Origin of the sequence: Paenibacillus sp. P2(2022), assembly GCF_029522175.1 — a bacterium.
GTDB lineage: Bacteria > Bacillota > Bacilli > Paenibacillales > Paenibacillaceae > Paenibacillus > Paenibacillus polymyxa.
Map to the genome: position 1 here is coordinate 1 of NZ_JAKWFI010000012.1, position 57,671 is coordinate 57,671.

Here is a 57,671-nt window from a genome sequence, read left to right on the forward strand (position 1 = left end):
GTCGAGGGCTTATCCTAAGATAAGACGCAAGGAAGTTTCGGATCCAGTTTTCAGGGTGTAACCTTGAAAGTATGTAGAAGTACATACGACAAGCGTATGGCGATTCATTCACACAATCTGTGATGAAGCGAATAACCTTACGGAAGAATTTACACTGTAAATTCATGTTTGGTGGCGATAGCGGAGGGGTTCCACACGTACCCATCCCGAACACGACCGTTAAGCCCTCCAGCGCCGATGGTACTTGGACCGCAGGGTCCTGGGAGAGTAGGACGTTGCCAAGCAACAAGTAAAGAGGACCATGATCTTACTGAGATCATGGTCCTCTTTTGTATAACCGATTTATTTATCGGTCACCTGAACGGCTCATGCCATGCCTTTGGTTAGAAGTACTACAATACTCTGGTTGCTCCTTGTACAGTACTGCCTGACGTGCTGTTTCAACTGAGATCCAGTATTAACTGTAGGATGTTAATCTATTTCAACCTGTTCTGCCTGGAGGGCACTTAAGGCTTGAAGTTTACGGGTAATTTCCTTTTGCCACTTTGTATCTCCGACTTGTACGGCAAGATTGAGAAGATCCAAATAATCATCGATATGCAGGGAGGTTTTACTAAAAGCTTCTTTCACTGCGGTCCTGCCTCCTTTAAAGTCTATGTGTATTTATCATTTAATAATGATAATCATTATCAAATAAAGATCTTATTCATATTATGCCTGTCTTCTAGATAAATTGCAAGTTATGATATGAATGAATTTTGAAGCACGCAAATGAGGGCTTAAAAAAACAAACCCTTCTCCTTAAGTTCACGCATTGTTCACGTCTTTTCTATGTAACATAATGAAAAGAACAAGCGGGCATTGAGTGTCCACCGACTAGGAGGATAAATTGCGCAATGCTTCAACCAGAGGAGGAAAAGGAACATGAGCAGAGTAAAAATGAAAGCGTTTGCCGTTGTGGCGGCGGGCGCCTTGGCATTGACGCTGGCAGCTTGTAATAACGGACAGAGCGCAAGTCCGGGAAATTCAGGGGAAAAGGGTGGAGGCAATGTAATGAAGGATGTGACGATTACCTTTCAAAACATCAATCCTGATCCGAGCACCCCTTCATACAAAATGATAAAGCAGATTGTAAGTCAATACGAGCAGAATCATCCTCATGTCAAAATTGAATTGGATTCGCTAAATACAGATCAGCAAAAGCTCAAGCTGAAAACACAAGCAGCAGCGAAGGAAGTACCGGATATTACGATTGTAAATCCGGCTGCACAGATGAAGCCATTCGTAGATGCCGGGCTACTGGCACCATTAAATGATGTAGCTGATAAAGAGGGGTTAAAAGATACGTTTCAGGATGGCCTTCTTAACTACTATAGCTTCGATGATAAGCTTTACGCTTTTCCGGATGGTAACAATATAGAAGTGGTCTTTTACAATAAAGAACTGTTCGAGCAGGCGGGAATTCAAAAGTTGCCGACCACCTTTGATGAGCTGATAACAACGGTGAAGACACTGAAGGCAAAGGGAATTACTCCAATTGCTATTGGGGAAAAGGATTCATGGACCGGTTCCCTCCTTTTTATGAATATTCTGTTGCGTACAAATGAAGGACCAAACTTCCTCAATGATGTGCTGGATGGCAAAAAGACGTTTAACGACCCGGCTTTTGTGGAAGCTGTGGATGCATTTCAGGAATTAGTGCAGGCCGGGGCTTTCCCGGATGGAGCTACATCTATTGACTATAATGCAGGCGGTAATATTTTTAAAACAGGGAAAGCTGCGATGTATATTATGGGCACCTGGGAAACAGGTTCTATTGATGCCTCCCCAGTAGCGGGTAAGGTCGGAGCGCTTCAATTTCCTACGGTGAATGGCAAAGGGAATGTGAATGAGTATGTCATTGCGCCGGGTAGCGCGTTTGCGGTATCTGCGAATAGTGAACATTTACAGGAGACGAAGGACTTTCTGCACTATTTTATTACAGAGATGCCCAAGATTCAGTTTGATCTGAAGAATGCAATTGGCAGCGGTCAGAAAATGAAAGGCGATCTGAAGGAAGCGGGTTATTCCGAGTTAGCCATTAGTCTCAATGAGCTGTTCAAAAATGTAAAAGGAGGGGACCTTGCTTTTGATAATACGATGAATCCGGCTATTGCACAGGCGCATCTAAGTAGCATTCAAAACCTGTTTGTACAACAAGAAGACTCTGCGCAAGTTGCGAAGGAACATCAGAACACTTTTGAAGCGAATAAATAATTGAGAATTTTGCAAACATCCAATAGGTGACTTCCAATGAAGAATGTATAGATCGAAATGGCCTAGTTCGTCTAGATATTGCACTTTGGAGCGACTGGAATCGAATTTTACGAAATCCTGGAGTAGCAGACTTGAGGGGAGGGAGCGAAAGTTCCCTTCCCTGATTCGGAATCACATATGGCTAAGCATTCCCAGAAAGATGCTCCGAATCAACACAAAGGAGATTAGAGCATGAATGTACTGAAGGTGCCGGCACGCACGATTGCCGTTTTCGTGCTGCCCTGCCTGTTGCTGTATACCTGTATGGTATTTGTTCCGATTTTGGTATCTGTGTATTGCGGGTTGCTGGATTGGAACGGGATTGCAGAGGCGAAGTTTGTGGGGCTGACTAATTTTAAGCGTATTTTTACGGCCGATCCAGTGTTCTGGCCGTCCGTGAAGCGAACGATGATGTTCGCTGTATTTTCCATGCTGGAAATTCCGCTCTGTCTGCTGCTGGCCATTTTACTCAATCGTTATGTGCGTAAGGCAAATACACTGGTAACGATGTATTTTCTGCCGGTCATTCTATCGGTGGTTATTATTGGCCAGTTGTGGAAAACGATCTATAATCCGGCCTCGATGGGTGGGATGTTGAATGGTATATTGATGGCGGTCGGACTGGAAAGCTGGACACGCTCTTGGCTGACAGAACCGCAGATAGCAATGTATGCTCTATATTTTGTATCGTTGTGGCAATATTTTGGCTACCATTTGCTTATCCAGTTTACTGGGGTACAAAACATACCCAATGAGCTGTATGAAGCAGCTAAAATTGATGGAGCAGAAGGATTCAAAGCAGACCGTTACATTACGTTGCCACTCATTGTGCCTATTTTCAAAATATCTATTGTATTAGCCTTTATCGGGTCCTTGCAATCGTTTGATTTGATCTGGGTGATGACGGGGGGAGGACCAGCCCATGCGACGGATACAGTATCCACGTATATGTACAATATGTCCTTTTTATCTATGAAATACGGGTATGGCAGTGCATTGGCTTCGTTTCTCGTAGTAATCTGCTTGTCATTTACAATTGTGATAAATTTTGTTTTCAAACGAATCGGAAATAAGGTAAGCTAAAGGGGATGGGACTGTTGAACGCTTTGAAAAAAATGGGGGTTTTCTCCCTGTTGGCCGTCTTAGTGGTCACCCAGCTGTATCCACTCTTTTGGCTGCTGACCTATTCGTTGAAGACGAATGAAGAGATATTAAGTTCAAGCTTCTTTGCACTCCCTCAAGTGCCCCAGTGGCACAACTACCAGGAAGCCTATGAATCAGGGAGCTACTTGCGTTATTTAGGAAACAGTGTGCTGGTGACCGGGGTTACAATGATGTTTGTCATTGTATTAAGCTCGATGACTGCTTATGCAATTACACGTTTTCGCTGGCGTTTCGGGGCTGTTGTGCTGACATTGTTTTTGGTCGGGATGATGATTCCCATGCAAGCTACACTGCTACCGCTGATGGTGATGTTTAAAAACGTCCATATTCTGAATACGTATTTCTCGCTGATTTTACCCTACATTGCTTTTCAGACACCGATTGCGGTCTTCATCCTATCCGGCTTTATGCGGTCCATTCCCCACGAAATTGAAGAATCCGCCTACATTGACGGAGCGAGCATCTATCGTATCTTCCGCAGTGTAATCTTACCCATCTCGATTCCGCCTATCATGACAGTGTGTATTTTAACTTTCATTAACATCTGGAATGAATACATTATGGCTGCCACCTTTATCTCGTCCGAAAAGCTAAAAACTCTCCCTTTCGGCGTATATACGTTCGTCAGCCAGTATTCTGTGAACTACGGCAATATTGGTGCTTTTTTAGTCATGGGAGCCTTACCGGTCATTATTATTTATTTTGTCCTGTCCGAAAAAATCACCAAGGGCATGGTTGCAGGAGCGGTTAAAGGATAGGCGGCCGATGCGAAAGGAGCGCACAGAGGTATGATGCGCCGTTTTCAATCCATTCAATACCGCTTGTTTGTTCTGTTCCTATTGAGCATGTCCAGCATTGTGCTGGCGGTCAGTCTATTATTTTACAACCGTACTACGGTGCAGTTCCATGATAAGATCAGTGAGCTTGCGCGTAAAAATGTATCTCAGACGGCAGGATTGTTCGAATTGCTACTCGACAGCTATAACAGTCTCTCCAAGTCGATCAGCAACAATATGGATTTGGTTCGTCTGCTGACGACAGATCATGGTGATTTACCTGCTGTCAATTACATCAACGAACGTACGATTACGAATATCCTTGGAGCCATCTACTATTCGCGCGAGGATCTAATCGGCATTCATGTCATCACAGACACAGGCAAGGTATACAATTATGGGAATTATATGAATGTCATTGATACTCATTACGAGCATACGGAATGGTACAGGGAAATTCGAAGGTCGGCAGGCAAAATTGCATGGCTGGGTGTTTATCCTCACTCTGTCATCGACCAAGTGGAAACCAGGCCTGTGTTTGCATTTGGACGGCAGCTCTATGATCTGGATGAACACAAGCCGATTGGTATTGTTCTATTTGAGGCTGAACCGCGTTCAATATTGTCCGCTCTCCACAATTTACGGCTGAGCACTAATAGTCAGGTCTATCTGTTGGGCCATGAAAATCGAATTGTATCGGCTACTTCTTCTGATCCACCACCAGATTTGCGAAATCTAGAGCCACAGGTCCCGGAGGAGGATGTAATTGTAGATCGGAATAATGAGAAAGTTGTAATCGCTTCCAAACTTCCGTTTGCCGATTGGTCGGTGATTAGTGTGACACCCAGCGAGGATCTAAATGTGGAACTGGCTCAAACTCAAAGGTACTTATTTATCGTGGCACCTATACTCATTATGGTATCGGCGCTAATTGCGTCTATCGTCTCCAGGGGCATCTCCCTTCCGCTCAAACGAGTTATTCGGGAAATGAAACGGGTAGAGACAGGCAATTTCCGCCACACGGTAAACATCGAATCCTATGAAGAAATCAACCAGTTGGCTACCTCTTTCAACCATATGGTAAGGCAGATTGCAGAACTGATTGAGTTGGTGCGTATATCATCGGTCAGCGAGAAAAATGCGGAGCTACACGCTCTGCAGACGCAGGTTAATCCACATTTTCTGTACAATACGCTGGATATGATCTATTGGATGCTGGATGAAAAGGGGCAGGATCAGCTCGGTGAGGTGGTTCTCTCCTTATCCCATATGTTCCGTTACAGCAGTCACTGGGAAGAGGGAGCCGATGTGAGCCTTCGGGAAGAAGTAGAGCAGGTCGGTCACTACCTCACCATTATCCAGGCTCGGCTGGAGGGCAGGGTATCTGTTGACGTCCACATTGAAGAACGATGGCTGGATATCCGTGTACCTAAAATGACCTTACAGCCGTTGATTGAAAATGCGGTGAAACATGGGCTGGAGCCTCTTCATGCAGATACAGGTGGCACACTGCTCGTCAGAGCGGAGGAGTATGGCGGTGTATTGAGCCTGCACATCATCGACAACGGTGTAGGGATGGAATATGAACGATGGGGGGTGGTCCAGGTCGCTTTGGCAGAACCCGGCAAACAGGCGGGCAGCGGGCAGGCGGGAGGCATCGGCCTGCAAAACCTAAATTTACGGCTACGGCACATGTTCGGAGAAGAGTACGGCCTACGGATCTCCAGCGCACCAGGGGCCGGAACGACAGTCACTGTAAGTGTGCCTCTGCCACAGAAGGAGGAGAAACATGAATATTCTGATAGCTGACGATGAGAATATGATTCGACAGGGGATTCGGCGTACTATTGGCCAAGCACTACCAACCTGCGGCATTCATCTCGCTGCTTCCACCGAGGAAGCAGCAGGCATTCTGGCGGAGCATCCTGTAGATATTGTATTGACCGATATCCTCATGCCCGGTATGGATGGTCTGGAATTCATGCGCATTTCCAAGCGAAAGCATCCTCATCTGCAGTGGGTTGTCATTTCGGCCCATTCCGACTTCCAATATGCGCAAAGGGCAGTAAAGCTGGGTGCCAAAGACTACCTGTTAAAACCAATCGGTAAAAAGAAGCTACTGGAATGCATTGAAATGTTAGCAGCCGAAGCGCTTGTGGCCTCGCAACAGGCGAACGAGGGCAGGCTTCTTAAATCCAATATGGTTTATTTGCGTGAAGCTGTTTTCCAGCGTTATGCGCTCGGACTGGATACGGGTAAGCTGGATATACAGCCTTTCGTCGAAAATTATCCAGAATTCCATCTTTTTATGGTTCGCATGGAACCTGATCACAAGCAGACGCATTTGGAGCATTTTATGATTGAAAATGTACTGTCCGAGCTCATTGAGGCTGGAGGCAGTGGCTTTGTCGTTAGTCTAGACCGCCATAGTCTGCTGGGGATTGCAAGATTAAGGGATGAAGCAGAGGCTGCACGGCTAGAGACGTTGCTTGAATCCCATTTGAAGCGTTATGTCAGAGTGCCTCTGCAAATTACACGTTCAGGTGTTCACCACAATTTCTCATCCATACCTGAAGAGGTAGCGCGACTAAGACGAACACCAGAGGAGATTGCAGCCGCAGCAGCGGATACAGGAGAATGCCTCCGCAAGGGTATGCATACGGTTGATGTAGCATTGCAATATATTCGGGCACACTTTACAGAGGAGCTGTCACTGGAAAAAGTGGCCTCAATCGTATTTTTAAATCCGGTGTATTTCAGCCAGTTATTCAAGCAAAAGACGGGACAAGGCTATAAGGATTACGTTATTTCATTGCGTATGGAAGAGGCAAAGCGACTGCTAAATGATCCTCATCTGCGGCTGGCTGATATTTCCGAGCGGATTGGATATCAAGATATGAGGCATTTTACACAGGTATTTCGGCGCAAATGTGGAATGACTCCGACTGAGTATCGGCATCAAGGAGTTAAATAAGTTGGTATCAACGACCGAATGAAGGAAGTTCATACAGCATCAGACTGTTTCAGGAGTAGAGCGGTAGAGCATCTACTCGGGAACAGTCTTTTTCGTGTCTCCAGCTTGTAGAATTTCAACAAATTTGCGAGCTGCATTGGATAAATAACGATCCTTGCGCCATACGACGGCAGGCTGTGTGAAAGGGAATGGCTCCTTAATGGAGAGTGTGCGAAATCTGTCCCCGTATTCTTGTCCCAAGCCAGCGTCTGGAATAATGGTAATTCCCATGCCTGTGGAAACGAGCGAGAGAATGGTCGATATTTCTGGACAGTCCAGTACCACGCGCGGAATAAGATGGTGTTCCTGAAATTTGCGGATGACGGTTTCGTATAGTCCGTGTCCTTCTGTTCGGCGTCCCAACAAGAGGTCATAGCTGGCAGCTTCCTGTAATGTAATTTCCCCACTGGGATGGCGATCTGCCCATTCACACGGAAGAACCGCAACAAAAGAAACGCCCTCCAGTTCAATCGTATGGTACGATTTGTCGTCTACCGGAAGCAGCAGCAGGGCCAGATCGACTTTATTTTGATGCAGCAGCTCTTCCAGATGATGTGTGTCTCCGTGTCCTATTTTAACGTATACCTCTGGATAAACCTGATGAAAGTGACTGAGTTGTTCAGTAATCAGAGACATACAGGCGGATGACGTGCCTATGGCAAGTGTGCCGGTTACTCTGTTTTCAAACTCCCCAATTTCTCTACAGGTGTCCTCCATTTCAGCCAATAATCGTTTGGCGCGTGTATACAGTGTATATCCGGCCTCGGTAACTTCCCACTTCTTTCCTTCACGGTAAATCAGCTTTACACCAAGCTCGTCCTCCATATTTTTGAGTTGTTGACTCAGTGGAGGCTGGGCCATGTTGAGCGTTCTGGCGGCCTTGGTGATTTGCCCTTCCTCCACGATGACGCAAAAGTATTGCAGATGCTTCAAGTCCACTGGGGATTCCTCCTCATTTCTAAACAACGCTTCAATTTAAATACTTTTAAAGTATGCATTACATATATTATATATATTTTTCGTGTGCAGGGAACGGGCGTATAATTTTTGACAGTAATGCATGGGTGAACATAAAACGATGGGATGGAAGGAGGGGACATATGAAGAAAATCATTGTAGGAATATCGGGAGCGACAGGGTCAATCTTTGGTATCCGTATATTGCAAAAATTACGGGAGGCTGGAGTCCAAAGCCATCTGGTGCTATCCCCGTGGGCTATTGCCAACATTCCCTATGAGACAGGCTACACGGTGAAGGATGTGGAGGCAATGGCGGATGCAGTCTACTCGTATAAGGATCAGGCCGCACGTATTTCTAGCGGCTCCTTCCGGGTAGATGGTATGGTCGTCGCTCCTTGCAGTATGAAGACTCTTGCCTCTATTCGTATCGGTATGGCGGACAACCTGCTTACCCGATCAGCGGATGTGATACTGAAGGAGCGAAAGAAGCTGCTGCTCATGACCAGAGAAACACCATTAAGCAGTATCCATCTGGAAAATATGCTGGAGCTGTCACGTATGGGCGTGATGATCCTGCCGCCGATGCCTGCCTTTTATAATCATCCTGCAAGTATCGAGGAATTAGTGGATCATATTGTTTTTCGCGCATTGGATCAGTTCGGTATTGTCACAACCGCAGCCAAACGCTGGGATGGGATGAAGCAGAATGACTCCAGGCTGCACCAGAATTGAGAAATCGAAAGACGAAGGAGAATGAATGATGGCTTATAAAGACTTTCGCGATTTTCTACACACCTTGGAAAAGGAGGGACAATTACTCACGATCAGCGATGAGGTAAAGCCGGAGCCGGACCTCGCAGCAGCTAACAGAGCATTAAACAATCTTGGAGATAAGACGCCTGCTCTCTTTTTCAACAACATCTATGGATATACGGATGCTCGTATTGCAATGAATGTGATGGGCTCCTGGCCCAATCATGCCCTCATGATGGGAATGCCCAAAAATACGCCGCTCAAGGAGCAGTTTTTTGAATTTGCCAGACGCTATGAACAATTTCCGGTGCCCGTGAAGCGGGAAGAAGCCGCTCCTTTTCATGAAGTCGAAATTACGGAGAATATTAATTTGTTTGATATTTTGCCGTTGTTTCGTTTGAATCAGGGGGACGGAGGGTTTTATTTGGATAAAGCAATTCTAATTTCACGCGATCTGGATGACCCGGACACCTACGGTAAGCAAAATGTCGGCTTATACCGGATGCAGGTGAAAGGCAAGAACCGTTTGGGCATCCAGCCTGTACCACAGCATGATATTGCGATCCATATCCGTCAGGCTGAGGAGCGTGGCGAAAATCTGAAGGTGGCTATTGCCCTCGGATGTGAGCCTGTGATTACAACGGCTGCTTCTACGCCGCTGCTGTACGATCAATCCGAATATGAGATGGCGGGCGCCATTCAGGGCGAGCCTTATCGTGTGGTCAAAGCGAAGGATGCAGATCTGGATCTGCCTTGGGGAGCCGAGGTCATTTTGGAAGGCGAAGTGTTAGCAGGTGAACGTGAGTATGAAGGTCCATTCGGTGAATTCACAGGTCACTATTCTGGCGGTCGCGCGATGCCAGTCATTCAGATTAATCGTGTATATCACCGCAAACAGCCTATCTTTGAGCATCTGTACATCGGGATGCCTTGGACGGAAACGGATTATATGATCGGTGTGAATACAAGTGTACCGTTGTTTCAGCAGCTTAAGGATGCTTTTCCTAATGAAATCGTAGCTGTTAATGCCATGTATACGCATGGGCTGGTCGCTATTATTTCCACGAAAACCCGGTATGGCGGCTTCGCGAAGGCTGTGGGAATGCGTGCGTTAACGACTCCGCATGGATTGGGGTATTGCAAGCTGGTGATTGTGGTGGACGAGGAGGTCGATCCGTTCAATCTGCCGCAAGTCATGTGGGCTTTATCCACCAAGCTTCATCCAAAGCATGATGCTGTCATTGTTCCTGGCTTGTCTATTTTACCGCTTGACCCCGGCTCTGATCCGGCAGGTATGACGCACAAAATGATACTGGATGCGACGACCCCTGTAGCACCGGATATTAGAGGCCATTACTCGCAGCCGCTCGATTCCCCGCTGGGTGTAGCGGAATGGGAGAAAAAGTTGAGCCAAATGCTTCGCTAAATATTTTTAAAAACAAAGAAAATTTAAAGGAGTGCTGACAGATGCATATTTGTCCCCGTTGTGAGTCCAATCGTTCAGAAGTCGTTTCCCATTCGCCGGTTAAAGGTGCCTGGGAGGTTTTGTTATGCCCTGTATGCCTGTTCACATGGCGAACCTCAGAACCGGATAGCATTACTGATCCAGCAAAGTATAAATCGGCGTTCAAGGTAAACCCCCAAGATATTCCGGATGCTGCTCATGTTCCTCCTATTCCAGAGCGGATATAGGGTCGTTCGTAAGTAGCCGTAATTTATGGTATTTTGAAGTTATAGGCCAAATGTAAAGGGGATTATACTTCATGCAGACGCCAAGGATCGGTAAGGAACTGTTCACGCTGCTGAACGGCAAGGAGTTGGAGCACAAGCAACAGGAAGCAATGATGCTGTTGACGGTTACGGAAGATCAGTGGCCGCACATAGCGATGATTAGTGTGGGTGAGATTGTAGCGCTGGACGAGGAAAATCTGCGTCTGGCACTGTGGCCCGGTACGACCACGACGGGCAACATAATCCGTACGGGGAAGGCGACGCTCGCGGTCTTCACCGGCGGGCAGGCGCATTATGTGCGGTTGTCGCTGGAACATCTGTCCGCTTTGCGTGATGCCAAGCATGTGCGTGAGCGATTTGCGGCACAGGTTTTCGCAGCTAGAGAGGATTCGGCCCAATATGCGGATATCTTGACAGGTGTCACAATTCGCCTGAAGGAGCCGGAATCGGTGATCAATCGCTGGAAAGAGACGGTGGCAGAGTTGTTGGTATAAAGCTATCTGATGATGACAAATCATCTTTGTATTTACCAAGTTTACCGTTAAAATAGATGCAAGGGAATAAGCGCTTACAAGGAGTCAGGTTGAGCTTGTTGGAACAGGAATTAGAGCGTGAGGGGAAGCTTGTTTCTTTTGAAGGAAAATAGGAGGGATGAAAATGTCTCGTTTTGACAAGGTAGATCAGCTATTGCAACAATTCTTAGCGAATGGACCGGCAGGGTGTGGTTGTGCCATTGCACAAAATGGCCAAGTGTTGTATGAAGGATATCATGGATATGCTGATGTGGAAACTCGGAAACCGATTACTGAAGATACCGTGTATCGCTTGTTTTCCATGACAAAGGTTGTTGTATGTGCGGCTGCCCTTATGCTTTACGAACGCGGACAATTTTTATTGAATGAGCCTTTGTGTGAATATTTACCTGAGTATCGCGATTCGTATGTATTCAAAACTGCTCCTAACGGATACACCTACGTTGACAAGGCGGATAATCCCATTTTAATTAAGCATATATTCAATATGAGTGCGGGGCTTCCTTATGCTTCCGAGTTTTCAGAAACAGGAAAAGCTATGCACAAGGTCATTACAGCTTTAAAGGAAAAGCAAGGGAAATATGACCTGCGTACAGAAATTAAAGCGCTTTCTAAAGTTCCGCTTGCATTTGAACCGGGAACACGATGGTTATACGGATATGGACATGATCTTGTTGCAGGTCTAATTGAAGTCATTTCAGGTAAATCATTAGGACAATTTTTGAAGGATGAAATCTTTGATCCACTTGGAATGAACAATACAGGTTACCGTTATCGTGGAGATATTGAATCGCGGATGGCCTCCATGTATCAACGGACAGACGCCGGAAAACTTGAAAAAATTGAAGGTTTCTTGGATGAACATCATCAGCCAGATGCTATATATGAAGGTGGAGGCGCAGGCTTATATTCGACAGTCAAAGAATACCTGACATTTTCACAAATGTTGTCAAATGGCGGCATGGTAGACGGTGTGAGGCTATTGGGGAGAAAAACCATTGATTTAATGCGCACAAATCATCTGAGTACAGCCCAACTATCGGATTTCACCAATTCATACCATACAGGTTATGGCTATGGACTGGGCGTGCGTACGTTAATGGATAAAGCGGCTGGTCATGCAAACAGCTCGATTGGGGAATTTGGCTGGACGGGAATGGCAGGCACATGGGTTTCTATAGATCCGAGCGAACAGTTCTCCGTCGTTTATATGCATCAGCTTGATCCCAATATGGAAGAGTATCACCATTTGAGAATACGTGCAGCAGCTTATAGCTGTTTGTAAAAGTAAGGGTATATTTAACGATTTGATCTTCGGTAATACCGATTCTAGTTAATAAGGACCAAATTTTCTTTAAAGTCTAAACTATTCTTTTCCATATGACGACATAAAACGTAGGTGTAGGGATTTTGCGAAATCCTCAATTTTTAGCATTGAAATGGGAGGGAATTAGATTTTGAAGAATAGATGGTCCGGATTTCTGGCGTTGGTCATCCTGATTTCAAGTTTTACATCATATGCAGGGTTTGCATCTGCAGCAGATGCGGTGCTTTCCAAGATTGTCCTTTCCTCTAACGAGGTAACTTTGCAGCAGGGAGATACGGCTGCGCTGACGGCTACGGCTGTTTTTAGCGATGGGACGACCTCGAATGTAACCGTAAGCACGGATTGGAAAAGTGATAATACAGCTATCGCTACAGTGTATAACGGTACGGTTTCAGCCAAAGCTGAAGGGGAAGCGACCGTGGTAGCGACCTATAAAGAGAAGGTACAATCGGTTCAGGTACATGTTACGAAAAAGGTTAAGGCGCTGACATCCAATGTACAAAGCCTGAACTTACGTTCGAGCGGCACAGGACAGATTGATTTGACAGCGACTTATAGTGATAATACGACAGCTCAGGTTTCAGGTGATGCGACCTGGACCTCGGATAACCAAAAGGTAGCGACTGTAGTCAACGGATTGGTTACTGCTCAGGGAGCAGGTACAGCTAATATTAAGGCTGTTTATGGTCAACAGACTGTAACGATTGCTGTACAGGTAGAGCAGGTTAAACGTCTCGATGTCAGTTCATCAGAGGTTTCTCTTTTGTTGAAGGATACAGAGAAGGTTAAATTGACAGCAACGTTCCCGGATGGATCGGTACAGGACGTGACAGAGTCTGCTGAGTGGAGCTCCAGCAATGCAGCTGTGGCAGATGTACTGAAAGGCACTATTACCGGCTATAGCGCGGGTAAGGCGACGATCACAGGTAAATATGGCACGATGTCCGCTACGATTGCGGTGGATGTAGATCAGACGAATAAGCTGAAAGCCAGCGAAACCAATATTTTTCTCCGTTTGGATGAATCTAAAAAAATTCAGGTATCTGCTGTCTACCCGGATGGAACAGTAACGGATATCACAGATAAAGCTACTTGGGCATCAAGCGATGAAAAAGTTGCAACGGTGAATAAAGGAACGATTATGGCCATTGGAGCGGGTTCAGCTACAGTGTCTGCTAAGTATGGAGATAAGACAGTTTCGATCAAGACAGATGTCGAAACCTCTAGATTTCTGGATTTGAGCGAGGACAAGCTGAGCTTGAACGCCAAGGAATCCAAAAAGCTCAAGCTGACTGCAACGTACGTAACAGGTACGGAAGAAGATATCACAAGTAAGGCAGAGTGGAAATCCAGCAATGAAGATATCGCTTTTGTCAGCGCGGGGGAAGTCACAGGTTATAAAACAGGTGAGGCTACGATCACAGCTTCTTATGGCGGCAAAACAGCTACAGCTACAGTATCCGTAAATGTGCCTGGTGATCTGTCTTTGTCTTCCAAAACGGCAACGATTGATATTAATGAGGACTATACTGCAACTCTGACGGCTACTTATGCGGATGGACGCAAGGAAGACGTGACACAGGATGCGGAGTGGGCTTCAAGCGCGGAAGATATTGCTTCTGTGTCCAAAGGAACGATTACGGGTAAAGCAGCCGGTAAAGCGGTTATTACAGCGACCTATAACGGCAAAAAACTGACAATAAACGTACAAGTGGGTCTTGTGGACCGTCTGGAAACAGACTCGCGTGTAATTGCGCTTGGTGCTCAGGAAACAAAGCAGCTGAAAATAACAGGCGTTAAGAGTGGTGGCACAAAAACAGACGTAACCAAGGACGCCACTTGGACTACTAGTAATGTAAAAGTAGTTGAAGTTAGCGAAGGTTTGATTAAAGCGAATGCAAGCGGTAAGGCAACGGTCACTGCTTCATATGGCAAGCAAACCATTACGTTTACGGTAGAAGTGGACGTAGCGCAAAAGATTGAAGCGGATGCCATTGCGTTATCACTAAAATCCGGGGATCAAAAAACGATTGCGATTGTAGTTAAATCCAGTGATGGCAAAGAAAAGGATGTTACAACCCAAGCTGAATGGAAAACGTCCAACTATAAGGTAGCCACCGTCAAAAAGGGTCAGGTTACCGCGGTCAGCTACGGTAAGGCTAACATTCAGGCGAAGTTTGGCGGTAAGGTGATCAGCGTACCTGTTGATGTTGATACGCTTAAATACCTGCAAACGGACGAAGTCGCCTTGACTTTGAAGGCAGGGCAGCTGGCCAAAGTTACGGCTACAGCCACGTATAAGGATGAGTCGGAGAAGGATGTTTCCAAACCTGCTGTCTGGTCCTCGTCCAGAATTATTGTTGCGACCGTCAAAGACGGCAACATTAAGGCACAGGGCAAGGGCAAAGCTGTAATTACAGTGAAATATGCAGGTAAAATGACGAAGGTACAGGTAACCGTTCAGTAATCTGTTAAAATGAAAAGAAAAAGAGCAAGCATACGTCTAGAGACGATATGCTTGCTCTTTTATTTTTTAAAGCTTAGAAGCTACGATTTATTCTTCTTGGTTGATGTGTTGCGTGTCAGTGATTCGGTCAAACGCTTGCCAGTGGGTGTCTGGGCCAAGCCGCCTTTGGCGGTCTCGCGGTGCTTCGACGGCATCGCGCTGCCGACTTCAAGCATTACGTCAATGACTTCGTCAGACGGAATGGCGCTGCGCACACCCGCCAAAGCCATATCCGCTGCGGCAAGTGCGGTCACGGCTCCCAGCCCGTTGCGCACGATGCACGGAATCTCGACGAGTCCGGCGACGGGGTCGCAAATCAGACCGAGCGTGTTCTTGAGCGCTAGGCCTACGGCGTGAACGGCCTGCTCAGGTGTGCCGCCGCGTAGCTCGACCATAGCTCCAGCGGCCATCCCGATGGCTGAGCCAATCTCAGCCTGACAGCCTCCCTCCGCGCCGGAAATGAAGGAATTGTTGGCGATGACGTAGCCAATGGCTCCGGCTGCGAACAAGCCGTGCACCATATGCTCATCATCCCAGCCGAACCGCTCCTGCGCACTAATGAACACACCGGGGATGACTCCACAAGAGCCAGCAGTGGGCGTAGCCACAATACGCCCCATGGACGCATTAACCTCCGACACGGAGAGCGCATAAGCCATGGCGAGTGCGGAGGCGTCGCCGGAGCAGGTTTCCCCTGCCCGCAGATACTCGGCCAGACGCTTGCCGTCACCGCCTGTTAATCCACTGCGGGATACGGTGTCTTGTGTCTGACCACGATGAACGGCCTCCTTCATGACTTCATAATAATCAGACATTTGGCGGAAGATTTCTTCTTCCGTTGTATTCGTCTCTTGTACCTGCTCTTGAATCATCAGGCGGCCAATCGTGGTGGATTCCTCCGCGCATATGGCGCTGATTTCATGCAGATGGCTAAATCGCATCAGATTCAGCTCCTTTTTTCAAATTAATCATTTTAATTTCGTACATATGTGGTAAGGATCGTAGTTTTGCGATCAGTTCAGCCGTAGGAGGACTGTCCGTTTCGATGGCGGTAAGTGCTTCACCATCTCGGCCTTTGCGATCCACATGCATATAGGCAATGTTAATGTCGGCAGCGCCGAGTGCTGAAGTCACCGCACCTAATGTGCCGGGCTTATCCGAGTGAAGAAGCACCAACGTAGCCAGCTCCCCGGTCAGGTTGACTCGGAATTCGTTGAGCTGCTGGACATGGATGCTGCCGCCGCCGATGGAGGAACCCAGCAGTGTGCGCTGATCCTCACCCTTCCACAGTTCAAAACGGACGGTATTTGGATGGGGCGCGGGTAGTCCGCTGACGGCAAACTCCACGGCCATTCCAGCCTGCTCCGCCCATTGCTCGGCATCTGGAATTCGGTGGTCGTCTGTATCGTAATTGAGCAGGCCTGCGATGAGTGCTAGGTCTGTACCGTGTCCTTTGTAGGTGTCGGCGAAGGAGCCGTACAGTGTCATGCGGGCACGGTCCGGCTGCATCCCGAGCCAGTGACGGGCAACGCGTGCAAGCCGCACCGCGCCTGCAGTGTGTGAACTGGAAGGTCCGGTCATGGCCGGACCGATAATGGAAAATACATCTTTGAAACGCATGGTGTGGCCCCCTGTATGTTCTAGTACCATAGTATATGGTATTTCCGCGTTTGTGCGCAGCTATGACGGTTCCTAATGCTGACGTACAATGTGAGCGCAAAAAAGGACAGGATAAGGAAGTTTCCCTTATCTCTGTCCTCGTTACCTGAGAGTTTCGTGCGGTGTCCTTACCGCCTTACCCCTTGGGTGGCTTGCGCTCTCTCCAGAGTTGCGTCAGATGACGATACATGGACCTGAGAGATTATCCGCCAGCCGGGTGCTGGCGGCTTGCTCCTTCGGTGCCGCCAGCGTGTAAGCTCCTGGACAGACTCTCCCGTCATCTTCATTCGCGTATACCGTTCTACATATCTTTCTTAGCGTAATGTATGCCGTGCTCGGTGTCAATCGCAGGTTTCAATTTTTACATAAACAGGCGAGTTTCCGATAAAAAAGATTAAAATTTACATATTTATGGATGAAATCAGGAAGGAATTAGAAGATTGACAGCTAATCTGATAGAGGACAAGTACATTTATGGAATTATAGGAGGGATATTGACGTATGGTAAAAGGCTTGCGGTTCACAGGTTCACGCTTGAAAGGGGTGCTGCATCTAGCAGCGATCGTATCGCTGTTGATTGGGATCCTCGTTCCATTCGGTCAGGTCAAGGCAGAGGGAGCATTGACAGTAGACGAAGCACTTCAGCGCCAAGGCAGTGGAGGTGCAGTGACGGTGGAAGGCTACATCGTCGGACATGCTACCGGATCGAAAACAGCTAATTTTTCTGCTCCGTTTGCGAATGATTTTAACGTACTGATTGCCGACCAGGCCAATGAACGTTTCACGTCTAATCTATTGGATGTGCAGCTGACATCTGCGTACAGAGGGCAATTTGGGTTAACAGGTCATCCTGAGCTGGTCGGCAGCAAAATTCGCGTGACAGGTACGCTTGGTGCCTACAATAATTTTGGTGGAGTAAAAAGTCCAAGCGCTGTGGAACTGGTGAGTGGAAGCGAGCCGGGGGAACCAGGTGAACCTGGCGAACCTGGCGAACCTGAACCTGGCAACCCGGGTCAACCCAGTACTACACTGCCGGATGGAAAAGGCAAAAAGGTGCTGTTCGATAATACGCACGCACAGACGGCTGGTGCAGCAGATTGGGTCATTGAAGGCGCCTTCTCCGACTTTGCCAATGGATTGCGTAATGTAGGCTTTACTGTGGATCAATTGAACCGCCCTATTCCTTTTACTTATGGAGAACAGGCCATAACCTATGATAAGCTGCGCCAATATGATGTGTTCATCATCGGTGAAGCGAATGTGGCCTTTAAGGCATCCGAGCAGGCTGCCCTGCTGCAATATGTGAATAACGGGGGAAGTGTCTTCTTCATCTCCGACCATTATAATGCCGACCGTAACAAAAACCGTTGGGATTCCTCCGAGGTTATGAATGGCTACCGTCGTGGAGCCTATACTAATCCGGCCAAAGGCATGACTGCAGAAGAAGCTGCATCGCCGGCGATGCAAGGATTAACAAGCTCCGATTGGCTGGCGACCAACTTTGGTGTTCGTTTCCGTTATAATGCGCTTGGCGATGTAAATGCTACGGACATCGTAGCCGCAGATCAATCCTTCGGCATTACCAAGGGTGTACGCTCGATTGCCATGCATGCGGGATCTACGCTGGCTATTATTGATCCTACCAAAGCCAAAGGAATTGCCTATATCCCGACAGGTACAAAAAAATGGGGCAATGCAGTAGACCAAGGAGTCTATAACGGCGGAGGCCGTGCGGAAGGTCCTTATGCTGCGATCTCCAAGGTGGGTCAAGGCAAGGCAGCATTTATCGGTGATTCTTCCCCTGTAGAAGATGCTACTCCGAAATATGCACGTGAGGAAAACGGACAGTCGAAAAAGACATATGATGGTTTTAAGGAAGTAGACGATGCCACCTTCCTAGTGCAAACGGTTCAATGGCTTGCGTGGAAGCAGGACTACACGAAATTATCCGATGTGGCAGGTTTAACGCTGGATCAACCGACGAAGCTGCTGCCGTTTGAAGAGCCTGCGGCTTCCACAGAACCGCAACCGGAGCCTTGGTCTGCTCCAGCAGCAGGCTACAAATGGTACGATCCAAGAACGTTCAAGCCGGGCTCCTATGGAGCGGCTTCATAATAAACGCAAAAAATAATTCAGTGTGAGTGGTTGGGTGCTAGTTAGCCGTTTGGTCCTCTGTAGGGGATCAAACGGCTTTTTTGTGATGAAAATTAACCTGTGGTTGGTTATTTTATTACATTTTGTGCCAGGAAGGTCGCGCTACGGCTGGATCATTGATTTTTTAAATGATGTTGATAGCATAATCTTAATTGATATATCCATATACTGGTGATAGGATGTATTCAAATTATTCCGACAAAAACGGTATGTAATGTTTGTGGAAGGTTTTAACATCAAACATGGTGAGAATAAGCAGGACAAGACCATGGAGAATGGAGGAAACGCGCGCATTGAATATCGAGCCTGTGTTGGAGATTAAAGGATTATCCGTATCTTTTCGTATCAACGATCAATACCACCCGGCAGTCGATCATCTGGATCTGACGGTCAACCCCAATGAAGTGCTGGCTGTAGTCGGAGAATCCGGTTGTGGCAAAAGCGCGCTGGCGCTTTCCATCCCACAATTGCATGACATGGAGCGGACACGTGTCGAAGGAAAGGTTCTTTTTAAAGGCACGGATCTGATCCGTCTCTCCTCAGGGCAAATGAATAAAATCCGCGGAGCGGGCATTGGCATGATCTTTCAGGACCCGCTGACAGCACTGAACCCGTTAATGAGCATTGGCAAGCAGATCGAGGAAAATCTCGATTATCATACGTCCCTATCTACGAAGCAAAAAAGGGAACGTGTACTGGAGCTACTGGAAAGCGTGGATATACCCAACCCCGTACGTGTGTATGAACAGTATCCACATGAACTTTCAGGAGGGATGCGCCAGCGTGTGATGATCGCGATTGCCATAGCTTGCCGACCCTCACTTATTATTGCAGATGAGCCGACGACTGCGCTCGATGTAACCATTCAATCGCAAATTCTTGACTTGCTCAAACAGCTTCAACAGGAGACTGGAAGCGGAATTATTCTGATTACGCACGATCTTGGCGTTGTGGCCGAAGTAGCTGACCGTGTGGTGGTCATGTATGCCGGAGAAACCGTGGAAAGCGCTGATGTTTTTGAATTATTCCGGCATCCACAGCATCCGTATACGCGTTCCTTGCTAGCCTCCATGCCGGGATCGCATACCAAGGGAGAATCGCTGCATGTCATTGGTGGCATTGTTCCCTCATTGCAAGATATTCCTCGCAATAGCTGTCGCTTTGCTTCGCGTATTCCCTGGATTCAGCAGAGAATGCATGAAGACCATCCCCGATTAAAAGAAATTTCTCCCGGCCATTGGGTCCGCTGTACATGTTACCAGCATTTTCATTTTGAAGACGAAACAAAGGGAGAGGCTGCTCATGGCACTACTGGAGCTAAATGATTTGAAGGTTCATTATCCGGTGCGCGGTGGTTTTTTCCAGCGTGTTGTTGATCAGGTAAAAGCAGTGGATGGCGTGTCGATCAGCATAGAGGCAGGCCAAACATATGGGCTAGTGGGAGAATCCGGCTGCGGAAAAACGACGACAGGCAGGACGATTATCGGCCTGAATAAGCTGACGAGCGGACAGATTCTTTTTAATGGAAAGGACCTTGCGGCTTTGAGTCGGAATAACCGCCATCCGCTGCGTAGAGACATTCAGATGATTTTTCAGGACCCCTATTCTTCGCTTAACCCGCGCAAGCGCGTATTGGATGTCATTGCTGAACCGCTGCGGAACTTTGAAAGGCTGAGTAATGAGGAAGAGCGTCGAAAAGTGCAGATGCTGCTGGAAAAGGTCGGCTTGAACGCTGATGCGGCCTACAAATATCCGCATGAATTTTCCGGAGGCCAGCGGCAACGAATCGGGATTGCGCGTGCGCTGACATTAAATCCAAAACTGATTATTGCTGATGAACCGGTATCGGCGCTAGATGTTTCTGTGCAGGCACAGGTGCTTAATTTTATGAAGGATGTGCAGCGAGAGTTCAAATTGACGTATTTGTTCATTAGTCATGACCTGGGTATTATCCGCCATATGTGTGACCAAATCGGCATCATGTACCGAGGTCGCTTAGTGGAACAGGGAAGCGAGCAGGACATTTATGAGCGTCCACAGCATTTGTATACCCAGCGGCTTATTGCCACCATTCCCAGTATTGATCCTGCGAAGCGGCTAGAAAATGCTCGAAAAAGGCAGAAGCTTTTATCCTCTTACAAGTCAGAGCTGCCCAAACATTTAGATGCGAGTGGAAAGCCGTTTGCACTAAAATCAGTAAGTCCATCCCATCAAGTCGCGCTACCTTAAGGGAGGTACAGAATATGTGGAAGTTTACAATGCGCCGGCTGCTGGTTATGATCCCTCAACTTTTTGCACTGAGTGTGCTTATATTTTTCCTAGCTAAGGCTATGCCAGGGGATGCCCTGACAGGGCTCATCACTTCAACACCCAATCTGAATCCGGCTGCACTGGAAGAACAGCGGCAAAAACTGGGACTCAATGACCCGGTGTGGGTGCAATATGGGAACTGGCTTGTCCAGCTTGCTCATGGGGATCTGGGTAAATCTTATGTACATAAAATTAGCGTTACCGATTTGATTGGCAGTCGTTTGGGGAACACGTTCTTTCTGGGTGTAGTGATTCTGGTTCTGACGTATCTGATCGCCATTCCGCTGGGAGTACTCAGTGGTCGGTATCAGCATAGTCTGCTGGATAAAACCGTGGTGGGGTATACCTATCTCAGCTTTGCAACACCTCTGTTTATACTCGCGTTGCTGCTGCTGTACGTGTTTGGATTCAGACTTGGCTGGTTTCCAACCAGCGGCAGTGTGGATGTAGGTGTTGAACCGGGGACATGGTCATATTACGTGAATAAATCGTATCATCTCATACTACCGGCGGTTACAGGCGCATTGCTCAGTACGACGGCTACAATTCAATATTTGCGCAATGAGGTCATTGACACACGTCTGAAGGATTTTGTGAAAACAGCACGTTCCAAGGGGGTACCCGAAGGAAAGATCTATTCCCGTCATATTTTCAAGAACTCTTTATTACCCATTGCTGCTTTTTTGGGCTACGACCTGACGGGTGTGATTGCCGGCAACATTTTCCTGGAATCTATTTTTGGTTATCCGGGATTGGGCCAGTTGTTTCTTCAGTCTATCACCCAACGGGACTTTTCAGTCGTGAACGCGCTGGTCATGATCTCCGGCTTCTTGGCACTATTAGGAACCCTTTTATCTGATGTCATCCTGAGCAAGGTCGATCCACGCATTCGAATTGAATAGCGAACAAGTCTAGAGAAAAGGAGGGGTTATGGTGTCTATGCAGGTGGAGGAGGTCTTCTCGCCGGAAATCATTCGTAAATCACCATCCAGTTGGTCTGTACTGCGTCGTGAGCTGGTACGTGACAAAATGGCCTTGATTTCCATTGGATTTGTGGCTCTGTTCTTGATTTTTATATATGCCTCTGTCCTGTTTGTCAATCAGGATGTAGTCACGACGGTCGATTTGGGCGCGATCCGCGAAGCTCCCGGCTCAGTGCACTGGCTGGGTACGGACCGAGCGGGCAGGGATATATTCGGCCAGTTGGTCATTGGGGCCCGCAATTCCTTTACCATTGGCTTTACGATTACTTTGTTATCCGCCGCCATTGGCTTGACGCTGGGCTTACTGGCTGGGTTTTATGGAGGAATGGTCGATAACATCATCATGCGAATCATTGATTTTATCCTAGTGCTTCCATTCTTGATGCTGGTTATCGTATTTGTCAGCATTGTGCCCAAAAGTGGCATAGGGTCCTTTATTTTCATTATGACTGCCTTTTTGTGGATTGGAAAAGCGCGCCTGATCCGGGCCAAGGTACTGTCGGAGCGGGAGCTGGACTACGTGCAGGCTTCCAAAACCCTTGGCACACCCAATTGGAAGATCATCTGGTTGGGTGTGCTGCCCAATCTCAGCTCTGTTGTGATTGTTAATCTAACGCTCAGTCTTGCAGGAAATATCGGGATTGAGACCGGGCTGTCCTATCTCGGCTTTGGCTTGCCAGAATCAACTCCAAGCTTGGGTACACTAGTGAGTTATGCCAATGACCCGGATGTATTGCAGAACAGCTGGTGGATGTGGTTGCCTGCCTCACTGCTTATATTAGTGCTGATGCTGGCGATTAATTTTATCGGTCAGGCGCTCAAACGTGCCACGGATGCCAGACAACGATTGGGTTAAACCGAAGTTCAAGGATAAGGACAACGACAAGGAGGGGTTTACAATGATTAAAAGCTGGAAAAAAGGAATTTTGCCTGTTCTATCTGCCATTTTGGTGCTTTCTTTGGTCGCATGCAGCGGCTCGCCTTCCACTTCGAGTGGAGTAAAATCGTCTGACGGTACAGGTGGGTCAGGGTCCGACAACAAGCAGGTGAATACGACTGCGCTGGCAAAGGCGGTCAAGAACGATAAACCCCCGATTAAGGGCGGCATCATCAATTATGCACTCGTGTCCGACACCCCTTTTGAAGGTATTCTGAATCCTGTATTTTATGATGGAAATCCGGATTTTGAAGTCTTCCAGTTTTTCTACCCTTCCATGTTTTCGATTGATTCCAATCTGAATATTGACGATAAAGGAGCGGCGACGATTTCCTTTTCCGCAGACAATAAGGCGGTGACTGTCAAAATTGATCCCAAACTGAACTGGACAGATGGTAATCCCGTAACGGCAGAGGACTATGCCTTTTCCTATGAAGTGATCGGTAACAAAGACTACGAAGGTCCGCGTTATGATAGTTTTATGACCAACATTGTAGGGATGGAAGATTATCACGCCGGCAAGGCCAAAAACATTTCTGGCATCAAGGTGCTGAATGAGAAAGAGGTTACCATTCATTTTAAGGAACCTAATCCTTCGGTAAAGTCGGGACTCTGGTCCACACCACTGGAGAAGAAGGTATTTCAGAACATTCCTGTGAAGGACATGGCCGGATCTGATCCTGTCCGTAAACATCCGATTGGCTATGGGCCATTCAAAATTAAATCTATGGTCACAGGTGAATCTGTAGAATTCGTCAAAAATGAAGATTATTTCCGCGGTGCGCCCAAGTTGGATGGCCTTCATCTGAAGGTGGTGAATCCGAATGTCATTACCGAGGCGTTGAAAAGTGGAGAAATCGACTGGGCCAGCTATCCGACCACCCGTTACAATGAGGCCAGTAATCCGAAAAATGTACAGTTTCTCGGTCAGGAGGAATTGTCTTATAGCTATGTAGGCTTTAAGCTGGGCAAATTCGATCAGGCCAAGAGTCTGAATATCATGGACCCGAACGCCAAGCTGGCGAACAAGTCATTACGTCAGGCCCTTGGCTACGCGCTGAATAATGAGCAGGTTGGCAAGCAGCTCTATCATGGGCTTCGGACTCCTGCGACATCCCTGATCCCGCCCGCCTTCAAGGGATACCATGATGTGAATGCGAAGGGCATTGCGTATGATCCAGACAAGGCGAAAAAGCTGCTGGACGAGGCAGGATATGTGGATACCAATGGAGATGGATACCGTGAGGACCCTAAAGGTAAGGAACTGGTGCTCCATTATGCAGCAATGAGCGGGGATGCGACAGCTGAATCGCTGGCGAAGTTTTATTTGCAAAATTGGAAGGATGTCGGGCTTCATGTCGAGCTGGTGGACGGTCGTCTGCTTGAGTTCAATTCTTTCTATGACCGTGTGCAGAAGGATGACCCTGGCATTGATATTTTTGGCGGCGCATGGAGTACGGGTACAGATGTAGACCCTAGTGGGCTGTATGGACGCGGAGCCAGCTTTAACTACTCGCGCTTTACCAGTGAAGAGAATGATAAGCTGTTGCAGGAAGGGGTGTCTGTGAAAGCCTTTGACGACAATTATCGTAAAGATATATACAACCAGTGGCAGGCGTATATGAGCGAGGAGGCGCCCATTGTACCGACGTTATTCCGTTATTCGCTGGAGGCAGTGAATAATCGGGTAGCCAATTACGATATTACCCGTGGTAAGGAGTACGATGCAGACGCGTTTGCGAATATTACGTTGACTTCGGAAAAAGCAGAAGTAGGTCAATAATCTAAAAAAAGCGCAATAACCTGCGAAGAAGCGCGAACCGGAATGATCCGATCTCGCGCTTCTTTTGACCTGTTCATGCAAACATTCTTGGATTTTCGAAGGGAGAGAAGGAAGACGGAAATACGTCAGCTTCAATACTTCATAGCCGTATGCGAGGAACTGCATTTTACGAAGGCTTCGGAAAAGATCGGTATCTCTCAACCCACACTTAGCTTACAAATTAAGGCGCTGGAGGAGGAACTGGGCATGACGCTCTTTGACCGCGCAGGCAAGAAAATTAAAATGACAGATGCCGGTAAACTGCTGCTACAACACAGTGCCCATGCGCTCAAGGGATTACAGCAAGCAAAGGCATCCATTGAGGAGCTGCGTACCGAGCAACGCGGAAGTTTACGGATTGGTATCGCATTACCTGAGCTGGAGGAGCCTTTGCAAAAGATGCTTGCCCATTTTCATCGGTCATTTCCTAAAATCAGCTTGCACATCTGCCCATTCTTTGATGTAACAGAACAGCTGCTGGATAACCGTGTGGATGTTGGCATCACCCTACACTCGGGTACAGATGAAAGGCTTGTCCGGCTTCCTCTTCGCACAGAGAACTACTGTCTTATTGTCCCGGTAAACCATGCATTTTCCAACCGTTCTTCCATTATGCTGGACGAATTGAGGCATGTCCCCTGGGCGATGCAGCCAGAATGCCATCCCGGCAGGAAGCTGATTGAGAAATGCTTTCGTGATCGCGGGTATCCCTTTGCAACCGTCTTGGAAACCAATTCTATAGCTTCAATCCTGCGCTGGGTGCAGGAGGGACTTGCCGTAACCTTACAGACGAAGTCCCTTGCAGCCGAACTGGATCGTTCGCATTTTTGCACGGTGCCTATTTTGCGTGGTGCGCCTCAAGGTCAGCTAGAGTTGATTTATCGAGCTGACCGTTACCAGGGAGAAGCAGTGAAACGATTGATAGATAAGATACAAGCTGTGCTGACAGAGCGCTCCAACTAATGGCAACCGTGATGAGTATCACAAGCCTTAATGTGTACGAACCTCCAACCTGCGTGCAATCAGTGACATACTGTAATTAACGGCAAAGTACAGGAAAGCAGCGAACAGCAGAGCTGGAATGACAAAGGATTGATTTTGCCCACCGACGATCTGAATGTTATGCGTCAGCTCCGGCAAACTGATAATGACAGCCAGTGACGTATCCTTAAATAGGGAAATGAACTGGCTGACAATCGGGGGCACCATGCGACGAAGCGCTTGGGGCAGAATGATATGCCATAAGGTTTGAGAATAGCTTAGACCGGAGGAACGTGCGGCTTCCACCTGTCCTTTATGGACCGAATTCAGACCACTGCGCACAATCTCGGCGATCATGGCTCCCTCGAAGATTGACAGTCCTGTAATGGCTGCCCACTTGAGGGAAATTGAAAATCCGATGGATGGCAAAACCATGCCGATGAAGAAAATAATGAGCAATAAGGGCAGATTGCGAATCAGATCAATGATAAAGGCTGCAACCTGTGAGAGCACAGGTAAGCGGGTATAGCGCAGAATGCCGAATACGATACCAAGAGCGAAGCTGAATATGATAGAGTAAATGGCAACTTCCAGCGTGAGCAGGAAGCCCTCCAGTATAAAACGCACATTAGGCCATACAAACAATCCGCTGAAATCCATACGGGCTTCCCTCCTTAGGATGTTTTGGACAGGCGTCGCTCCATATAGAGTACAAGAAAGCTGAGCGGAACCGTCAATATAAGATACAGCAGTGCCGTGATCGCATAGACTGTGATGGGCAGGAAGGTATCCGAGTTAATGAGATCCGAGTAATACATGAGATCCAGTCCGGCCACAATGGCCAGCACGGAAGAGTTTTTGACCAGATTGATGAATTGGTTGCCGATTGCAGGCAGTACAATTTTGATGGCTTGCGGTAAAATAATGCTGATCATCGTCTGGTTGTAATTCAACCCGGAGGATCTTGCCGCTTCAAATTGTCCTTTGGGTACAGATTGAATGCCGGCACGTATAGCTTCTGCAATGAAAGAGGCTGTGTACACAGTCAATCCAAGCGTTCCAGATACAAAGCCATCCAAGGGGATGCCCAAAGTGGGAAGACCGAGATAAAAAAACAGTACGACAATCAGCAATGGAATATTGCGGATGACCTCTACATAGACAGTACCGATCCAGTTTAGCCATTTAAAAGGCGCAATTCGGAAGATGGCAATGATAGCGCCCAGAATAAAGCTTCCGATCAAGGCAATAACACTAGCTTGAACGGTATGAAGCAAGCCCTCTCTAAAACGGTCGCCATGATCGAGAAGTACGTTGATATCAAAAGTAAGCATCTACGGGTATACCTCCTTATCCAGAGCTAAGAAAGGAAGGAGCACGCAATCGCGGCTCCTTCACAAGATCATTATTCGGGTTTAACCCCAAGCCATTGCTCATGCAGCTTATCGTATTCACCATTGCTTTTCAGTTCCTTGATCGTATCATTAATGGCTTGCAGCAGTTCGGTTTGTCCCTTCTTCACTGCGATACCGTAAGGTTCCTCTGTGAAGTTCCCGCCTACTAGGGTATAATTCGGATCTTGCTGCTGCATGCCAAGCAGAATAGAGTTATCGGTCGTCAGCGCTTGCCCTTTACCTGCCTTGAGGGCGTTGAAGGCATCCTGATAGTTTTCAAACTCTAAAATCGTTGCTTTGGGCGCTTTTTCGCGGATATTTTTTGCGGAGGTAGAGCCTTTAACAGCGAGTACCTTGGTATCGGGAGTCAGGGACTCCAGACCTGTGATCGGGCTTCCCTTTTTCACAAGCAGGGATTGCCCTGCATTAAAGTAGACATCGCTGAAATCGACCTGTTTTTTGCGTTCATCCGAAATGGTCATCGTGGCGATAATAGCGTCGATGTCCCCATTTTGCAGTAAGGTGATTCGTGTTTTGGACGTGACTTCCTTGAGCTCAAGCTTGGTTTCATCACCAAAAATATGCTTGGCTACAGCCTTGGCGATGTCGATATCAAAGCCCTCGACCTTCCCGCTAGCCGGGTCTTTTAGTCCGAACAACTTGGTATCGTACTTCACCCCAATGACCAGCTTGCCACGCTGTTTGATGGCTTCCAGCCCGTTGGAAGCTGCTGCCTCATTTCCTGGCGTTGTTGCTTCTTGCTTGCCTCCACAGCCTGCCAAGACGAGCAGACAGGATAATGCAACCAGCACCAAAGTACTCCACTGAAATCTTTTTCTCATCAAGATGATCCCCTTTCGATTTTTATTCCATTAATAGTCTGTTTAATGATGAATCAGACGGCTCAGGAACAGGCGAGCCCGTTCTTCACCCGGATTCTGAAAAAACTCAGCAGGTTGGCTGTCTTCCAGGATCTGTCCTTTGTCCATAAAAATCACGCGGTCTGCCACTTCACGGGCAAAGCCCATTTCATGAGTGACGATGACCATCGTGATGCCCTGATGGGCAAGCGAGCGCATGACATCCAGCACCTCTCCGATGGTTTCGGGGTCCAGGGCTGAAGTAGGCTCGTCAAACAGCATAATTTTCGGATTCATGGCGAGTCCACGGGCGATTGCCACCCGCTGCTGCTGTCCACCGGACAATTGGGCGGGGTAGCTCTGTGCCTTTTCCTCGATTCCGACACGCTTCAGATAGGTGAGGGCTGTTTGAATAGCTTCTTCTTTCGGGATGCCCAGTACCTTCATCGGTGCCAGTACAATGTTCTCAATCACCTTTTTGTGGGGATACAGATTGAAATGTTGGAATACCATCCCGATATTGCGACGGAAGGCGTTAATATCAATCTTTTTGTCATGCACAGGGACATCGTTAACGATTAGCTCCCCATCGGATATCGTTTCCAGACGATTGATGCAGCGAAGCAGGGTGCTTTTACCTGAGCCGGAGGGACCGATGATGACAACGACCTCGCCCTCCTTAATCTGAAGATTGATGTCTTTAAGTACATGAAAGTGACCGTAATGCTTGTTGACATTGCGAAAATGGATCAGAGAGCTCACCCCTTTTTTGACTTGAATACATCGCTTAGTAGACGACTGACATGATTAAGCTCTATTAGAATTTCAAAATTTCTCTCATGATACTATAAGCTTACAATAAAAAACAAGATTTTATGTCAATAAACTTTACGTGAAATATGTTTTTGAATGTATTTTTACTAGTTTACTGTTATTTATATGATGAAAACGAGTATGAATCCACAAATTTAATGTTATTAAATCTGACATAGTTTGTTGACCTTCGACATGCAGAGGGAGAAACGTGACAAAAGCAGCGCTATGTTTTACAGTAGGGGAGAAGGAATTTAGGGTAAAGGAAGGATAGACAATGACGAAAGCTATTTCACCGCTAGTCACGGCATTGGGCATGGAGCCCCATCCAGAAGGCGGCTGGTACAAAGAGATGTGGAAGGCCAATTTTCAAATTCCGAAGCCTGTACTGCCGGATGTGTATTCCGGTCCGCGCTTTGCAGCTTCGTCTACGTATTTCTTGCTGCATCCGGGTGAGTTCTCCGAGTGGCATGTGGTCCATTCTGATGAGCTGTGGCTATACCATAGCGGAAGTCCTATAGAGCTAAAATTGGGTGGAAGCGGAGAAGAACCTGGCGAAGAAACGGTCATTATCGTTGGTGCAGATGTGGAGGCAGGACAACATCCACAAGCACTCGTACCAGGAACAGTATGGCAAACGGCACGTCCGCTGGGGGATGAGCCTGTGCTGGTAACCTGTGTTGTTGCACCAGGATTCCACTTTGATGATTTCAAGCTGATTGCCAAGAATTCAACTGAAGCATGATGTGAACTATGGCGGGTGTATTTCTGTAAACGAGCAGGAATAGCCCGCCTGATTTATTTTATCCATAGGAATGGGCGATTTAGCTAGGTTTAGGTGCTTAACTTGGCTTGAACAATGAGACGATGGGTGGGATTCACGAGAGGGTCGCATGTAATTAGCGTGAGCAGCTTATGGTTTTTGAAGCTTTTCAGAACAGACACGTCCATTGGATCGACTACCTTTATGCTGTAAACTTTATACATATACTGGCTACCTTGAGCGTTAACAATAATTTTATCTCCAATCTTCAGTTCATGAAGACGATTAAATAAACGTCCGGGAGTACGGGCTCGATGAGCAGCAATAGCAGCATTCCCCACTTGTCCCAGCTTTCCCGTTTCCGGCATATGTACTGCCGCATATTTCATGTTTTTCCTCGTTGCGCCTTCCAACACAGGGAGCTTTAAAGCAATACGACTTATGCTAATAGTGGCTATAGGAGTTTGTTCATTAACGCTGGCATTGGGAGCGGGGGATGGAAAGGTATGTTGCCGTGCCTCACTAACCGGAGCTTCCGCTACCCGAGTGGACAAGCGAGCATAGCTGTCTGCAAGACTAGAAGGCAATACCGAATTGCTTTTTTCTAGTGATAACTCCGCTGCTTGTAACAGCTTGTGTTGTTCTCGTTCCTCATTCCATTCGGTCGCTTTAGGAAACAAAATAAAGAGTAAGCCCAACCCAATAAACAGATAGGAAAGTTTACGCAGATTCAGCAACCTCATCTCCCCTAAGCAATGTACGGATGATACATACTTTGAAAAAAATGCCCCATTTCCGTCTCATTCCAACCGGGAATGAGACGGAAGATCAGGGCAGGTAGATTGCATTTATTTTTGGTTTGTCCGTCTAAATTTCAAAAATACGCCGCTTATAATCATGGCAATGCCTGCCAAATAAAACGGAACGGGGCTACTTTCACCTGTTTGGGGCAACTGATGCACTGCAGGTGGCTCCTCCGGCTCTTTCTCCGGATCATGGAGACGGATTTTAGGTTTGGGCTCGTCGTTCGGCTCCACTGGAGGAGACGGATCTTGATGAGGCATGACGGCTGGTGGTTCAGGCAGTGCTTTGGGTTCCTCCCGGGCTGCTGGTGGCGGTGTGGGTGCGGGTTCCTTCTGTGGAGGGACAATGCCTTCCGGAGGCCTTGGCAGTGACGGAGGAACGGTTATAGATGGTGTCACGGGCACCTCGGGATCTTTATCATGTTTTTTTCCGGAGCCTCCCGCTGGGGGAGACGGCTCTGGGTGGGTAGGTGTGCCTGGGTCTACAGGTGTTTCGGGTTCGTTTTTCTTTTCTTTACGATTGGTGATCACAACCTTCTTTATGCCAGAGCTTTGTTGGAGTGCTGCGTCTATTCTGATCTCAAGTTTACCCTCTGTTATTTCATACCCCTCCGGTGCTGCCAATTCTTCCAAAATGTAATCGTCATGAAGCAAGGAGGAAAAGATGATTTTGCCTTCCGCATTGGTCGTTTGTATAAGCGGTGCTCTTTTTTGTCCCTTATCATAGAGCGCAAACCGGGCGCCAGGCAGTACCCTGTTGGGAGCATCCTGATCTACCTTGGTCAGCTCAAGGGTTTCGGTTACGCCCCCACCAGAACCGGAGCCGGAAGACGTTCGTACGATGATTTCCTGACTGGTTTCCCGCAGTTCTGTCGTCAAACGATCTCCTGCAAAAGCAACCTTGTTGCTCACCTTAGCTTTATCCTCAGCATGAATGAACGATTGATATTCAAGAATAAAAGCAGTGGAAATATCCTTGGCAAAAGTAAGCTCAAAAGTTTGCTGGCCCTGAGTGTCTGTCTTGATGTGAAGCCAGTAATCTCGGTTTTTGATTAATTCGGTGCCCTTGGTGGTATTTCCATTGGCAGCCATGATTGCAGAGTATAAATGAAAGGAATCTTCAATTAAGATTTGGTTGTTGCTAGGCTGATCGACTATTTTAGCGTTGGACACATGTGATTGTCCTTCATTGATACGAATGCTCCAGTCGATCTTATTTCCATTTTGTGCGCCGGCCTTAGACACATATTCCCCGCCATGAGGTACCGTAACTTGGGCTGCCCAATCGGAGACGGTTTTTTGTCCATCCAGTAGAAGAGCGCGATTATGAATTTCCTTTTCAATCAATTCTCCTTCCAATGAAGCTTGAAAGGTAATCCAGTACGGAGTCTGTATCGGCTTCTTGAACTGGATACGCAATTCATTACCATTTTGCTCAGTGGGGAGGATCGTCGTATATTGATCTGCCGGGATTTCAGCCCCTTTTTGTACGCCATCCCACCATCCCAGCAAGGTCATATCGTATACTTTTACGGAGCCAGGCAGTAACCTCTGACCTTGCAATAAGACATCTCTCACTTCCGCATGATTCAGGATCTTGCGATTATAGTTGGCTTTAATATCCCAGGTAATGAGTTTGGAGCTCGCATCATAGCTTCCTTGCTTGGCCCCGTTCCGTTGTGTCATAAAGTCCGGCCAGATCGGGCATTCCACCTCATGCGACGATGTTTCACCATTTTCATACTGATAATCTATAAAGGATTTGTTGCGAAATTCGGGCTTCGTCGTATCTGTTTTCCAATCATTGTTGTAGAGAGTTGAATATTTGATCGTATAAGCTTTCTGAATCGTTTTATGAAAAATAAGTGTAAACCCTTGTTTATAGTCCGCTGATCGTGGAACTAGCTCATAATCCATGGGCGCGAGTAGTTCCGTTGTACCGTCAACACTTTGAATTTTCAGGGTGTCGGGCAACAAGGCGAGGCCCCCATTAGGGAACACATCCTTAATGACAATATTTTTCATGGTGTATGAGTCTGTATTAATGGTGATCACCCAAGGTATGACTTTCGTGTTGTAATTGGGAGTGTCATACATTTTAGTCATAACTCCGCTTGTGATTTCCGTCGATATGATCTTCTGGGTTCCATCTGTGGTGATGATGTTTGTAATTTTTTCATCTTCATAGACGCGGCCTCTAGCCTGGGTCTGATATCGGATGGTATAGGCTGAATCTACGTCGAAGTTGAATTGAAGTTTGAAGCCGTTACGGTCGGGATAGTCAACCGGGATGACGGTGTACGCCCACGATGGAAGCTCCTCCAGTGTATTTCCCTTAAATACTTTCAAAGAACCGGGCAGCAATTTTTGAGTTTTGTTGAAATGATCAATTAAAAGGGCTTTGGCTTCGGGGATTTTTGTCTCGCCAAAGTTATATCTTATGGCCCACGAGAGTGTTTGTGTGGCATGATCATACTTTTCAACTTTTTTGGACAAAAATTCACCACGCTCCACCTGAACTGTAGCGGTGGCAGCAACGTTATCTATCGCATCCCCTGAAAGCGTCGCTGTGTTGGAAAAGCGAGTTTCGTTGCCAGTAATGCGGGTGGAGTATTGGATCTGATAGGCAGTGCTAATGCTAGCATCTTGAAAACGAATTGCAAATCCGGTCCCGGCTTGATCCGATTCAATGGCGTATTTACTCGCATTCACTAGGTCTTTGACAACGGTCGTGCCATCGATATTGACTTGCAGATGATAGAGTCGGATAGAGCCTCTCACGAGTTCCAGTCCTGAAGGAGTTGGATCGGTAATGAGGGCGTGTTTAACGGTGTTTAGCTGTTTGTTCACATCAATGGCCCAGTCGATCTGGTGGGTGCCATTTATTTTTCCTTGCTTGCTTAAAGTTGGCCCTGACTGGGGTTTCACATTTACGATGACCGTTTGAACCCCGCCTTTAATTGGAATCGCAATGATGACTTCTGTGCTGCCTTTCACCGTTTCTTTTGTGAATTCGGTTTTAATTTGCAGTTTGCCGCTGATATGGGAATGGTTCTCTACATATTGGTTAAAGGTCATGATGACCTTACCCTGACGATCTACTGTAAAGAACCCCACGGTCCCGTCTGTAGTCACTAGCGGAGATGAGATATCAGTGTAGATGACAAACTGTTCTGGTAAGTGAAAGGTGAAGGTATCCCCTGCTTTATAAGCATCGTCAGGAAGCTCCCATTCATAGCCAAGTTGGATGGCTGATCCAATGTCGAACGTACTACCTGGATTATATACCGCATCAATGACACGTCCGGCTTCGTCCGTTAGAATCAACTTCGTTAGTATACTCTGGGGAGCTGCTTCCTTTTGAGACTTTGAATGAGCTGCTCCTTGCACGGAAGGGACAGTGTTTGGCGGAACCTCCTTAGGGGGTTCAGGGTTTGGGACCGCATATACAGCATCCGTAACGGTTGTAGGATCGGATACAGCACTGTGCGGCAGTTCAGGGGCAGGAGGATCTGCGTAAGCCAGTGTGGTGCTGAAAAAGCTTTGGACAATGAGCAATAAGGCAATAATCATGACATTTATTTTGGTTCCCATGCTCCAAGTGATTCTCCTATTCATCGTAATATGGAAAGCTTCGGCGATTATGTTGTGTTATATTGTTTTCCTTCCCTCCTCCTAGTTCGAAATTAGTATATTCAGCATGCTAGGTTGACATGACTACCCCAACAGAAAAAACCTTGATCATAGTGATCAAGGTTTTTTCTTCGAGAGAGGTATAGCAATTTTGTGATGGAGCTATGTAAAAAGGCATAATAAAAAGCTCGTTCACCTGGTAACTGGCTGCCATCCGAGTAGGAAGGCCCTATAGTTTTGCGTCACTGTCTTTCGACAGCTTTGCCATTAGCTTGAATAGCTTGTGCGTCTATCGTCTATCAAACGGAGTACAGGAGACCTCCTATTTACAATTTGGAGCGGTTTCCCCATTTTTTACGGAAGGAATGAGGTGTTTCCCCTACATGTTCCTTGAATAGGTTGATAAAATGGCTCGTATTGGGAATCCCAACGTACCTTGCGATATCCACAATGGATATGTCACTGGTTTTAAGCCATCCCTGAGCGGCTGTGATCCGGACATTAATGAGATAATCAATTGGAGAAAATCCAATCTGTTTTTTGAAATTTTTAGCAAGATTAAATTTGTTTAGGTTGAACATGTCTGCCAGCGAGTCCAGCGTAATTCGCTCACAGTAGGACTGGTCCAAATACTGCTGCACCTGACGTACTTCGCTGAGCGTTCCAGCATTTACATACCGATGATCATAAGGATGCTGCAAAATATACGTCAGTATTTCACCAATGAGTCTGGACGTCAGCAGCTCGCCGGAAAGGCTTCGATCAGACTGCCCGCAGATTAGAGCATGCAGCTTGTCCAATATAACATATGGATTGTGCAGGGATATTACCGGTTTATTATGCTTGGCAAATTGTTCATAAAAATGTTCGATCAGGTTGCCGTACAGGTATAAGCTGATAAACTCCCAGGCTTCATCACCGGAGGTGCTGTATTGTAAATATTCATCGCAATTAATAAAAAACAAATCATGAGGCTTTAAAATATACTTCTTGTCCCGGTACAGTAATTCTCCCTTACCAGACAGCGTAAAAACAAGCAAAAAGGAGGTGAGTTCTTTCCTTTCTATTGTAAAATCAGAGGTTTTTTGGAAATAGCCTAATTCCTGAATATATAAAAGGGATTGCTTGGCAAAAGCGGAGGGAGTGCGCACAATTACGACAGGTTCGCCGTTCCAGAGGCCCTCGGTGTTTTTTTGGTCTGTTGTCATATTCAATTCCTTTACAAAAAAGCAATTTTATCTAGCTTATCTTGGTTTGATTTACCAATATATAATGGCTGATTAAACATGATTTACTATTTATAAAAGTTTATTTTATCACATTAAATATGTCTATATATCAAATTATGTGTGTGAGTTTTATAGAAGCCCCGCTTCTTATGGATATTCAACCTGGTTATCCGTATAAAAGGTCGAATATTGTTGAAAGAATTCTGAGGTCATCATGGATTCAAATCCTTTCTGGGGTCAAATATAGGATAGTGTTGAAAAAAATATCTTACATGCCCATTCAACTTTTCCATTCACTTCTCCTTTCGGTTTAAGAAATTTAGGACTTGGTTCTGATAAAATGGTTCGTAAGGCTTATTATTGAAAATGAGATTTTGGACCCAGTGTTGTGATTTGGTTCACGAACATGAATGTAAAAAAGAGAGATATATGCATAAAAAATTACGCAAAAAATGTCCTTATGTGTTGAATTATAAGTGCTCTCAACTTTGGAAATTACACAGGCAATGATATGATGGGTAATATATGTATAGTTGCTTAACTTATCGATAGTCAGTTTGGAGGATTACAGGATGGAAAAACCCAAAAATACGAAAACCGCAGCGGCTTGGTCGCTCGTTATTCTAGGGGCAGGCTTTGCAGCCACCGTGCCCTTCCAGCAATATGGCTGGGCTCGTTTGTTAGCCGGAGCCTTTGAGGCAGGACTTGTAGGGGGACTGGCAGACTGGTTCGCTGTCACAGCATTGTTCCGTCATCCGCTAGGCATCCCGATACCACATACGGCGCTTCTCCCCAAAAATAGGGACAAGCTCACGAATGCATTGGTGAATACGGTGGAAAATAACTTGCTGAACAAAGACAGCATTGCTTCTAAAATCGCGGACATTCGTTTGGCGGAGCTGATGCTGGGCGGTGTGGAAAAAGGATTGCGTACACCAGAAGCGGCAGCATCGATAGATGTGCTCGCCAAGCGACTCGTCCAGTCGCTCCCGCTCGCGGAATTGGCTCCGATTATCGTGGCTGAGATCAAGCGACAGGTGACGGACATCGATGCCGGACCACTACTGGAGGCGCTTGCCCGCCAATCCAGTGAGAAGGGCTATGATATTCGTGCACTGGATTACACGCTGGAGCAGGCGGAATCCTGGCTTTTGCGACCGGAAACAGGCTATACACTTGGCACCTTAGGGATGCAGGCTGTCAGTGGTTTGCAGGTGAGCGGGCTGATGCAATTTGCCTTGAACGCCTTCCTCGGCTATCTGAACGAAGAGCGCATGGGTGAAATGATTCGTCATTTCCTGCTGGATCAGGTAGCAGAGCTGCAAAGGGAAGAGCATCCGCGCCGTCTGGCAGTGATCGACGGTCTAAGAACACAGGTGACCCGATTGGCAACGAAGGATACGGTTCAGGAAGGGCTGAACGGCTGGAAGGATAGCCTGATTGAAGCTTGGGAAGGCGAAGCGTCCGTGCTCGGTAAAATGGAAGAGCTTCGTACCCGCTTATTGAACTATATGGAAGACGAAGACTATGTGCCGACCTACATTTTACCGTTACTGGATCGGATGCTGGCTGATTTAAGAGGGAATACCGAATTGCTGGACAAAATTAATGCACGAATCGTGGAAGGAATTACTAGTCTCGTGGAAGCCAATCATAGCCGGATTGGTAACCTGGTGCGCGAAAATGTAGACAAAATGGACAACAAATCCCTGATTGCACTGATGGAGGACAAACTGGGACAGGATTTGCAGTGGATACGTATTAACGGCGCAGTAACAGGCTTCCTGATCGGTATTGTACTGACAGGTATCCGTATGCTAATCCAATAATACAGAAAAAGCTACAGATAAGGTTGTGGAAGCATGAGGCTTTGGCATGAACAATTGATTGGCAAGCTCCCCCGTCCCCAACTGTTGGGACAACATCGTGAGTGTTGTGCCCTGCGGGGGAACGGGTGGGGAAAGCCACACGCCACAGTGAATTATGTGTTCGACTATCACCCCATGCTGCTGGTACGCTATCATAAGCTCATTATGGACGAAATGAAAAGCAGAGGATACAATGTTGATCCACTATGGGAACAGCCATTGTATCGTGGTAAGCAGTGTGAACCTTGGGAAGCGGAGCTAGGCGAGGAACTGGCAGGCGCGGACGCATATGTGGAGCATGATGACGAATATATGAAGGAGTGCCTGGATAACCTGGCTTCCAAAGGAATTTTAATAGAGATTGAAGTGATCTAAAAAAGCGGGCTGCGGTGTGTCCATCATTCAGATGAAGCGCCGTAAGCCCGCTTTTTAGATGCTTTAATGTCCAAGGTTTGGAAGGGTATGAGTCGCAGGCTACAGAACCCAGCGTGTGACCTTCTCCAGTGGTTGTCTGGATTTTTCCCGCTTGGGTTCATGAGCACGATAACCGAAGGCAGCGATGACTGAAATATCCAGCAGCCCGTCCTCCAGCAGGCCTTCTTCCTCCAAAATGGCATGTACCTGATCATAGTTAAAGCCTTCAATCGGGCAGGAATCAATGCCGATCTGAGCTGCCGCTGTCATCATATTACCTAAGGCAATATAAGTTTGCTTGGAGGCCCAGTCGAATAACGTGCGTTCGTTTTCCAGCAGGCGTTGGTTTTCACCTTGGAAAGTCTTATAGCGGCCTGGTAGGGAGGCAAAGTCTTCGTCAGACATACCCTTCACCTCTTTATACATGTACTCCACGTAAGGTGAATCATAACGGACATCCTTACGTGCCAAAATCAAAATGACATGGCTGGCCGCTGGGATCTGCTTTTGACCACCACTGGAAACCGCAGCCAGTTTTTCTCTCAATGCCTGATTTTGTACGACTACAAACTGCCAAGGTTCAAATCCTACGGAGCTTGGGGAAAGTCGTCCAGTTTCGAGAATGAATTGAAAATCCTCCTCCGGTATGATGCGATTAGGGTCGAATTCTTTCGTGGCATGTCTGAATAGAAAGGCATCCAGAATTTCCTGTTTTTTAGCTGATGTATTGGACATGAAATGTACTCCTTTAGATTTGAGTTTAGTTGGTGCTCCATTGGTTTTCTGCTACTATAATGAGAGTTGATATCGAATATATAGTCATCATATAGAAAGTTTTTTGCGGGAACAAGTACGCACATATTTGTACCTTGTAGGTCTGGGGCTATTAGTCTACAACCTGTAGAAAGAAGGGGAATACATGGCACAGGAGATGGAACATACAGTTAGCGTTAATTTTGGGTGTCCTGTCGCGACAACTGTTGGGATTATAGGCGGCAAATGGAAGGGGGTCATCTTGTATCATTTGACCACAGGACCACGGCGCTATAATGAAATTCGACGGACCCTCCCTAATATTACACAGCGGATGCTAACCTTGCAGTTGCGCGAATTGGAGCGTGATGGCATTGTGCACCGTGAAATTTATAACGAGAACCCACCGCGTGTGGAGTACTCGCTTACCCCGTTGGGAGATACGTTAAGACCGTTGCTGGATTTTATGAGAGACTGGGGTGTCTTCTACGGAGAACAGGGTTGCGAGCCTGTGGCGACAACTTCCAAGTCAGGCAAGCATTTTGCTAAAATAGACATGAAAAAAGCCCACCGATGATTTCATAGCAGACGCATGAGAATCATTAGCGGGCGGAATAAGAACGGGATATCTTTATAAAATATAATCTTATTTAAACTCGATGGCTTCGTTCATCTGTGCCCAGGCTGTTTCTCCGATGATGCCCAGACGCCAGATAGCGATTCCTTTGAGGTCATAACGTTTGGCTAAACCGATCTTGGCGTTAACGGTGCTGTCTTTTTCGCTACCCATTGAAATTCCCAAAATGAGCTTATCCCGCGAGGTTTCCTTCAACGCCAGTTGTATGGCTTCGTCCACTTTATCTAGTGGCTCAGGCGTAGATTTTTGTCCGTAATCATAGGCCATGATGATCAGATCGTCCGCCAGATTACCCAGCGTCTTGTAATCATAACCAGTGTAAGAGCTATTCAGCGGATGCAGAACGACGGTGAGCTTGAGTCCCGCGTGATGCGCTTTGGCCGATAACTTTTTAATAAAAGCGTTGTAATCAGAACGAGCTTTGGCCTTATCGCCGCTCCAGCCTAATCCTTCAAGATCTAACGTAATGCCCTTGAACTGCTTATCGGTGGCAGTGCTGACGATTTGGGAAATGGTTTGTTCTTGAAGCTGCGTATTTTCCAAAACCTTGGTTAGCTCATGATTACCGTCTACAGAATAAACCATCAGGTAAGGGGAAGTCCCCTGGCTATCTGCTTCTTGTAGAATAGACTCAGGCGTTACAGCTCCAGCGGCTTGAGGCCATTTATATTCTTTGCCAGTCGTTGTGAATTGTCCGTTCGTATCAATTCGGCTCCAGCCGAAGGCAACGGCATTAAAATTCGGTATTTTGGATTTTTGGTCAAAGGAAGACAGCGCATAGAAGCCTACAGTATACATAGCTTCACGTGGCGATGTAATAGAGACTGTCCGTGTTCCCTGATTCCAGTTGACTGTGGCTCCAAACTGTTGCCCGAAAAAGCCCAGCGGAATCATCGTGCTGCCGCGCACGGTTTGCGGTGCGGCTGTTAGTTGAACGGTTTGTCCGTCTACTGTGGCATTGCGGCTCCCCATTTTGAGAACTACCTGCTTGGTTGCACTGCCTTGCGTTTTGGTAGCGGTGATGCTTTGGCTGGCTTGATCCCATTTCACTGTAATGCCCAGAGCCTCAGAAATAGCGCGAAAGGGAACCATCGTCGTGCCGTCCATCATGGCAGGCTGTACAGGGAACGGCAATGGATATCCGTCCAGCATGATGCTGATCTTACTCGCCTCCGCTTGTGCCATGGGGCTATAGATGCCCGCTGCGGTACTCAGAAGGATAACGCTAGATAACAAAGCCTTATTTACGATTTTCATCCTATGATCTCCTATGCTCAATAGATTGCAATGCTATCATGTTAGAATCGTGAGGTTTCTACCATTTTACCAAAAAAATGATAGATAGGTGAATGTGAAATGATAGGATGAGATAAATCTGAGTATGTATTTAAGCTGAATAGTATAAGAAAAACATCGTTATTTTTCATATAAAAAAAGCTGACACCTTTTAAAACGGTGTCAGCCTTTTCTTTTTAAAACAGTTTTATATTTTATTGTAACCCCGATTACTTGCCGCGCTTGAGTGCAATGCCTACTGCTGCTGCACCAAGCACGACTGCTACGATCGAGAGGACAAGTGCTGTGGTTTGTGCAGCAGAGCTGGCTGGAGCAGAAGCAGCAGGGGCAGCCTCAGCAGCATTGTCCGAGGTAGGTGCGGTGCTGCTGCTATCTTTAGCCGTATCTGTGCTTGCATGACCCTCTGCGGTGCCTGCCGAATCATGTCCGCTGTCTGCGGCAGGAGCAGGAGTTTCCGGTGTGGCATCCGCCGTGATTGTAGTAATGGAATGAGGATTGTTACTTCCTTCATCGCCTGTCCATTCCACAATACTTCCGTCACTGTAATATTGGAAGGCGTCCCAGGCTGCTGCAGTATTCTGATCTGCATTTTGTGCTACAAAGCTGAAGCGTTGGTACTGACCCGCTTGAATTCCGTCTTTTTCGGACGTCCAGGTGACGGTAGTTATTTTGCCAGAGCTGTCTTTTTCGGTGGCTACCTTCCATTCCGGTACTGGCTCGTATTGTTTGAAAACGACCTCTTTGGGAATTTTCAAGGCCACTTTAGTGGTTGGAATGTTTTTTTCCACAGGCACTTTCAACGTGTACGTTTCCCACGCATTAGGTTGTGAAACAGAAGGCTTGACCGTCACATGCGCACTGGCCATACCTGCAAAAAGCAAGGCACCAGCCGCAATTAAACCCATGGAAGTTGCTAACCTGGACAACCTGGATTTTGCTGTTTGAATCGTTGTATTCATATTTATTTCGCTCCTTTTAAGAATAAAATAATTATTTTTTACCTTCTACTTGCAGAGTGAATTCAGCATCAACCGCATCGAGTGATGCTGTCAGAGCATGTACTTTTACCGCCCATGTTCCTTCGGAGGTTATCAATTCCTGACTGCGGAAAGGCTGTTGCTGCTTCACGGGCAAGACAAATTCCTGTTGATCTTGGTCAGGATTAGCTGGGATAAGCGTTAATGTGACCTGCTGGATTCCTGAAACGGCAGCCCCCTTGCTATCCTGAACGGATACCTTAAATTCATTGCTGCCCACAGCATTAGGGCTGACTGCCAGTGTAACGCTGTATTCGCCAGTAGTGCGAGTCTCCTCAAACGGTACAGCAGGTGCCTGGCCAGGTGACAGGTGAGTGAGCACCGCTGCCAGTAGCATCACGAGCAGACCGACGGACAGCTCGGTACGCAATCCTCCGACGGCTCGCTTGCTCGCCGCCGCTTGCCGAGCGCTGCGAAACTGGCTGGCTGCGAAGACCAGCATCACTAGCAGTAGCGCTGCTTTACCAAGCAGAACGAGTCCATAGGATGTGTTCAGCAGCATGGAGGGAGCTGGAATGTACAGCACCGCTCCATAGATACCAGTGGCGAGTAGCGCCGCCACCATAGCCATGCCCCAGCCAGCGAAGCGGCGCAGGACCGTTTGTCGCAGAGTTGCCTGCACGGATACAGGGAGCTCCAATCCGGCAACAGGCAGACACACCACCATGACGGCAAGTGATCCGATCCAAAAAGCTGACGCTGCAAGATGGACGAAATCTGCCACAATGGCTGGAGCCGGGTGGGTGACTGCTGCCGGATGCCCGACAAAGGCCTTGGACAGCATGAGGCTCAGCGTGAGTAAAACGGAGCTGTAGCCCCAAACACGGCGCTGGCGATCAGAAATGCTGGGATCGATCGCATAAATTAGCGTTACGCTTAGAAGCAGCACGAGAATCATCTGGATAAACCAGATTTGCCCTGCTCCCGTAAATTGAAGAGCTTCTCCCAGAATAGGGAGTGAGAAGCCCTCCCCGATGGAGACTCCGGCATCCCAAGACGCCTGAAGCGGTAGGCTAATTAAAATGACAGCAGACGTTATGCCGTAGCCGCTCCAGAGCAGCTTAGTCCAACGGGGTAATGTGTCAGAGGGTCGATGACTAAGCGTCTGCTGTTCACTGCGATTCTTGGCTCGGTTTATGCTCGGTAAGAGGAACAGTCGGAAACAAATCGCTCCAAACAGCAGCGATAACCCTATGTAAAGGAGCCAACGGACAGCAATTAAGTCGATTCGTGATGTCCCAGAGCTTTCAGAAGGGGTAGCTTGATCGGTATACGCATTGGAACCGCTACCTACTTGAAATGGAATCACTCCATTGACTGGGTGTCCATCTGCGGACAAAGCTCTCCAAGTGATGGTGTAAATTCCATTCTTCACCCCTGGAATCAATTGGATCTCCATGGTGGATTGGTGCTCTGGATTGAGCTGTGCTTTTCCTGTGTCGACCCGCTTGCCTGTTTCATCAGTCACTTTGATGGACATGAAGGCAGACTGCAAATCTTCGTTGAAAGTGATAGTCACCTGAGAAGGGGACTTGTCCAAAACCTGATTTTCGGTCGGGCTGGATTCAACGACAAATGCATGAGCCCACGATGAGTGAGGAAACAGGAACAGAAGAGGGAGACACAGCAATAAAAGACAAGCCACACGGGCTGGTCTGGACAGGTACAACATGCCTGTGAAGTCACCTTCTCTCGATTACTTGAAGCGAGGATATCCTCATTTGTAGCATTTTATACGGACAAACCAATTCCTATCTTAATCATAGTGCATATAGCGTGAATAGATGGAGCGAATTATGACATTTATATGAAATTTGAAATAATAAGCATGATGCAAAATGCCACTCTTATGAAAAGTCCCTACTGTGAAAGAAATCGCCTGGATTTCTTTCACAGTAGGGATAAAGTGGAATAGTGTATGAGACATTAGATGCCTGCTTCTATAGACTGCGTGAAAGCAGGTTGCTTATGTTGAATATATTGGATAAAAATAGCCGTTAGATCGGGATCGAATTGGCTCCCCGAACAAGTACGCAATTCTTCGATGGCCTCCTCGAATGTTTTGGTCGGTTGATAGGGACGTTCTGTTGTCATCGCGTCAAAAGAGTCGATGATCGTCAGCATCCGACACAGCCTTGGGATTTGCTCGCCCTTAAAGCCAAACGGATAGCCTCCCCCGTCATAACGTTCATGATGCAGCTCCACAAAAGGAACTAAATCTATGAATCGTTCATTGGCTTCGACAATACGTTTGCCCCACATGACATGAGCTTGTACCATCCGCCATTCCTCGCTAGACAGCTTCTCTTTTTTATTAAGAATATTCCAGGGTATTTCCAGTTTGCCAATGTCGTGAATGAGGGCTCCCAGTAAAAAACGTCGCTTATCCTTCGGACCGAGCTGAAGCACATCGCTCATGTCCGCTGCATATCTGAATACACGTTTGGAATGCTTGAAGGTGTTAATATCCTTGTACAAGAATAGATTAAGCTGCTGCTCCAGATCACGAATATCCTGTCCGAGATCGACCTCGCGTTCCACTTCATTTAGACTGCCGTGTGTATGAACGATATTTTTGCCCTGTTTCTTGGCATAGTACAGTGCTTTATCCGCTAGATCGACCAGCTGTGATTTGTCGTAGATGTCAATGCGGCTTTGTGCAATGCCTGCGGAGAAGGACAGACACCCGTGTGGGAAAATTTCAACTCCCTCGTAACGGGAATCATTCAGTTTTTTTCGGATAGCATTGACCTTTTCATAAGCTTGTTCAGCAGTATGATCGGGCATAAGCAAAGTGAATTCTTCTCCACCATAGCGGGATACGGTAATATGAGTACCGAACGTTTCCTTTTTGAGAAACTCACCGAGAAACCCCAGTAGCTGATCGCCCTTGAGATGACCGAAGTGATCATTGTATTTTTTGAAATCATCAATATCAATCAGCGCCAGACTTAGGGGAGTATTCTGCGATCTGGATGTATTTAGTTCAGCTTCAAGTGTATTTTCAAAGTAGCTGTGATTGTACAGCCCTGTTCTGCGATCCGTGTTGGCTTTTTCTTCAATCTCACGATACATCGTGAACATTTGCTTGAACGCGTGGGATAAGAGCATGCTTAGCCCCAAGAACAGCAAAAGTCCTAAAATGCCGTTGTAATAAATCAGCGTGGTCAAGACCAAAGACAGGATGAGTGTACATAAGTATACAAGCAGGGATTCTGCCAAAAAAGCCTGTTTGAGCTCATTGAACGACCCTTTATATGCGATATAGAAGTAGATGCCCAAGGTGATTGTGTTTACCGTAAAGTAGCAGATCAATGCGAGCAGGTAGGAAGCAAAATGGTCCTCGTTCAAGGCTCCCTGCGTTCCGCCGCTTAGTTCGAACACGGTTGACGACAGGAAAATGGAAAGTGCGTAAATGGAAAAATTGACGGCATGTTTCCACCAGGACAGTTCTGTATGCCGAAACGCAGCAATGATCACATTGAACAGCAAAATCAAAATGGCAATTTCAGTGCCATGCACAAAAATACAAGCGAGGTACACGGAGGAATCCATGGACTGCTTGTTACTGGCTGGTGGCAACTGGAATGTAAAATGCTCCAGAATCAGAACTGCTCCCAACAGGGAATAGATCGTGACCCACTCTGTCGTCGAATAGTGCAAAAAGGACCAATGGTTCGTATACAAGAGAACGATCAGGCCTACCATACACATGAAAAATACGTATATTCCCGTCGTGGTAACCCGTTCTTGCAGCTTTTTTAATATACTCATCATTTTTTCTCCTGCCTTGTCGTATCTTGATGTCAAAGCTACCAGGGGTGAATGGGATAATTTACAATTTTGTAATCGAAAATTTCACATGAAAAAACAGGCCGGAATCCAGCCTGTTTTGTTGAGCCTGTGCTTCCTTTTTTTCTTTATCGGTGACTAGCCTCCAATTTTGTAACCGGAAGTCAACGCGATTACGACAGAAGCAACGATAATAGCATTGATAATCACACGGGAGTATTTCAAGTTTTTCATACGGTTCCCTCCCTTCCTTGGAATAAGCTCTGAACTAGGCATGGTGGGGGTTGGTTTCTTGTTGATTATCCTTATTTCTTTTTACGACCATCACATTTTGGATAAACAGGAACATCCCGAAGTTCATGACGACATCTCCAATACTAATCACCTGCGTGCGGGGATAGGGCTTGGAAAGGGGAATGATGTCACCAAGCAATGATAAACGTGTGCTCGCATCCATCATGTAATGTTTCGAGATGACACTGCCGGATTTAAGCATATCTGTATAATAGGGACCCAGTACTTCAGAAGCGCTCAGCGAGACCGGCATCCTGCCGCCATTCACTGCCATAACGATAAAATTCATCAACACGCCGATTAAAATAAGCTTGAATCCCTTATGATGTCTGTTCAACCAGAGAAATATCAATCCGACCACGTAGACTCCCATAAATAGATACCCATTAATGGCTGCCAGCCAAGCCCACTTTTCCTGAGCATAAAAAATAATGAATTGAACCACCAGCAGCAGGGGGAACATCCAACCGGCTACAAGGCGAATATGACTGAAACGGATCAGACCTTGTCGCCAGCCTCCTCTGAACAGGCCTACAATGAGACCCAGCAGCACTCCATCATAGACCATTATCATTCTCCAGATTCTACAATTTTTTTGTTTTGGTTACCGTGTAATTCGACCTGAAATTGGTAAATTCCTGCCTGATTTATAGCAATTTTGAAAAAAAATCGCGGATTAGCGTGTAATTATTCGAAGCCAGATGAAATGAATGATATCATAATATATTGAAGTCATTATTTATATTTTAGTGAAAAGGATGATTATTATCATGAATCGGTTATCCAATACGGTAATGGTTGCCGCAGATATGACCAAATCACGAATATTATGGATTGCCTTTGTTCTGGGTGCATTAAGTGCCTTCGGACCATTGTCCATAGATATGTATTTGCCGTCACTGCCTACATTAGCCGACAATTTGCATACGACTACTTCGCTGGCACAGCTTAGTTTGACAGCCTGTCTGTTGGGACTGGCCGTTGGTCAGATCGTTGCTGGTCCGCTTAGCGATGTGAGGGGGCGCAGAGGACCGCTGGTGATTTCGCTTATTCTGTACGCCGCGGCATCGCTGTTATGTGTGTTTGCTCCAAATATCGCTGTGCTCATTGCGCTTCGCTTTATTCAAGGGCTTACGGGATCGGCGGGGATCGTGATTTCCAGAGCAGTGGCCCGTGATCTGTACTCGGGCAAAGAATTGACACGCTTTTTCTCACTGCTCATGCTGGTGAATGGTGTGGCTCCCATTGCTGCACCTGTGCTGGGCGGTGTCATTTTGAATTTTGTTTCCTGGCGCGGTGTTTTCATGGTGCTGTGTGTAGTTGGTGTGGCCATGCTAATTGCCGTTGTATTGGGTCTTCCAGAAACGTTGCCAACGAACCGTCGTTCATCCGGTGGCTTGAAGCAGACGCTAGGAACACTCGGTCATCTATTTGCAGATCGGCGCTTTATGGGTTATGCCCTCTCGCAGGCACTGATTACAGGGGCGATGTTTGCGTACATCGCTGGCTCGCCTTTCGTGCTTCAGGATATTTTCGGGGTTTCTCCCCAGACGTATAGCATCATTTTTGCGGTGAATGGTTTGGGGATTGTACTGTTTTCCCAGTTGACGGGTAGACTCGTGGGTCGATTTAGCGAACGACAGTTGCTCTTGTCAGGTCTGATAATTGCGGCTGTAGCCGGGATCAGCTTGCTTACCGTAGCTTTTACCGGAGGCCAATTGTTAGCTGTATTAATTCCGATGTTTTTTGTCGTATCCTGCGTAGGTATTGTGAGTACAACGACGACTTCACTGGCCATGCAGAGTCAGCAGCGTTCCGCAGGCAGTGCGTCCGCCATGCTTGGCTTGCTGCCTCTATTGCTGGGCTCCATCGCTTCACCGTTGGTAGGCTTGGGTAGTGGAACAACCCCCGTACCGATGGCGGTTGTTATTGCTATAGCTGAGCTTGGTGCGCTGTTAAGCTTTGTTGTACTTGCCAAGGAAGCACGCTCAAAAGTGTGAAACAAGGCAAAATGGTGACATTTTTCAGGAATGTTGACATACCCCTCGGGGGTATATTATGATGGGATTATATTAAATGCATGAGTGCATTACACCACACAGGAGGCTGATGTATGGCTGAGGAGCAACCTGTTTCCCACACTGAAGTCCACGGGACTCATTGTGGAACAGATGGGGAGAAGACAGTTAGAAAAAGTCATCATTCGGCGGAATTCAAGAACAGCCTTGTATCCCGGTTAAACCGTATTGAAGGGCAGGTACGCGGGATTAAGGGCTTGATTGAGAAGGACACTTACTGTGACGATGTGCTGAACCAGATTGCGGCTGTTCAGTCGGCACTGAATGGTGTCGGCAAGCTACTGCTGGAAGGGCATATGAAAAGCTGTGTCATTGAGCGCATGCAGGCAGGAGAGCAGGAAGTGATTGATGAGCTGCTGGTTACGGTTAAGAAGCTAATCCGTTAAAAGTAGCAGATATACACATTATGGGTATGGACGTACCCTTGAGGAGGAAACGAAAATGGCACAAGTTACATTGAACGTAGAAGGCATGAGCTGCAATCATTGCGTGAAAGCCGTAGAAGGAGCTTTGGAAAAAGTAGGCGCTACCGGCAAGGTCAACCTCGAAACGAAACAAGTAAGTGTAGAATATGACGAATCCAAGCTGAGTGTTGAAGCGCTGAAAACAGCCATTGAAGACCAAGGCTATGATGTTGTTTAAGATTAAGATGCTGTATGATGCGTGAACAGATTTGTTCGAAGAAGAAGCTTCCTTGTAAGGAGCTTTTTCTTTTTGAACACAATATACCCCACTGGGGTATGTAGAAGGAGGACTACCATGGAAAACCGCGCGACCGACGGTGATAAGCATACAACACTTCATATTACGGGGATGTCCTGCGCAGCCTGCGCAAGCCGTATTGAAAAAGGTTTAAACCGAATAGACGGAGTGGCGCAGGCTAATGTGAATTTGGCATTGGAGCAGGCGTCTATATCCTATGACCCCAAGCAGGTGGAAATCCCTGAATTCCGCGATAAAATTGCTTCTCTTGGTTTTGGAACTGTGAGTGAAGAAGCCAATTTGAATGTGACGGGCATGACTTGCGCAGCCTGTGCAGCTCGAATTGAAAAAGGATTAAACCGAATACCAGGCGTAACAGGTGCTACGGTTAATTTGGCGATGGAAACAGCTCATGTGGAATATTCTGCTGGGAGTACTACGGTTAGTGATCTGGTAAGCAAGATTGAACAGCTGGGCTACGGAGCGATCCCACAGAGTGCTGAGGACAATATTGCGGATGTTCGCAGTAAGGATATCCAACGTAAAAAATGGAAGTGGATAATATCGGCAGTGCTGTCGCTTCCGTTATTGTGGGCGATGGTGGCTCATTTTTCCTTTACCTCATGGATTTATGTACCGGAACTGTTCTTGAATCCATGGTTTCAACTTGTACTGACAACACCCATTCAGTTCATCATTGGATGGCAGTTTTATGTGGGTGCGTATAAAGCGCTTCGCAACGGCAGTTCAAATATGGATGTGTTAGTTGCACTGGGTACGTCTGCGGCTTATTTTTACAGCTTGTACCTTACCCTGCGTCCGTCTGATGTCATGCAGGGAATGGCGGGAATGCCTGTCATGACCATGCCAGAGCTGTATTACGAGACAAGCGCGGTACTCATTACGCTTATTCTGGTCGGTAAATGGTTCGAAGCGGTAGCCAAAGGACGTTCGTCTGAGGCGATCAAGAGCTTGATGAACCTACAGGCGACAACGGCACGTGTGGTACGTGATGGACAAGAGCTAGATATACCGATTGAACAAGTGCGTGTGAAGGATATCTTTATTGTGCGTCCAGGGGAGAAAATTCCCGTCGATGGTGTAGTCGTGGATGGGCGTTCGGCAGTGGATGAATCCATGTTAAGTGGCGAGAGTCTTCCGGTTGAAAAAGGAGAGGGTTCCCCAGTCACAGGAGCCACGCTCAATAAAAACGGAGTACTTCGTATCCAGGCTGAGCGTGTGGGTGGTGATACGGCGTTGGCCCGTATTATTAAGGTCGTGGAAGATGCGCAAAACTCCAAGGCCCCGATTCAGCGGATTGCGGATCAAATCTCGGGTATCTTTGTTCCCATCGTAGTTGCTATTGCCGTGATGACGTTTCTCGTCTGGTTTTTCCTTGTGACACCGTCTGATTTTGCAGGATCATTGGAGAAAATGATTGCAGTTCTCGTCATTGCTTGTCCTTGTGCGCTCGGATTGGCTACCCCAACGTCCATTATGGCAGGATCGGGACGTGCCGCTGAGTACGGTATTTTGTTCAAGGGCGGCGAGCATTTGGAAATGACCCGTTCCGTCAACGCAGTGATTTTGGATAAGACAGGTACGGTTACGAACGGCAAGCCAGAGCTAACGGATGTTATGGTTGGCGCAAGCAGCCTGGCTGAAACGGATTTGCTGCGATTGCTCGGTGCGGCAGAAAAAAGCTCGGAGCATCCGCTGGCAGAAGCTATTGTAAAAGGGATTGCTGATCGAGGTATTGAGCTAGTGAGCCCGACGGATTTTGAAAATATTCCGGGTTATGGTGTGAAGGCCTCTGTGGAAGGCAAGCAGGTATTGGTGGGCACACGCCGGTTAATGAGCAGGGAAGGCATCGCGATTGATGACTCAACCGAGCAGCAAATGAATGAACTGGAAGGCGCAGGGAAAACGGCGATGCTTGTCGCTGTGGATGGTTCCTATGCCGGATTAGTGGCCGTCGCGGATACAATTAAAGAAACGTCACGAGAAGCTGTTGCCCGTCTGCGGGCGATGAACATTGAAGTCATCATGATTACGGGTGACAATGAAAGGACGGCGCGGGCCGTTGCCGCCCAGGCGGGAATTGAACGGGTGCTGGCGGAAGTGTTGCCTGAAGGAAAGGCCGAAGAGGTAAAGAGACTTCAGGAACAGGGCAAGATCGTAGCCATGGTCGGGGACGGTATTAACGATGCGCCGGCGCTGGCTACAGCTCATATAGGGATGGCAATGGGCACGGGTACAGATGTGGCCATGGAGGCTGCCGATATTACGCTCATGCGTGGTAACCTAAATAGCATTCCGGACGCGATCGAAATGAGCCGGCGGACCATGACAAACATACGGCAAAATCTGTTCTGGGCGCTCGGTTATAACGTGATCGGCATTCCGATTGCTGCTTTAGGCTTTCTTGCTCCATGGTTGGCGGGAGCGGCCATGGCATTCAGCTCTGTTTCGGTCGTGCTGAATGCGCTGCGTCTCCAGCGCGTGAAGCTGTAAATGTTTTGATGTATTAGGCAGACGCATACTGCTGGATATTTGCAGCAAGATCGATTTGTAATTTGGAGCAAGTACGCACAATTTTAGCTTTGTGCGTACTTGCTTTTTTGCTAAGTTTTTCATTTGTCTAATCCATGGTGCCATCTTTCATTGCGTCAGGTTGCTTATCATCAGCGAAAGTTTCATAATATTTGTAGGAGTGCCATGCAAGTATGCAAGAACCTTTTCGTGTACTCACAGCTTGAAGCAGATAAAGAGCTTATATTATGGATTAGGAGTGAAGCCGTCATGAATGATACGATTTCCTTGTTGATGAACCATCGGTCTGTGCGAAAATTCAAGTCAGACCCCATTACCGACGAGCAGCTCGCAGCTATTGTGGCAGCTGGCCAAATGGCATCCTCGTCCAGCAATGTGCAAGCATATACCGTTATTGCCGTTACCGAGCCTTCCTTAAAAACAAAACTGGCCGAGTTGGCAGGAGGGCAGGCTTATGTTGAGCAATGCCCTACATTTCTGGTGTGGTGCGCAGACCTGTATCGTTTGAAGCAGGTGACGATTCATCATCAGCCAGGCCAGCCTTCCTACGAAGGGTCCGTCGAAAATTATACGGTTGCAACCATTGATGCCGCGTTAGCTGCACAAAATGCAGCAGTGGCCGCTGAATCACTCGGCTTGGGCATCGTTTACATCGGGGGCATTCGTACTAAAATAGCAGAGGTATCCGAGTTGTTAGGGTTACCAGAGCTGGTATATCCAGTGTTCGGTATGTGCATTGGTGTACCGGATCAGGAAACGGGCTTGCGTCCACGTCTTCCACTGTCCGGTGTGTTGCATATGAACGGTTACGATAAAAATCAGACGATGAAAGCTGTAGAGGTATACGACCATACATCAGCTGAATATCTGAAGGAACGTACGGGCGGTCAACGCTCTACACCTTGGTCTGAGCAAATGGCGACGAGATTGACTGAGCCAGCGCGTTTGCAGTTGAAGCCATTTTTGGAACAGAAGGGTTTCTTGAAGCAATAAAGTGGAGCAACGTCAAAAAACGTTGCAATGGATGAGCTGCATTTGAGCAACACGTGTATGTAAAATTACAAGAACCTCCTTAATTACGCATGATAAAGTTTCGTGTATATAAGGAGGTTCTTTGCTTTGACTACAAGTTATGGTTGTGAGCCTTTTAGTAAATAGCTGATATGCCTTTATGAATTGGACAGGGAGTAAAAGCGGCTCGTATTATCATAAAACAATTGACGGACAGTAGCTTCATCTTGACCGGTCAGCTTGCTATACTCGCGAATGACCTCGGCAGTCATCCGTGGATGTGTCTGCTGTCCGGTAAAAGGGCCCTCGAATGGCCATGGACCGTCTGTCTCTGCCATGACCTGATCAGACGGATACTGTCTTGCCAAACTGCGGATTTCTTCTTCGTACAGGAGATCCGGTGTGAAGGACACATAATAGCCATTACGGGCCATACGTTCGGTCGTGGCGGCAGAGCCCTTGAACCAGTGAAAATGCGCCTGCGTAACGCCGTGACGTTCCAACAGGTCGCAGGCCATGTCTGCATCTTCATAAACGGCGTGCAGCACGATGGGCTTGCTATGCTTGCTTGCAAACTGGATAAAACGCTCCAGTAGCACTATGTAGGGAGCGAGGTAAAAAGCATCTCCGTTGCGTGAGGCCTCCAGCCGATTGTAATAGGGCAAGCCGACTTCACCCACCGCGACCATCTGGTGTACATGTTCGTCCATCCAGTGGAACAACAGGTCAAGCTCGGCTTGTGATGGCAGAGCCTGTTCTGGATGAAAGCCGAAGGCTGGACGTACTAGCCTGGGCCAACGCTCAGCCAGGCGCAAGTTGGCTTGACTGGAAGCTAGATGCATGGACACAGCTACGATGGCTTCTACATGGTTGTCGACAAGCGAAGCGAGCAATAGCTCCTGTTGTTCAGGTGGGTAGCTGTCTACATGAATGTGTGCGTCGATTAAGGGAACAGTTGCTGTCGCGTTCAATCTCAATGCAGAGTGCACATTCCGATCATTCATAATGGTTTACCCCGCCGTCAGAGGTGTTTTTACGGACACTTTCAGCGGTGTCCATATCGCCGTCCAGTTTGTGCTTTTCCTCACGCATCCAGCCAGTCATTGTCCGCTTCCATTCCATAAAGCGTGGATCGAGGGTGATTTCTTCCCTACGCGGGCGAGGAAAAGGAACGTCTACGACATGCATCACTGAAGCAGGTCGCGCCGACAGCACATAAATGCGGTCGGAGAGCAACAGCGCTTCTTCAATGCTGTGGGTAATGAACAGCACAGAGCGGCGGTTCTTCTCCCACATCCGCAATAACCATTGCTGCATATCTGCGCGTGTCAACGCATCGAGTGCGCTGAACGGCTCATCCAGCAGCATTAGCTCCTGCGGGCTAAGCAGGGCGCGAAGAAAGGCCGCTCGCTGCTGCATGCCACCAGACAGCGTATGCGGATACGCCTTCGCGAACTTGCCCAGCCCAACCTGCTCAAGCCATTGCAAGGCTTCTTTGCGCCGTTCACGTTCGCTGACGTATCGGGAGTCCGCTACTGCATCCTTTCGCGGTGCATTTTCCTGCCCGAGTAGTATGTTGTCCAGCGTGGTGCGCCACGGGAAAAGGGCGGGCTGCTGTGGCATATAGCTAATATGACCGCGTTCACCAGTCACGTCCTGTCCATGCATACGAATACGTCCCTGCTGCGGCTTGAGCAGCCCGCCGATGATGTGAAACAGCGTACTTTTGCCACTGCCTGACGGACCAATGAGGGAGACAAATTCGCCTGGCTTAACGGTAAGGGATACATCCTGTAGTACAGGCAGTGAGCTTCGCTTTTCCCGGAAGGCGAGGCTGATCCCGTCCAATTCCAAAGCAGGAGGAGCAGGTGTCATTACCTGCGGTTCTCCGGCTTGTTGCTGTTCATCAGCCACAGGTGGTGATGTCAAGTCCGTCGGATGCAGACTCATATGTGCCACGTCCTTTCATTAATGCTTTAATGCAATATGTGGAGGCTATTCTTGATCGGGTTTCCAGCGCACCAACCATTTCTCCAGTAGTAGAATAACGACAAATATCAGTAAGCTGAGTGTAACAATAATACCGATAGCGGCAAAAATGAGATCCGTACGATAGGCAGATTTTTGCAGCAACATATAATATCCAATTCCTTCACTGGCCCCAATCCATTCGGCAATAATCGCGCCCATCACACTGTAGGTAGCAGCGATTTTAACGCCAGAGAAGACTTGTGGCAGGGAGTGTGGCAGCTCCAGCTTCATAAAAATAGCCCTGCGGCTTGCACCCGACATCCGCATGTAGTTCATCATCATACGGTCTGTCCGTGTCAGCCCGTCCATGGCTGCTACAGCCACGGGAAAAAAGCATACTAATGTAATGACCATAAGCTTGGGCAGCACGCCAAAACCGAACCATACCATGAGCAACGGACCGAGGGCAATGATCGGAATGTTTTGGCTAAGGATCAGGAGCGGGTACAGAGCAGATTTGAGAAAAGGAATCGTATGGAGAACGATGGCGATCAGCAGTCCTGTTGCTGTCCCTATAGCAAATCCCGCAAGCGTCAGGCGAATCGTAGCCCATGTATGGGCACCAAACAACGCCGACTGCGCCATACCCTCTTGTACGATTAGGGATGGAGCTGGCAGCAGCCAGGATTCAATATGTAAATAGGAAACCGCTCCCTGCCAAGCCGCTAAAAAGAAGAGGACCGCCACAAGGGGCGGCCATACGCTTTTCCACCAGGATGCGTTCTTGCCTTTCGGATTCATGGGCGATACTTCTCGGTCAGCTTGCTCATGCTGATGCCCTGTGGGTTATGTGCAATTTTGATCTGTGAAATGACGCTGGGACTTCCAGCTTCCGTCAAAGCCTCGTGCATTTCTTTAACCACTTTCAGCAACTCGTCGAGCTCGCCCTCCATGGTCGTATCCAATGGATTCACCTGATGTTTGACACCGGAACGCTGGATGACCTCAATCGCCTTGTCTACATAGGGGTAAGAGTCTTCGTTATTAGGTGTTTTAGGGATTACTTGAATGCTGAGCAGTGTATTAGCCATGTGAATTTCACCTGTCCTTTATTGGAGTGTTAGTAAAAAAGATATGGTGGTTTAAGGTGGGGAGACCGCTTCGCTTCTTCAGATTCAAATGAACCGCTCCGCTACCAACCGCCTTAAAAGCCACTTAGTTTTAAAGCTAGGTTGTACAGTATTTTGTACGGTATTTTCTACATAAGCGCACCTGTTTTTGCGCTTAGATACTATGAGATTAGAGAAATAAACCAAGTGGAACGAGAACGAATTGGACGGAATGGTGCTGTACAAGCAAAACGGTCGCTTTTGTCCCCGGATTTCTACCCTGCTGAGGGCTTTATACGAGAAATCCGGGGGGCGGTGGCGATGGGAAGCATCATCCGTCCGCGTAGTGGCGCTTCGTTCACTTCTCTAGTCCAGTCTTATTTAGCGATTTAACAAAATGATCAACGCTTGGGCAAGAAGTCGTTTGTGAAGGCCTTATCGACTTCCAAAGGTTTGCTGAGCAGCTTGCGTTCATACATCCAATCCGAGTAGTTTTGCCATACCTCTGCTTTTTGTAAGCCCCATTGCGTGGCATCGTCCTGATAACGCGGGCTTAGCCATTTTTGGCTAGCAAGTACCAGTTTTTTGTCCAGCTCTGGCACAACTTTAGTTAAGATATTCGCCGCTTCTTCTGGATGGGCGATAGTGTATTCATAGCCTTGTGCAGTAGCGTCCATGAACGCTTTGACTAGGTCAGGATCGTTTTTTATCGTCTGTTCATTGCTCACAATTACAGGTGTATAGTAATCGAGACTTTTGGAATAATCTTTTACATACAGCATATCCAAGGGCTCGCCTCGAAGCTCGGCCTCAATCCCGGTCCATGCGTAGAAAATCCAGGCAAAGTCAATATCCCGCTTCACGGCTGTAAAATAGTCTGCATTGCCCATATTGACGATTTTCACTTTGCTCACATCACCTTGGTCTGAATCCATGATGGATTTCATGACCGCTTCTTCTACAGGAGAACCCCAGCCGCCGTAGCTTTTACCCTCGAAATCTTTCGGGCTTTTAATTCCGCGGTCTACCGGAGCTGCGAAGCCAGAGGTGTTATGCTGAATCACCGCAGCGATGGATACGAGCGGTACGCCTTGGATGCGAGCCTGAGTGACGCCTTCTTGATAGCTGATACCAAAAGGTGCAGCATTCGAAGCAACCATTTGGTCGGCTCCCCCTGAACCAGGTTGAACAATTTGGACATTTAAGCCTGCTTTTTCGTAAAATCCTTTGTCCTTGGCGACATAGAGTCCCGTGTGATTCGTATTGGGTGTCCAGTCGAGCACCACTTTAACATCTTTGAGCCCCTTTGCCGAGGTAGACGTTGAAGTGTCGGCAGCAGGAACCTCCTTTTGAGATGTAGGGGGATTGCCGCCGCAAGCGGTCAGAGTCATAGCCATGAGCCACAGACTGATCAGACCCAGGCTTAACATTTTCATGCGCTTCATCGTTGTGTTCTCTCCTTTTTAATTACCCGTTATCCGTCCAATCAGACAGTTTATATTCCCCATTTTCACAAAAATCACATCTGCCGGAAGCAATCTTTCCAACAACTTTATCTTCAACAAAAAAAGCGTCCCGAGATCCGGGACGCTTGCGCTTGTATATACCAAAGTAAGGGATGTCCTGTTTTAATAAAAGGCACATCTTGCTTAAGCATTCCTACGCTGGCATTACCCAGATCAGGTTGTAAGGGTCAGTGTCTTGGGACACACTCTCAGCCGGCCGATTCCAGCACCCCTGGCATTGTATGGTTTAATGGGTTCGTTTATTCGGGTTTACTACGACGATTATATGCCTTGAAAGCGGGGCTGTCCAGCTTTGAGGAAGCGCTCACGGTTCATTTGCCGAACGACAGGGTACACTTTTACTGTGAGCTTTGATCTGAAAATGAACATGAATCATTCAGATCTGTTTGGTCATGTTATTTTTAGAACAGCTACACTGTATGTTTAGGAGAGCTGGTGCCAAGTGGCATAGCCCTATAGAATTCTAATTCGTAAAAAGGAGTTGTTGTACTGTGGGTAAAACGGAGACACTGGATCGCAGTCAGCTGGAACAAGCCATTGTGAAGGCTTTGGATAACAACAAATTTTGCTCGTTAGGTACGGTAGAGGGCGGAAAACCGAAAGTACGCTATATGGCCCTTTTTAACGATGGAATGAACATTCATCTGGCGACGGATCGCAAAACACATAAAGTGGATGAGCTAAAGGACAATCCGAATGCTTATCTGCTGCTGGGCTATGAAGTGGGTGGCACGAAGGAAGTCTTGGAAGTGGAGGCTACCGTCCAGATTACAGCTGATGAGGGGTTACGCAAACAAGTGTGGAATGATTCTCTGAAAAAATGGTTTTCCGGACCAGATGATCCCGATTATGTCATCTTAGACGTCAATCCGACTCGTATTGAGTACGTGGGTCAACAAACGGAGCGCCAGGTGTGGACGAAATAGAAACAATATAAACGGACAAGCCAGTAAATTTCCAACTTTTTCAGGAGATTTACTGGCTTTTTTTATACGCAAAATAATTATTTTTTCATAAATATTCTAAGCAAATGACTACTCTTTTGTCTGGCGTTGGATTAAAATAGGAATGGTGGGTTCAAAGCTTACATATATGTGCAAAAGTATGTATATGAGGCATACACCTTAATGAGGAGGGGTATATTTTGTTATTTCGTAAAAATTGGTTTAAAGGGTTTACAGCGGCAGTTGTAACTTGTAGCCTGCTGGTGTTTTCAGCCGCTCCATCCTGGG

At 47.3% G+C, this 57,671-nt stretch carries 52 protein-coding genes, 1 rRNA gene and 3 riboswitches (1 of these 56 running past the window's edge); of the genes, 31 read left to right on the plus strand and 22 right to left on the minus strand.

All coding sequences use genetic code 11. The annotated features are described in order from the left end of the window. Nucleotides 1–167 precede the first annotated feature (167 nt). Nucleotides 168–284, plus strand: a 5S ribosomal RNA gene (rrf, locus tag MMB75_RS23385). Nucleotides 285–471: 187 nt separating this feature from the next. Here the strand turns inward: rrf and MMB75_RS23390 are convergent. Then, nucleotides 472–630: a hypothetical protein gene (locus tag MMB75_RS23390; protein WP_013369026.1), complete on the minus strand. Its 159-nt coding sequence runs from the start codon at nt 628–630 to the stop codon at nt 472–474. Nucleotides 631–924: 294 nt separating this feature from the next. Here MMB75_RS23390 and MMB75_RS23395 point away from each other — a divergent pair, with 294 nt between their 5' ends. From MMB75_RS23395 to MMB75_RS23415, 5 genes are all read left to right on the plus strand, one after another. Continuing rightward, on the plus strand, nt 925–2,256 hold the full coding sequence (locus MMB75_RS23395) for an extracellular solute-binding protein (RefSeq protein ID WP_045245230.1): 1,332 nt from the start codon (nt 925–927) through the stop codon (nt 2,254–2,256). A 231-nt stretch (nt 2,257–2,487) separates the two neighbouring features. After that, nucleotides 2,488–3,378 (plus strand): carbohydrate ABC transporter permease, encoded by an 891-nt coding sequence (locus tag MMB75_RS23400; protein WP_045245231.1) that lies wholly within the window; start codon nt 2,488–2,490, stop codon nt 3,376–3,378. A gap of 5 nt (nt 3,379–3,383) precedes the next feature. Then, entirely contained in the window at nt 3,384–4,217 is an 834-nt protein-coding gene (locus tag MMB75_RS23405) for a carbohydrate ABC transporter permease (protein ID WP_375761834.1), read from the plus strand. A 30-nt stretch (nt 4,218–4,247) separates the two neighbouring features. After that, nucleotides 4,248–6,044 (plus strand): sensor histidine kinase, encoded by a 1,797-nt coding sequence (locus MMB75_RS23410; RefSeq protein WP_045245232.1) that lies wholly within the window; start codon nt 4,248–4,250, stop codon nt 6,042–6,044. Next, a complete protein-coding gene (locus tag MMB75_RS23415; protein WP_025363804.1) occupies nt 6,025–7,209 on the plus strand; it encodes a response regulator in 1,185 nt (394 codons plus the stop codon). The genes MMB75_RS23410 and MMB75_RS23415 overlap by 20 nt, the downstream gene beginning before the upstream one ends. A gap of 72 nt (nt 7,210–7,281) precedes the next feature. On the opposite strand, the gene MMB75_RS23420 is transcribed toward MMB75_RS23415, so the two are convergent. After that, nucleotides 7,282–8,187 carry a LysR family transcriptional regulator gene (locus tag MMB75_RS23420; RefSeq protein WP_045245233.1) on the minus strand — a complete coding sequence of 302 codons (906 nt, stop codon included), beginning with the start codon at nt 8,185–8,187 and terminating at the stop codon, nt 7,282–7,284. A 161-nt stretch (nt 8,188–8,348) separates the two neighbouring features. Here MMB75_RS23420 and MMB75_RS23425 point away from each other — a divergent pair, with 161 nt between their 5' ends. From MMB75_RS23425 to MMB75_RS23450, 6 genes are all read left to right on the plus strand, one after another. Continuing rightward, complete coding sequence (locus MMB75_RS23425) at nt 8,349–8,939, plus strand: UbiX family flavin prenyltransferase (RefSeq protein ID WP_016818876.1); 591 nt, start codon at nt 8,349–8,351, stop codon at nt 8,937–8,939. Between the two features lie 28 nt (nt 8,940–8,967). Next, the gene (locus MMB75_RS23430; protein ID WP_025363806.1) at nt 8,968–10,386 is read left to right on the plus strand and encodes a non-oxidative hydroxyarylic acid decarboxylases subunit C; all 1,419 of its coding nucleotides are present in this window, start codon (nt 8,968–8,970) and stop codon (nt 10,384–10,386) included. Nucleotides 10,387–10,427: 41 nt separating this feature from the next. After that, complete coding sequence (locus MMB75_RS23435) at nt 10,428–10,652, plus strand: non-oxidative hydroxyarylic acid decarboxylases subunit D (protein ID WP_016818874.1); 225 nt, start codon at nt 10,428–10,430, stop codon at nt 10,650–10,652. A gap of 71 nt (nt 10,653–10,723) precedes the next feature. Continuing rightward, entirely contained in the window at nt 10,724–11,185 is a 462-nt protein-coding gene (locus MMB75_RS23440; protein WP_045245234.1) for a pyridoxamine 5'-phosphate oxidase family protein, read from the plus strand. A gap of 163 nt (nt 11,186–11,348) precedes the next feature. Then, nucleotides 11,349–12,509 carry a serine hydrolase domain-containing protein gene (locus tag MMB75_RS23445; protein WP_017427171.1) on the plus strand — a complete coding sequence of 387 codons (1,161 nt, stop codon included), beginning with the start codon at nt 11,349–11,351 and terminating at the stop codon, nt 12,507–12,509. 172 nt (nt 12,510–12,681) lie between these two features. After that, the gene (locus tag MMB75_RS23450; RefSeq protein ID WP_016818871.1) at nt 12,682–15,018 is read left to right on the plus strand and encodes an Ig-like domain-containing protein; all 2,337 of its coding nucleotides are present in this window, start codon (nt 12,682–12,684) and stop codon (nt 15,016–15,018) included. Nucleotides 15,019–15,098: 80 nt separating this feature from the next. On the opposite strand, the gene sdaAA is transcribed toward MMB75_RS23450, so the two are convergent. Next, nucleotides 15,099–15,998: an L-serine ammonia-lyase, iron-sulfur-dependent, subunit alpha gene (sdaAA, locus tag MMB75_RS23455; protein WP_016818870.1), complete on the minus strand. Its 900-nt coding sequence runs from the start codon at nt 15,996–15,998 to the stop codon at nt 15,099–15,101. Next, nucleotides 15,988–16,677, minus strand: coding sequence for an L-serine ammonia-lyase, iron-sulfur-dependent subunit beta (sdaAB, locus tag MMB75_RS23460; protein WP_016818869.1), 690 nt, complete (start codon nt 16,675–16,677; stop codon nt 15,988–15,990). Before sdaAB ends, sdaAA begins: the two co-directional genes overlap by 11 nt. 211 nt (nt 16,678–16,888) lie before the next feature. Continuing rightward, nucleotides 16,889–17,003, minus strand: a riboswitch (glycine riboswitch). Between the two features lie 214 nt (nt 17,004–17,217). Here sdaAB and MMB75_RS23465 point away from each other — a divergent pair. The 7 genes from MMB75_RS23465 to MMB75_RS23495 all read left to right on the plus strand — a co-directional run bounded on the left by MMB75_RS23465 (nt 17,218) and on the right by MMB75_RS23495 (nt 25,885). Beyond that, nucleotides 17,218–18,831, plus strand: a complete 1,614-nt coding sequence (locus tag MMB75_RS23465; protein WP_045245235.1) for a DUF6359 domain-containing protein — start codon at nt 17,218–17,220, stop codon at nt 18,829–18,831. Nucleotides 18,832–19,163: 332 nt separating this feature from the next. Next, the gene (locus MMB75_RS23470) at nt 19,164–20,195 is read left to right on the plus strand and encodes an ABC transporter ATP-binding protein (RefSeq protein ID WP_080942710.1); all 1,032 of its coding nucleotides are present in this window, start codon (nt 19,164–19,166) and stop codon (nt 20,193–20,195) included. Then, on the plus strand, nt 20,173–21,099 hold the full coding sequence (locus tag MMB75_RS23475; RefSeq protein ID WP_016818866.1) for an ABC transporter ATP-binding protein: 927 nt from the start codon (nt 20,173–20,175) through the stop codon (nt 21,097–21,099). The genes MMB75_RS23470 and MMB75_RS23475 overlap by 23 nt, the downstream gene beginning before the upstream one ends. Nucleotides 21,100–21,113: 14 nt before the next feature. After that, nucleotides 21,114–22,082 carry an oligopeptide ABC transporter permease gene (opp4B, locus tag MMB75_RS23480; protein ID WP_017427175.1) on the plus strand — a complete coding sequence of 323 codons (969 nt, stop codon included), beginning with the start codon at nt 21,114–21,116 and terminating at the stop codon, nt 22,080–22,082. A 37-nt stretch (nt 22,083–22,119) separates the two neighbouring features. Further along, nucleotides 22,120–23,019, plus strand: a complete 900-nt coding sequence (locus MMB75_RS23485; RefSeq protein WP_017427176.1) for an ABC transporter permease — start codon at nt 22,120–22,122, stop codon at nt 23,017–23,019. A gap of 43 nt (nt 23,020–23,062) precedes the next feature. Further along, a complete protein-coding gene (gene opp4A, locus MMB75_RS23490) occupies nt 23,063–24,883 on the plus strand; it encodes an oligopeptide ABC transporter substrate-binding protein (protein ID WP_045245237.1) in 1,821 nt (606 codons plus the stop codon). Between the two features lie 42 nt (nt 24,884–24,925). Beyond that, nucleotides 24,926–25,885 carry a LysR family transcriptional regulator gene (locus tag MMB75_RS23495; RefSeq protein ID WP_016818862.1) on the plus strand — a complete coding sequence of 320 codons (960 nt, stop codon included), beginning with the start codon at nt 24,926–24,928 and terminating at the stop codon, nt 25,883–25,885. A 27-nt stretch (nt 25,886–25,912) separates the two neighbouring features. Here the strand turns inward: MMB75_RS23495 and MMB75_RS23500 are convergent, their stop codons facing one another. The 4 genes from MMB75_RS23500 to MMB75_RS23515 form a co-directional block, all read right to left on the minus strand. Beyond that, nucleotides 25,913–26,563 carry an amino acid ABC transporter permease gene (locus MMB75_RS23500; RefSeq protein ID WP_019685912.1) on the minus strand — a complete coding sequence of 217 codons (651 nt, stop codon included), beginning with the start codon at nt 26,561–26,563 and terminating at the stop codon, nt 25,913–25,915. A gap of 14 nt (nt 26,564–26,577) precedes the next feature. Then, on the minus strand, nt 26,578–27,237 hold the full coding sequence (locus tag MMB75_RS23505) for an amino acid ABC transporter permease (protein WP_016818860.1): 660 nt from the start codon (nt 27,235–27,237) through the stop codon (nt 26,578–26,580). Nucleotides 27,238–27,308: 71 nt separating this feature from the next. After that, nucleotides 27,309–28,139 (minus strand): transporter substrate-binding domain-containing protein, encoded by an 831-nt coding sequence (locus MMB75_RS23510; protein WP_045245238.1) that lies wholly within the window; start codon nt 28,137–28,139, stop codon nt 27,309–27,311. A 42-nt stretch (nt 28,140–28,181) separates the two neighbouring features. Further along, nucleotides 28,182–28,919, minus strand: coding sequence for an amino acid ABC transporter ATP-binding protein (locus MMB75_RS23515; RefSeq protein ID WP_017427181.1), 738 nt, complete (start codon nt 28,917–28,919; stop codon nt 28,182–28,184). Between the two features lie 328 nt (nt 28,920–29,247). Here MMB75_RS23515 and MMB75_RS23520 point away from each other — a divergent pair, with 328 nt between their 5' ends. After that, nucleotides 29,248–29,715 (plus strand): cupin domain-containing protein, encoded by a 468-nt coding sequence (locus MMB75_RS23520; RefSeq protein ID WP_016818857.1) that lies wholly within the window; start codon nt 29,248–29,250, stop codon nt 29,713–29,715. An 89-nt stretch (nt 29,716–29,804) separates the two neighbouring features. Here the strand turns inward: MMB75_RS23520 and MMB75_RS23525 are convergent, their stop codons facing one another. The 3 genes from MMB75_RS23525 to MMB75_RS23535 all read right to left on the minus strand — a co-directional run bounded on the left by MMB75_RS23525 (nt 29,805) and on the right by MMB75_RS23535 (nt 35,377). Continuing rightward, nucleotides 29,805–30,470 carry a class D sortase gene (locus tag MMB75_RS23525; protein WP_045245239.1) on the minus strand — a complete coding sequence of 222 codons (666 nt, stop codon included), beginning with the start codon at nt 30,468–30,470 and terminating at the stop codon, nt 29,805–29,807. Between the two features lie 111 nt (nt 30,471–30,581). Continuing rightward, nucleotides 30,582–34,130 (minus strand): collagen binding domain-containing protein, encoded by a 3,549-nt coding sequence (locus MMB75_RS23530; protein ID WP_277511167.1) that lies wholly within the window; start codon nt 34,128–34,130, stop codon nt 30,582–30,584. A gap of 234 nt (nt 34,131–34,364) precedes the next feature. Next, a riboswitch (cyclic di-GMP riboswitch) is annotated at nt 34,365–34,445 on the minus strand. A gap of 50 nt (nt 34,446–34,495) precedes the next feature. Further along, the gene (locus tag MMB75_RS23535) at nt 34,496–35,377 is read right to left on the minus strand and encodes an AraC family transcriptional regulator (RefSeq protein WP_016818854.1); all 882 of its coding nucleotides are present in this window, start codon (nt 35,375–35,377) and stop codon (nt 34,496–34,498) included. 593 nt (nt 35,378–35,970) lie between these two features. Between MMB75_RS23535 and MMB75_RS23540 the strand changes: the two genes are divergently transcribed. Both MMB75_RS23540 and MMB75_RS23545 read left to right on the plus strand, forming a co-directional pair. After that, on the plus strand, nt 35,971–37,227 hold the full coding sequence (locus tag MMB75_RS23540; RefSeq protein WP_016818853.1) for a DUF445 domain-containing protein: 1,257 nt from the start codon (nt 35,971–35,973) through the stop codon (nt 37,225–37,227). Between the two features lie 33 nt (nt 37,228–37,260). Further along, nucleotides 37,261–37,641, plus strand: coding sequence for a TIGR02328 family protein (locus MMB75_RS23545; RefSeq protein WP_016818852.1), 381 nt, complete (start codon nt 37,261–37,263; stop codon nt 37,639–37,641). A gap of 99 nt (nt 37,642–37,740) precedes the next feature. Here MMB75_RS23545 and MMB75_RS23550 read toward each other — a convergent pair whose 3' ends face one another. Then, nucleotides 37,741–38,415: an NAD(P)H-dependent oxidoreductase gene (locus tag MMB75_RS23550; RefSeq protein WP_277511168.1), complete on the minus strand. Its 675-nt coding sequence runs from the start codon at nt 38,413–38,415 to the stop codon at nt 37,741–37,743. A gap of 184 nt (nt 38,416–38,599) precedes the next feature. On the opposite strand from MMB75_RS23550, the gene MMB75_RS23555 reads away from it, so the two are divergent. Further along, nucleotides 38,600–39,010, plus strand: a complete 411-nt coding sequence (locus tag MMB75_RS23555; protein ID WP_016818850.1) for a winged helix-turn-helix transcriptional regulator — start codon at nt 38,600–38,602, stop codon at nt 39,008–39,010. A gap of 69 nt (nt 39,011–39,079) precedes the next feature. On the opposite strand, the gene MMB75_RS23560 is transcribed toward MMB75_RS23555, so the two are convergent. The 5 genes from MMB75_RS23560 to MMB75_RS23580 all read right to left on the minus strand — a co-directional run bounded on the left by MMB75_RS23560 (nt 39,080) and on the right by MMB75_RS23580 (nt 46,057). After that, a complete protein-coding gene (locus MMB75_RS23560; RefSeq protein WP_257126588.1) occupies nt 39,080–40,327 on the minus strand; it encodes a stalk domain-containing protein in 1,248 nt (415 codons plus the stop codon). A gap of 248 nt (nt 40,328–40,575) precedes the next feature. Continuing rightward, nucleotides 40,576–41,325 carry a YcnI family copper-binding membrane protein gene (locus MMB75_RS23565; RefSeq protein WP_045245242.1) on the minus strand — a complete coding sequence of 250 codons (750 nt, stop codon included), beginning with the start codon at nt 41,323–41,325 and terminating at the stop codon, nt 40,576–40,578. Between the two features lie 31 nt (nt 41,326–41,356). Next, the gene (locus MMB75_RS23570) at nt 41,357–43,075 is read right to left on the minus strand and encodes a copper resistance CopC/CopD family protein (RefSeq protein ID WP_045245243.1); all 1,719 of its coding nucleotides are present in this window, start codon (nt 43,073–43,075) and stop codon (nt 41,357–41,359) included. Between the two features lie 254 nt (nt 43,076–43,329). Next, nucleotides 43,330–45,180 carry a bifunctional diguanylate cyclase/phosphohydrolase gene (locus MMB75_RS23575; protein WP_039268785.1) on the minus strand — a complete coding sequence of 617 codons (1,851 nt, stop codon included), beginning with the start codon at nt 45,178–45,180 and terminating at the stop codon, nt 43,330–43,332. A gap of 283 nt (nt 45,181–45,463) precedes the next feature. Next, nucleotides 45,464–46,057 (minus strand): DUF5317 domain-containing protein, encoded by a 594-nt coding sequence (locus MMB75_RS23580; protein WP_025363828.1) that lies wholly within the window; start codon nt 46,055–46,057, stop codon nt 45,464–45,466. Between the two features lie 202 nt (nt 46,058–46,259). On the opposite strand from MMB75_RS23580, the gene MMB75_RS23585 reads away from it, so the two are divergent. The 5 genes from MMB75_RS23585 (at nt 46,260) to nfsA (ending at nt 51,815) form a co-directional block, all read left to right on the plus strand. Then, on the plus strand, nt 46,260–47,489 hold the full coding sequence (locus MMB75_RS23585) for a multidrug effflux MFS transporter (protein WP_019685926.1): 1,230 nt from the start codon (nt 46,260–46,262) through the stop codon (nt 47,487–47,489). A gap of 113 nt (nt 47,490–47,602) precedes the next feature. Further along, entirely contained in the window at nt 47,603–47,953 is a 351-nt protein-coding gene (locus MMB75_RS23590; protein ID WP_016818842.1) for a metal-sensitive transcriptional regulator, read from the plus strand. Between the two features lie 55 nt (nt 47,954–48,008). Further along, the gene (locus MMB75_RS23595; RefSeq protein WP_016818841.1) at nt 48,009–48,209 is read left to right on the plus strand and encodes a copper ion binding protein; all 201 of its coding nucleotides are present in this window, start codon (nt 48,009–48,011) and stop codon (nt 48,207–48,209) included. A gap of 117 nt (nt 48,210–48,326) precedes the next feature. Continuing rightward, a complete protein-coding gene (locus tag MMB75_RS23600) occupies nt 48,327–50,783 on the plus strand; it encodes a heavy metal translocating P-type ATPase (RefSeq protein ID WP_031462699.1) in 2,457 nt (818 codons plus the stop codon). Nucleotides 50,784–51,071: 288 nt separating this feature from the next. Further along, complete coding sequence (gene nfsA / locus MMB75_RS23605; protein WP_013369076.1) at nt 51,072–51,815, plus strand: oxygen-insensitive NADPH nitroreductase; 744 nt, start codon at nt 51,072–51,074, stop codon at nt 51,813–51,815. 176 nt (nt 51,816–51,991) lie between these two features. On the opposite strand, the gene MMB75_RS23610 is transcribed toward nfsA, so the two are convergent. From MMB75_RS23610 to MMB75_RS23625, 4 genes are read right to left on the minus strand one after another with little or no spacing between them, the layout of a single operon-like run. Continuing rightward, on the minus strand, nt 51,992–52,837 hold the full coding sequence (locus MMB75_RS23610; RefSeq protein ID WP_031462700.1) for a TatD family hydrolase: 846 nt from the start codon (nt 52,835–52,837) through the stop codon (nt 51,992–51,994). Further along, a complete protein-coding gene (locus MMB75_RS23615; RefSeq protein WP_016818837.1) occupies nt 52,830–53,783 on the minus strand; it encodes an ABC transporter ATP-binding protein in 954 nt (317 codons plus the stop codon). Before MMB75_RS23615 ends, MMB75_RS23610 begins: the two co-directional genes overlap by 8 nt. Nucleotides 53,784–53,828: 45 nt before the next feature. After that, nucleotides 53,829–54,605, minus strand: coding sequence for an ABC transporter permease (locus tag MMB75_RS23620; protein ID WP_031462701.1), 777 nt, complete (start codon nt 54,603–54,605; stop codon nt 53,829–53,831). Then, nucleotides 54,602–54,895: an MTH1187 family thiamine-binding protein gene (locus MMB75_RS23625; RefSeq protein ID WP_031462702.1), complete on the minus strand. Its 294-nt coding sequence runs from the start codon at nt 54,893–54,895 to the stop codon at nt 54,602–54,604. Before MMB75_RS23625 ends, MMB75_RS23620 begins: the two co-directional genes overlap by 4 nt. A gap of 225 nt (nt 54,896–55,120) precedes the next feature. Here MMB75_RS23625 and MMB75_RS23630 point away from each other — a divergent pair, with 225 nt between their 5' ends. Then, nucleotides 55,121–55,306, plus strand: coding sequence for a hypothetical protein (locus MMB75_RS23630; protein WP_155399777.1), 186 nt, complete (start codon nt 55,121–55,123; stop codon nt 55,304–55,306). A gap of 8 nt (nt 55,307–55,314) precedes the next feature. Here MMB75_RS23630 and MMB75_RS23635 read toward each other — a convergent pair whose 3' ends face one another. Then, nucleotides 55,315–56,358: an ABC transporter substrate-binding protein gene (locus tag MMB75_RS23635; RefSeq protein ID WP_045245245.1), complete on the minus strand. Its 1,044-nt coding sequence runs from the start codon at nt 56,356–56,358 to the stop codon at nt 55,315–55,317. 194 nt (nt 56,359–56,552) lie between these two features. Further along, a riboswitch (TPP riboswitch) is annotated at nt 56,553–56,662 on the minus strand. Nucleotides 56,663–56,930: 268 nt separating this feature from the next. On the opposite strand from MMB75_RS23635, the gene MMB75_RS23640 reads away from it, so the two are divergent. Beyond that, entirely contained in the window at nt 56,931–57,365 is a 435-nt protein-coding gene (locus tag MMB75_RS23640) for a pyridoxamine 5'-phosphate oxidase family protein (RefSeq protein ID WP_016818833.1), read from the plus strand. Between the two features lie 218 nt (nt 57,366–57,583). Then, nucleotides 57,584–57,671: the beginning of a bifunctional 2',3'-cyclic-nucleotide 2'-phosphodiesterase/3'-nucleotidase gene (locus MMB75_RS23645; protein ID WP_045245246.1), read on the plus strand. It continues 2,015 nt past the right edge of the window; 88 of the gene's 2,103 nt are visible here — the first part of the coding sequence; it begins with the start codon at nt 57,584–57,586; its stop codon lies off the right edge, out of view.

Coding starts and splice junctions, on each gene's coding strand:
- MMB75_RS23395 (WP_045245230.1), top strand. CDS start 925: ATGAGCAGAGTAAAAATGAAAGCGTTTGCCGTTGTGGCGGCGGGCGCC.
- MMB75_RS23400 (WP_045245231.1), top strand. CDS start 2,488: ATGAATGTACTGAAGGTGCCGGCACGCACGATTGCCGTTTTCGTGCTG.
- MMB75_RS23405 (WP_375761834.1), top strand. CDS start 3,384: ATGGGACTGTTGAACGCTTTGAAAAAAATGGGGGTTTTCTCCCTGTTG.
- MMB75_RS23410 (WP_045245232.1), top strand. CDS start 4,248: ATGATGCGCCGTTTTCAATCCATTCAATACCGCTTGTTTGTTCTGTTC.
- MMB75_RS23415 (WP_025363804.1), top strand. CDS start 6,025: ATGAATATTCTGATAGCTGACGATGAGAATATGATTCGACAGGGGATT.
- MMB75_RS23425 (WP_016818876.1), top strand. CDS start 8,349: ATGAAGAAAATCATTGTAGGAATATCGGGAGCGACAGGGTCAATCTTT.
- MMB75_RS23430 (WP_025363806.1), top strand. CDS start 8,968: ATGGCTTATAAAGACTTTCGCGATTTTCTACACACCTTGGAAAAGGAG.
- MMB75_RS23435 (WP_016818874.1), top strand. CDS start 10,428: ATGCATATTTGTCCCCGTTGTGAGTCCAATCGTTCAGAAGTCGTTTCC.
- MMB75_RS23440 (WP_045245234.1), top strand. CDS start 10,724: ATGCAGACGCCAAGGATCGGTAAGGAACTGTTCACGCTGCTGAACGGC.
- MMB75_RS23445 (WP_017427171.1), top strand. CDS start 11,349: ATGTCTCGTTTTGACAAGGTAGATCAGCTATTGCAACAATTCTTAGCG.
- sdaAA (WP_016818870.1), bottom strand. CDS start 15,998: ATGCGATTTAGCCATCTGCATGAAATCAGCGCCATATGCGCGGAGGAA.
- sdaAB (WP_016818869.1), bottom strand. CDS start 16,677: ATGCGTTTCAAAGATGTATTTTCCATTATCGGTCCGGCCATGACCGGA.
- MMB75_RS23465 (WP_045245235.1), top strand. CDS start 17,218: ATGGTAAAAGGCTTGCGGTTCACAGGTTCACGCTTGAAAGGGGTGCTG.
- MMB75_RS23475 (WP_016818866.1), top strand. CDS start 20,173: ATGGCACTACTGGAGCTAAATGATTTGAAGGTTCATTATCCGGTGCGC.
- opp4B (WP_017427175.1), top strand. CDS start 21,114: ATGTGGAAGTTTACAATGCGCCGGCTGCTGGTTATGATCCCTCAACTT.
- MMB75_RS23485 (WP_017427176.1), top strand. CDS start 22,120: ATGCAGGTGGAGGAGGTCTTCTCGCCGGAAATCATTCGTAAATCACCA.
- opp4A (WP_045245237.1), top strand. CDS start 23,063: ATGATTAAAAGCTGGAAAAAAGGAATTTTGCCTGTTCTATCTGCCATT.
- MMB75_RS23495 (WP_016818862.1), top strand. CDS start 24,926: ATGATCCGATCTCGCGCTTCTTTTGACCTGTTCATGCAAACATTCTTG.
- MMB75_RS23500 (WP_019685912.1), bottom strand. CDS start 26,563: ATGGATTTCAGCGGATTGTTTGTATGGCCTAATGTGCGTTTTATACTG.
- MMB75_RS23505 (WP_016818860.1), bottom strand. CDS start 27,237: ATGCTTACTTTTGATATCAACGTACTTCTCGATCATGGCGACCGTTTT.
- MMB75_RS23510 (WP_045245238.1), bottom strand. CDS start 28,139: ATGAGAAAAAGATTTCAGTGGAGTACTTTGGTGCTGGTTGCATTATCC.
- MMB75_RS23520 (WP_016818857.1), top strand. CDS start 29,248: ATGACGAAAGCTATTTCACCGCTAGTCACGGCATTGGGCATGGAGCCC.
- MMB75_RS23530 (WP_277511167.1), bottom strand. CDS start 34,130: ATGGGAACCAAAATAAATGTCATGATTATTGCCTTATTGCTCATTGTC.
- MMB75_RS23535 (WP_016818854.1), bottom strand. CDS start 35,377: ATGACAACAGACCAAAAAAACACCGAGGGCCTCTGGAACGGCGAACCT.
- MMB75_RS23540 (WP_016818853.1), top strand. CDS start 35,971: ATGGAAAAACCCAAAAATACGAAAACCGCAGCGGCTTGGTCGCTCGTT.
- MMB75_RS23545 (WP_016818852.1), top strand. CDS start 37,261: ATGAGGCTTTGGCATGAACAATTGATTGGCAAGCTCCCCCGTCCCCAA.
- MMB75_RS23550 (WP_277511168.1), bottom strand. CDS start 38,415: ATGTCCAATACATCAGCTAAAAAACAGGAAATTCTGGATGCCTTTCTA.
- MMB75_RS23555 (WP_016818850.1), top strand. CDS start 38,600: ATGGCACAGGAGATGGAACATACAGTTAGCGTTAATTTTGGGTGTCCT.
- MMB75_RS23560 (WP_257126588.1), bottom strand. CDS start 40,327: ATGAAAATCGTAAATAAGGCTTTGTTATCTAGCGTTATCCTTCTGAGT.
- MMB75_RS23565 (WP_045245242.1), bottom strand. CDS start 41,325: ATGAATACAACGATTCAAACAGCAAAATCCAGGTTGTCCAGGTTAGCA.
- MMB75_RS23570 (WP_045245243.1), bottom strand. CDS start 43,075: ATGTTGTACCTGTCCAGACCAGCCCGTGTGGCTTGTCTTTTATTGCTG.
- MMB75_RS23575 (WP_039268785.1), bottom strand. CDS start 45,180: ATGATGAGTATATTAAAAAAGCTGCAAGAACGGGTTACCACGACGGGA.
- MMB75_RS23580 (WP_025363828.1), bottom strand. CDS start 46,057: ATGGTCTATGATGGAGTGCTGCTGGGTCTCATTGTAGGCCTGTTCAGA.
- MMB75_RS23585 (WP_019685926.1), top strand. CDS start 46,260: ATGAATCGGTTATCCAATACGGTAATGGTTGCCGCAGATATGACCAAA.
- MMB75_RS23590 (WP_016818842.1), top strand. CDS start 47,603: ATGGCTGAGGAGCAACCTGTTTCCCACACTGAAGTCCACGGGACTCAT.
- MMB75_RS23595 (WP_016818841.1), top strand. CDS start 48,009: ATGGCACAAGTTACATTGAACGTAGAAGGCATGAGCTGCAATCATTGC.
- MMB75_RS23600 (WP_031462699.1), top strand. CDS start 48,327: ATGGAAAACCGCGCGACCGACGGTGATAAGCATACAACACTTCATATT.
- nfsA (WP_013369076.1), top strand. CDS start 51,072: ATGAATGATACGATTTCCTTGTTGATGAACCATCGGTCTGTGCGAAAA.
- MMB75_RS23610 (WP_031462700.1), bottom strand. CDS start 52,837: ATGAATGATCGGAATGTGCACTCTGCATTGAGATTGAACGCGACAGCA.
- MMB75_RS23615 (WP_016818837.1), bottom strand. CDS start 53,783: ATGAGTCTGCATCCGACGGACTTGACATCACCACCTGTGGCTGATGAA.
- MMB75_RS23620 (WP_031462701.1), bottom strand. CDS start 54,605: ATGAATCCGAAAGGCAAGAACGCATCCTGGTGGAAAAGCGTATGGCCG.
- MMB75_RS23625 (WP_031462702.1), bottom strand. CDS start 54,895: ATGGCTAATACACTGCTCAGCATTCAAGTAATCCCTAAAACACCTAAT.
- MMB75_RS23635 (WP_045245245.1), bottom strand. CDS start 56,358: ATGAAGCGCATGAAAATGTTAAGCCTGGGTCTGATCAGTCTGTGGCTC.